Origin of the sequence: uncultured Psychrobacillus sp., assembly GCF_938022135.1 — a bacterium.
Lineage (GTDB): Bacteria > Bacillota > Bacilli > Bacillales_A > Planococcaceae > Psychrobacillus.
Map to the genome: position 1 here is coordinate 1 of NZ_CALIED010000016.1, position 57,671 is coordinate 57,671.

Genomic DNA, 57,671 nt, shown 5'->3' on the forward strand with positions numbered 1-57,671 from the left:
ATAAATGGGAACAGCTTTAGGATCGATAAAGCGCTAATCAATTTACTCGCATAAACAAAGCTGAAAAACTGTCACCAACCCCATTTACATCATCTATTTATGTTTTTAGGCATTTGAAAGTTCCTTTTTTAATGTTTACAGTAACTATAAAAAAGAATGGTTAGTCAAAATCAACCAATAACTTTAACAAAGCTAAAATATTTTAGACCTAAGTCCTTAGTGGCTTAGGCCTTTTTCGAATATAAAGATAAACTTTGGAAATAAAATGAAAGGTTATTTAGTCCACAAGTCGAATAAGTAGGTGAGAGGAATCTATGATGTAACTGATAAATTATGTTGAAGGGTGATGTAGAATATGGATATACAAACGGTTGTGAATATATTTTTCATAATTTTATTGGTCATAGGTATTATTAGTTTTTTTTCAGGTTTTGCAATTATGAAAATCTCTAAAAACCACAAAAACGGCTTTTTCTTTATGTTTGTTCTTAGTCTTATATTGCTCCTTTTTCTTTTAGATTGGTTCCAATCTGTTGGATCAGAAGTATTTTCAGCAACTATACCATGGCTATTAAATCAAGCATTTGCGATCTTCTTGTACGTTCTCTATTTAATCGTTGCTTGGTTTATTTTAAAAAGGCTGAATAAGCGAAATTTGGTAAGCTAACGGTTATTTTACTGCAAGGAGAGAAATGACTTTTAATACACTGTTCTTATATCATTTCTTAATAATCAACACCGACCTGAGCAAAGCTTTATAGACTTTTTTCCGATAGCCCAAATGTTATTAAAAAAGAGCTAGGGGGGATTACTAGTGAGAGGTATATCATTTAAAATTCCAAATTCTTATGGCAAACATTTATGGGAAATATTAGAGTGTATTAATATTAGGGAATTAACTTGGAAAATAGGTGATGGAGAATCATATTTTATTGAAAATAATACTTTAGGAAACCCTCTGTTTCCAAATAGCTCCTCATTAAATGGTGAAGAATTATGGAAACAAATTTCAAAAAAAGATTATTACCTTATATTTGTTGATTTAAAGGGATTTCCAAAAGGGGCTAATGTAAGGGAAGTCGCAACTTATCAAGAATTTATGGAAAGTGAATGTCAGTTGGTAATCCTACTGGTAGATTGCTCAGACGTAATCATTTATTCAAAGGATCAACTAGCCATTCAGCATATATTCTCCAAGGCATCAGCTACTGGCTACACAACCATAGAATATATAACTGATGAAAAAATATTTACTCAACGCTAATAGCTTTCTAAATGGTTAAATCACTAATGACAAGGGGAGAAACGATTGTGACTCAAAAAAATAAAGAGCTATCATCGGAACAACGTGAAGAGCTACTCCAAATATTAAAAGATCGTTTTGAGGCAAATATGAATCGTCATACAGAAATGGAATGGTCTAAAGTTCAAAAAAGGCTGGAAGCTCATACAGAAAAACTGTGGTCTCTTCATGAGATGGAAAGAACAGGTGGAGAGCCGGATGTCGTTGGATACGATATGAAACACGACGAATATATTTTCTATGATTGTGCATCAGAAAGTCCAAAAGGTCGTCGAAGTGTTTGTTACGACCGGGAAGCACTAGAGTCAAGAAAAAAACATAAACCTGAAAATAGCGCAGTAGAAATGGCTGCAGACATGGGTATTGAGCTTTTAACAGAAGAACAATACCGAGATTTGCAGGAACTAGGAAATTTCGATTTAAAGACTTCTAGTTGGGTAAAAACACCTGACAATATTAGAAAACTTGGTGGAGCTATCTTTTGTGATTGTCGCTATGATACTGTCTTTATGTACCACAATGGAGCAGATTCCTACTATGGATCCAGGGGGTTCCGAGGCTGGCTAAGAGTCTAATATTGAAAGAGCTCTATATCAACTTTATAAGCTAAGAAACTTATTAAAGTAATGTTAGGGGGATTTAATGAACATAAGTAAATATGTAACATGCGTCATTTGCCTAATGTTGTTGTTCGGATGTTCACCATCGATTAACGATGCTAGCGGTTATAAAAAAGCAGGAATAAATGAAGAGATTCCAGTACCAGCTAATGCACAATCAAGCACAGATCAATTTGACAATCCTAATATTAAAAAGGGTGAAAAGTATATTTTAAAGAATATTGGTGGGGAACAAGGACTTTATCCACCTAAAGAATACTTTGAGGAAATTAAAAATTGGGGTTGGGAAGAGTTGAAAAGTGAACAAAATGGGCATGTCCACTTTTTTAGTAAAGAAGGGACTATTATATCCATTGTGATTAAAGAGGATTATTTTCAGCTATATGAAATGAAGGAAGAATTCGAGCTTAGTCATTAGATGATCTATCTATTCCGATTCATTTTAATTGGTATTGTGTGAAAAATGGGGTTTTCCTCCATTTTTTGATGTTAAAGAAATCGACTGTAAAATTAGAGATTAATGTAAAAGATTTGCGGAGTTGTTGGATTTTTGAGAATATAATAGAGTAGTAATTATTTTGAGAGGGGATGGGGAGCATGAAACCAATATATAATTCAGCAAAAGATGCCGTTGCAGGTATTGAAGATGGCATGACGTTAATGGTAGGTGGTTTTGGACTTGTTGGTATTCCAGAACAGTTAATTTTAGCGTTAGTTGAAAAAGGGGTAAAGGATTTAACCGTAATTTCTAATAACTGTGGAGTAGATGACTGGGGTCTAGGCCTTTTACTTAAAAATAAACAGATCAAAAAAATGATAGGCTCTTATGTAGGGGAAAATAAAGAGTTTGAAAGACAAGTAATTTCAGGAGAGATTGAAGTAGAGTTGACTCCTCAAGGTACTTTAGCAGAAAAAATTCGTGCTGGTGGAGCAGGAATACCTGCGTTCTTTACTCCTGCAGGTGTAGGGACGGTTGTTGCAGAGGGGAAAGAGGTACGAATGTATGACGGCAAGGAATACGTTCTAGAAGAAGCACTTAGAGCAGATTTTGCGTTGATTCGCGCAGCTAAGGCAGATAAATTTGGTAACCTAATCTATAACAAAACAGCTCAAAATTTCAATCCAATGATGGCTGCTGCAGGGAAAATTACAATTGCTGAGGTAGAAGAAATCGTTGAGACAGGCGATTTAGATCCAGCTCAAATACATACGCCAAGTATTTATGTCCAAGGTCTGTTCCAAGCAGAACAGGAAAAAAGAATCGAACGTCTCACGACACGTTCATAAGGGGGAGATTCGGATGAATACACGAGAAAAAATTGCGAGAAGAGCAGAAAAAGAAATTGAAAATGGGAACTACGTGAATTTAGGAATAGGTATTCCAACCTTAGTTGCCAACTTTATATCTCCAGATAAAACAGTTGTGCTTCAATCAGAAAATGGTCTTTTAGGTATCGGGCCATATCCAACTGAGCAAGAAGTCGATCCAGATCTTATCAACGCCGGGAAGGAAACTGTTACTACCATTCCGGGTTCTTCCTTCTTTTCAAGTGCTGAGTCATTTGCCATGATACGCGGGGGGCACGTAGACGTTGCAATTTTAGGGGCGATGGAGGTTTCTGAAAAGGGAGACTTAGCTAACTGGATGATTCCAGGTAAGATGATTAAAGGAATGGGCGGCGCAATGGATTTAGTGCATGGTGCCAAAAAAATTATCGTAATTATGGACCACTGCGCGAAGGACGGTTCAGCAAAGATTAAAAAACAATGCGAACTTCCTTTAACAGGTAAAGCCGTTGTGAATAAAATCATAACAGAACGAGCAATGATTGAAGTAACAGAAGATGGGCTAGAATTAAAAGAAGTATTTGAGGGATATTCTGTGCAAGATATTATAGATGCTACGGAAGCGGATTTAATCATTAAAGACGTAAAAGAGAATGTAGCTATTTAATTTACTAATTTCTACGATATTTGATGAGAGTGCATCTTGTGTTTTCTTTTCATTTCAATTAGAATTAATGCAATAACCATAAATAATTTTCGACTAAGACAAGGAATAGTAAATAACACTCGTTTCTAAAGAGAGCTAACGCATGGTGTAAGTTAGTGTTACGAATTATTGAACTCGCCTTTGAGTCTGTATAAGTGAACGATTAGTAGCTTATACCGTTTTCCGCGTTAAGGAGACAAGTTGAGTGGAATTTTCCACTAATTTGGGTGGTACCGCGTGAGTATATCTCTCGTCCCTTAAGTTTTTTAAGGGGCGAGTTTTTTTATTTGGTGTTGTTTTTATTTGTGAAATGATGGTTTAGACAACACCATTACCTGAAGGAGGAAGAAAAATGAGCTTTAATCATGAAGCAATTGAGCAAAAGTGGCAAAGGTATTGGAAGGAAAATAAAACATATAAAATGATTGACGATCCTTCCAAACCAAAATTTTATGCATTAGATATGTTCCCATATCCATCAGGAGTTGGACTGCATGTTGGACATCCGCTTGGATATATAGCGACAGATATTTTAAGTGCATATAAACGCAAACAAGGATATAACGTACTTCACCCAATGGGCTGGGATGCTTTTGGTCTTCCTGCTGAGCAATATGCAATTGATACTGGTAATGATCCAGCAGAGTTCACAGCAAAAAATATTGCGACATTCAAACGTCAAATGATGGATCTTGGGTTTTCCTATGATTGGGATCGTGAAATTAATACTACTGATCCTTCCTACTACAAATGGACACAATGGATTTTCATTCAGCTTTATAAAAAAGGCCTAGCATATGTGGATGAGGTGCCGGTAAACTGGTGTCCTGCATTAGGTACAGTATTAGCAAACGAAGAGGTAATCGATGGTCTATCCGAGCGTGGAGGACATCCAGTAGAACGTCGTCCAATGCGTCAATGGGTTCTTCGTATTACTGCTTATGCCGATAGATTGTTAGAGGATTTAGATGACCTTGATTGGCCTGAGAGCTTAAAGGAAATGCAACGTAACTGGATTGGACGTTCAGAAGGTGCAGAGCTTACATTTGAAATTGCGGATACTGATCAATCATTCCAAGCATTTACAACTCGTCCCGACACGATTTTTGGTGCAACGTATGCCGTATTGGCACCTGAGCATAAATTAGTGGATACTATTACAACTCCAGAGCAAATGGAGGCAGTGCAAGCATATAAAGATCAAGTTAAATTGAAAAGTGATTTAGAGCGTACGGATCTTGCTAAGCATAAAACAGGTGTTTTCACTGGTGCTTATGCAATTAATCCAGTTAGTGGTGAAAAAATGCCAATCTGGATCGCTGATTACGTTTTAGCGACATATGGAACTGGTGCTATTATGGCAGTTCCAGCACATGATGAGCGTGATTATGAGTTCGCAAAACAATTCGATCTTCCAATTGTAGAAGTAGTTTCTGGTGGAAATGTTGAAGAAGCTGCCTACACAGAGGATGGCGTACTTGTTAATTCGGATTTCTTAAATGGACTTAATAAACAAGACGCAATCGCTAAAGCAATTGAATGGTTTGAAGCAAATGGAAAAGGTGAGAAGAAAATTACTTACCGTCTACGTGACTGGTTATTTAGCCGTCAGCGTTATTGGGGAGAGCCAATTCCAATCATTCATTGGGAAGATGGAACATCCACTCCAGTAGACGAATCAGAGCTTCCACTTATGCTTCCTGTTACTACAGACATTAAGCCAAGTGGAACAGGAGAGTCTCCATTAGCTAATATTGAGGAATGGGTAAATGTAGTAGATCCAGTCACTGGTAAAAAAGGACGTCGTGAAACCAATACAATGCCTCAATGGGCAGGTAGCTGCTGGTATTATATTCGCTATATCGATCCACATAATGACGAAGCGCTTATTGACCCTGAGCTAGTAAAACGCTGGTTGCCAGTGGATCTTTATGTAGGTGGAGCAGAGCATGCTGTACTTCACTTGCTCTATGCACGTTTCTGGCATAAATTCCTTTATGATATCGGTGTTGTAGCAACTAAAGAGCCATTCCAAAAGTTATTCAATCAAGGGATGATCTTAGGTGAAAATCACGAGAAAATGTCCAAGTCAAAAGGAAATGTAGTAAATCCTGATGATATTGTGAAAAGCCATGGAGCAGATTCACTTCGTTTATATGAAATGTTCATGGGACCACTGGACTCTTCTAAGCCATGGTCCACAAACGGCTTAGACGGCTCACGTCGATTCCTAGATCGTATTTGGAGACTATTCGTCACAGAGGAAGGAACGCTAAGCCCTAAAGTAAGCGATACTTCATCTGACAACATGGAAAAGGTATATCACCAAACGGTTAAAAAGGTAACAGAGGATTACGAAGGAATGCACTATAATACAGCAATCTCTCAAATGATGGTATTCATCAATGAAGGATATAAAGCTGAGAAAATCTCTAAAGAATATGTAGAGGGCTTCATTAAGCTTATTTCTCCTATCGTACCTCATATTTCTGAAGAGCTTTGGAGCATACTAGGTCATGAGGGGTCTGTCGCTTATGAATCTTGGCCGACGTTTGATGAGTCGAAGCTAGTGGACAATGAAGTTGAAATCCCGGTCCAAATTAAAGGGAAGGTTCGTGCGAAGCTTGTCGTTTCTAAGGATGCTACGAAGGATGAGCTAGAAGCATTAGCCTTAGCATCTGAACAGGTTCAACAATGGATTGATGGCAATGAGATCAAAAAAATCATCGCAATACCTGGTAAAATGGTGAACATCGTAATTTAATAAATAATAAAGCTGCTTAGTCTCCTCGTGAGATAAGCAGCTTTTTTGTGAAGTAAAGCGAGAAATAAATCATTTAGGTAAAGATGTTATTAAAAGTTCAAATATAATTACAAAGAAAACATGAACAAATAGATGGCTGATTTCCGCTCTCCCCGCTAAAAAGCGTCCGCCGAAAGCGAAAATCAATTCTACTTCCCTTATATAAAAGCATTTAATTTTTCATAGCTTCTATTCATATTTCTATGTCTGTTTTTCCTATAAAAAATTAGGATGCGCCTTCTTCATTTCGAAACATGAATTTCAATGAAAGTAACCCAACAACATGAACAATAATAATACCAATCGCAGCTACCATTAAAATCTCCCTTCGAAGGTTAATTTAACGTATCTATAAAACCTTTCATCAGTAGAGTCCCTTGCTCAGTTCCGATAGACTCTGGATGAAATTGTAATCCATACAGAGGGTAGTCACTGTGTTTAATAGCCATTATTTCCAGGTCGTCCTCAGCTCTAGCCAGTACCTCAAAGCAATCTTGTAGGCTGTTCTCTTCAATTACTAGAGAGTGATAACGCATGACGGAGATAGGGCTATCAAAGACGGAAAATAATTCATTTTGTGTATGCGATATAGTGGAGGTTTTACCGTGCATAATTGTTCTAGCCTGCACTATATTTGCTCCAAATGCAGCCCCAATAGATTGGTGACCTAGGCAGATTCCTAGGATAGGATACTTCTTATATAATGCTTGAATCACTTCAATAGAAACACCTGCATCTAATGGATTACCTGGACCAGGAGAGATGACAATTGCTTCTGGATGAAGCTCATCTATATCTGAAATGGTAATAGCGTCGTTTCTGACAACCATAACATCTTTCCCAAGCATTCCTAATTGTTGATAAAGGTTGTACGTAAAGGAATCATAATTATCTATTAGAAGGATCATCGAATCACCTCCAATAGTGCTTTTGCTTTGTTTAAGGTTTCGTCATATTCATTTTCCGGAATGGAATCATATACTATTCCTGCACCTGCCTGAACATGAGCCATCTGGTCTTTTACAATCATTGTTCGGATGGCCAAGGCGAGGTCCATATCTCCTGTAACTGAAATATAACCAACTGCTCCTGCATATACTCCGCGCTTTATAGATTCTAATTCGTTTATAATTTGCATGGCACGGATTTTAGGAGCTCCTGAAACGGTACCAGCGGGTAAACAGGCAGCCAAAACGTCTAACGCATGAGTGTCTTTTCTTAAACGACCAGTTACTTCTGAAACTATATGCATGACGTACTTGTACAATTCAATCTGCATATACTTGTTTACTTGGACCGTACCAATTTCTGATATTTTACCTATATCATTTCTTCCCAAGTCAACAAGCATCCGATGCTCTGCTACTTCCTTTTCGTCTATCAATAAACTAGCAGCATTTTGCTGATCTTCTTCGGGAGATTTTCCACGAGGCTTTGTACCAGCAATAGGGTTTGTCGTGACATATCCATTCTTTACTTTTACAAGACTTTCGGGAGAGGTGCCGAAAACGACGTACGTTCCGAAATCCATATAAAACATGTAAGGTGACGGATTAGAAGTTCTAAGCTGTCGATAAAGAGAGAAAGGATTCCCAGTGAAAGGGGAGCTAAAACGCTGAGAAATCACTACTTGAAATATGTCGCCTTGTACAATATGTTGCTTAGCTTTCTCTACCATTTGTTTAAATTCTTCTTTCTGAATCGAAGGCTTAAAAGAAAGCTTCTGTGCTAACTCCTCCTCTTGGTGGGAAGCACTTGCTTGAAGATCCTCATATATTTCATTAATCGAATCCATCATATTTTTAGAAGTGCGACCGTTCTGGAACAAATCGATTGCTGCAATAGTTATGGTTTGTTTCAAATGATCGTAAACAAGAAAGGTATCATAAAACAAAGCATGTATATCAGGCATATTTAAATCATCGGGGAGATACTCTCCAATCTGTTCACTGTAAAATGCGGTTTCATAACCAAAATAACCTAGCATTCCTCCAAAAAAAGAGAAGGGGTATTGCTCCTTGTGTTCAGGGAGAATGGTTTTTAGTTTTTCTAAAATACCATGTCCTGTGTGTTCTTTTCTGTGTTCATCTGTAAAGACATAGTGATACTGGTTACCTATTATTTCTGCAACCGGATTAAGTACGATAAACGAATACCGACCGCTCTCCTCATGCTTAGCAGAGGATTCAAATAGCATTTTCTTTTTTCCTTTTAGTGCATGGTAAATGGAGATGGGAGTCATCATATCTCCTTGGATTTCTTTCATTTCATAGCTTCTCGTCTCAACTGTCATTCTCTACACTCTCCTCTTTCTCAGCTCGGCTCATTTACAAAAGAATACAAAAAGGCTCTCTATCCAAAAAGGACGGAGAGCCGTGGTGCCACCTTCATTGATTACTATTGTAATCCACTTGTTTGCAGCGATTAGCTGCTAGTCCTATAACGTAGACAAACGCCAAGGCCTACTGCCATTTCGGCCTTGGAACTCAGAAGCCCATTCATCATATGCGTTGCACTGACTTGCACCAATCGTCAGCTCTCTATGGCGTCACATATGATTACTACTCTTCGTCATCGCTCATTAAAGACCATTGTATTATAAATAATTTAAAAATTCAATGCATTCTTATAAAAGAATCCAAATTTTATCCAATTAATTTAGAAGGCTTTTTGCAGCACTCATCCCGGCTAGCTTCCCAGTAACAAGGGCAGAGGTGATATTGTAGCCACCAGTATATCCATGTATGTCTAATATTTCTCCACAGAAATATAATCCTTCTTTTTTCTTAGATGCCATTGTTTTTGGCTCAATTTCCTTGATGGAAACTCCACCGCCTGTAACAAAAGCTTTCTCTAGTGGCTGGGTGCCGTGAACGTTAACGATAAATTGTTTAAAAAGATGGGCAAGAGATCTTATCTTCTCGTGAGAAAGATTTTGGCCATCCTCACTTTCTTGAATTTTCGCTTGCTCTAACAAAAACAATAGCCACCTTTCAGGAACTAATCCTTTCCACACGTTTTTAACTGCTTTTTTAGGCTCGTCTTTAATAGAAGACAGAAGTGTTTGGAATGTTTCTTCCTCGTTCAAGTGGGGAAGGCTATCAATTCTTACAGAAACCGGGCCACCATTTTTCTTTATTTCCTTTACAACAAATTGGCTGCAACGTAGAATAGCAGGTCCGCTTAAGCCGAAATGTGTAAAGAGCATGTCCATTTGATGGGTAATGATTACTTTTCCTTTTTTATTTAGAACAGAAACAGCTACATCTCTTAAGGCTAAGCCTTGGAGCTCCTTCGATTTGATGAAGGTCTCACTAGATAACAGAGGCACCTCCGTTGGATATAAATCAGTTACCGTATGACCAGCTTTCTCTGCCCACGGGTAGCCATCTCCTGTAGAGCCGGTTTGAGGAACAGCTTTACCGCCAACAGCCACTACTACTGCTCCAGCAGTAATTTCCTCGCCTGTTGCCAATCGAATTCCGATTATCTTTTCTTCGTTCATTAATAATTTAGCAACGGGAGCGTTTAGCTTAATATCTACCTTCAATCTTTTTAATTCGTCCAGAAGGGCATTCACAACGTCCATTGCCTTGTTAGAGACCGGGAACATTCTACCATGGTCTTCCTCTTTTAATGGGACACCTAAATTCTCAAAGAATGCGATAATATCCTCATTGTTAAAAACGGAAAACGGGGAAAATAAAAAACGACCGTTTCCGGGAATGTTCTTAACAATTTCCTCCTGAGGAAGCCTATTTGTAACATTGCATCGTCCTCCGCCAGATATTGCTAATTTCTTTCCTAGCTTGTTGCCTTTTTCAATCAATAAAACCTTTTTGTTTTCAGCACCTGCTGCAGCAGCGGCCATAAGTCCTGAGGGACCCCCACCAATTATTATTACGTCATACATAGTATATTCACACTTTCACTTTTTTCTTTATTATACATGATTGTAGTTTTGATGAGACAGTTGTAAACTGTAATATAGACATTTTAAAGGATTGGACGGGTTAGATGGCATCGAATTTACTAAAAGGGACAATGATTTTAACGGTTGGTCTCTTATTATCCAGGATTTTAGGAGTTCTTTATGTAATTCCTTTTTATCAGATAATCGGCGAAGAGTACATTGCCCTTTATCAATACGCTTATACTCCCTATTCAATCATGCTAGCAATAGCAGTTTCAGGGGTACCGGTTGCGGTTTCCAAGTTTGTATCGAAATACAATGCATTAGGGGACTATGCGACAGGTAGGAAGCTAATGAAATCCAGCATGCTTTTAATGAGTATCACTGGTGTTTTAGGATTTCTACTGCTTTTCTTTTTAGCAGATCCTATTGCACATATGATTATTAAGGATGATGAAGCTGATTTTTCTGTAGGTGACGTAGCTTCAGTGATAAAATATGTCAGCTTTGCGGTTATAGTTGTTCCACTTATGAGTTTAATAAGAGGTTTCTTCCAAGGCTATCAGCGTATGACACCTACTGCGATTTCACAGCTTTGGGAACAAATTGTACGTATTCTGTTTGTGTTAGCTGGAGGTTTTTTTGTAGTATACATAATGAAGGGCACAGAAAAGACAGCAGTTTCCTTTGCAGTATTTGCAGCCTTCCTTGGTGCATTGGCGAGCATGGTCGTTCTATATTGGTATTGGAAGAAGCTGAAGCCCGAATTTAATGTGATGATGAATGATTCTGGTAAAACGAGCTCGGATGTTTCTCTTAGAAATATTTACAAGGAAATCTTAGTTTATACGGTTCCATTTGCTCTAGTTGGGGTTATTAACCCACTTTTCCAATTCATCGATATGATCACCTTTAACAGTGCTATGTCTATTATCGGTATAAGCGGGGATATTTCCAATATTTTATTAGGAATGTTGAATTTCTCTGCACATAAATTGGTAATGATTCCCGTGATGTTGGCTACTGGATTTAGCATGGCTTTAATACCTTACATTACGAGCTATTATGCAAAACGAGATTTTCTTCAAGTGAGAAAATCGCTCGATCAGTCATTTCAAATATTATTATTTCTTACTGTTCCAGCAGCCCTGGGAATTGCTGTATTATCAGGGGAGTTTTATCATTTATTTTATGAACAGAGTGAAACCGGTTCAACGGTGTTAGCACACTATGCTCCGGTAGCCATTTTATTTGCCTTGTATCCAGTGACTACTGCAATCCTACAAGGTATTGATCGTCAAAAGCTGATCATTTTAAATCTTTTATTAGGTATTTTGACAAAGCTGTTGTTAAACACACCTTTCATCAAAGCATTTGAAACAGATGGTGCAATTATGGCGACTGCATGTGGTTATTTAGTAGCTATAGGATTGAACTTGTTTGCGATACGAAAAACGTTGCATTATAAGTCTACGATGGTAGCAAGAAGAATTCTTCTCATCCTCATCATCAATGCTGTTATGCTTGTACTTGTGTATGTAGTAAAGTCAGGGTTACAAAACCTATTTGTAATCGATAGTAAAATGGAGGCGCTGCTAGTTATTATAGTTTGTGCTGGTGTGGGAGCAGCCTTTTATGGCTATGTGACGCTTCGACTTGGATTAGCTCAGAAATTACTAGGTGAGAAAGTTACACGTATTGCGAAAAAATTAGGCTTTAAGGAGAAATAAATGCGATTAGATAAATTTCTATCTCATATGGGATACGGTACAAGAAGTGAAGTAAAGGTTCTTATTAAATCAAAGGCAATTGAAGTAAACGATGTAGTTGCTAAAAATGGATCTAATCACGTCAATGAATTAGAGGATAAAGTAACAGTTTATGGAGAGATAGTGGAATATAGAGAGTTTATCTACTTAATGATGAACAAGCCACCAGGAGTAGTTTCTGCAACGGAGGATTCTAGAGATCAAACTGTAATTGACCTATTAGATGATGATGTTAAGCATTTTGAGCCCTATCCTGTCGGAAGACTTGATAAGGATACGGTTGGACTGTTGCTTTTAACTAATGATGGAGCGCTAACACATCGATTATTGTCTCCTAAGAAGGATGTCCCTAAAGTATATTATGCGAAAGTAGCAGGTAGAGTAACAGAAGAAGATATAGTAGCATTCAAAGAAGGAGTCATTTTGGATGATGGGTATCACACGAAGCCAGGCTACCTGACTATTTTAAAGAGTGATCAAATTTCTGAAATTGAGTTAACCATCACAGAAGGTAAATTCCATCAAGTGAAAAGAATGTTCCAGGCAGTAGATAAGGAAGTCGTATATTTAAAACGGTTGTCTATGGGGGCTTTGAAGCTAGATGAGTCATTGGAAGAAGGATCCTACAGAGAGCTAACGGAAGAGGAATTATTAAGTCTATAACAAAAGAATGACCATGCCTAGGCGTGGTCATTCTTTTTCATATGGTGTATCTAAGATGTCATTTTAACTCGTTTGTTCGTCGTGGTCCATTTGCCTCTTGTTGGGCTAATGATTAAATCATTAAACGCAAGTACATTCAAATCTCTCTGAATAGTTCGAGGAGTGATGCCAAATTCATCGACCAGATCTTGTGTAGTAACAGTTCCGTTGTTTCGGATGAACATATACATATCTTTGATTCGAGTGAGCATCCGATCAGTAGTAGGTTTCAAAAATAACCACTCCTTCATCTTGATATCTCGTGGCAAGACTAGCGGACGACTTGGGCGAAAAGCAACAGTAGTATTGCAAATGACAGCCCCTTTACAATTTTGGTAGTCAGAATTATATTGTCTGACAATTTTATTATAGTAGAATTGCAAAGAAATTTCTATAAAAATTACTGATTATTTACAAAAAAATACATGAAATTTATATGAAACTAGTAGAAAAAGCCGTTATAACTGAATTTTCTATGTAACAAAATAAAATTATATTGATAAATGAATAACCACAAATAGGTGGAGTATTGTATGGTTCTATTGGTTAATGAGAACAAATAATGTAGTAACTTAACAGCAGTCAAAAAAACCTTCTTTTTACTGTGTGTTTGAATAAAATAAGTGTAAAATAAGAAATATGCAATAGTACATAGGAGGATTACAATGAACTGGTTAGATATAGCAGAACAAAGAAAGACGGATATTATAAAAGAGCTTCAAGCCTTAATTCAAATACCTAGTGTTTTAGATGAAAAAGAGGCTACAGAGCAAGCTCCCTTCGGTGTAAAACCACTAGAGGCACTACAATATATGTTAAACGAAGGGGAAAAAGAAGGTTTTGTTACAAAAAATATAGACAATATGGCTGGTCACATTGAAATGGGTAGTGGCGAGGAATTGTTAGGAATACTTTGTCATGTGGATGTAGTACCTGAAGGGACAGGGTGGACTTACCCTCCATTTGAAGGTGTTGTTGCAGATGATCGCATTTACGGTCGAGGAGCAATTGATGATAAAGGTCCTACGATTGCGGCGTGGATGGCGATGAAGCTAGTAAAAGAATCTGGGATTGAGCTTTCGAAACGTGTAAGGCTGATCATAGGTTCAGACGAAGAAAGTGGATTTAGATGTGTGACTCGTTATTTTGAGAAAGAAGAGATGCCTGACCTAGGCTTTGCTCCGGATGCGGACTTTCCGATTATCAATGCAGAAAAAGGAATTGCTAATTTAATCTTTTCTCAGACAGGTTCTTCTGAGACGGAAACAATCCAGTTTTTCCAGGCTGGTAAGCGTACAAATATGGTTCCAGATGAAGCATTCGCTTATATTTTTGGAGGGGTTCATTCTATTAAAGAAAAATTTAATAACTTTGCAAGTGAAAACGGAATTACTGGCGAAGTCCTTCCAGAAGGCCCAGTTGTTAAGGTGCTAGTTCGTGGTAAATCAGCTCATGCTATGGAGCCAGACCATGGAGTAAATGCTGGAATCCTCCTTGCTAAATTTTTGTTGTCATTGCCTTTAACCGCACATTCTAAAGCATTCTGTGAGTTCCTTGTAATGGCTTTCGGGGAAGAAAGCAGAGGTCATGCATTAGGCTTAAACTATGCAGATGAAGTGTCTGGTGAAACTACATTAAATGCAGGAGTTATTCATTATGCACCTGCCCAAGGCTCTTGTACTCAAGTAAGTCTACGTTATTCAGTTAGCTATCCATTTGAGGAAAAACTAAGTGCTTGTAGAGAAAAGTTACAAAATACAGGTATAACACTTGATTTAGGCTCTAACTCTACGCCACATTATGTCGATAAAGAGGATATACTGATTCAAACCCTTCAAAAGGTATATGAGCGTCAAACAGGAGAAAAGGCAGAACTATTATCTATCGGTGGTGGAACATACGCGCGAGTGCTAAAAAAAGGCGTTGCGTTTGGGATGTTGTTTCCAGGCAGACCAGATATAGCTCACCAGGTAGATGAGTATGTGGACATTGAGGATTTGATAAAAGCCACTGCGATTTATGCAGATGCAATAGTGGAGCTTGCTGGTAAAAAATAAGGAGAGGATGAATAATTATGACAAAAATTTTGTGGAACGACCAAATCGTAGAAAAAAATGAAGTGAAGATTGGGTTTGAAGACCGAGGCTATCAATTTGGCGATGGTATTTATGAAGTTATTAAAATTTATAACGGAGATTTATTTACTGCGACTGAGCATATTGATCGTCTGTATTCCAGTGCTGATAAAATTAACTTAGTCATTCCTTATACGAAAGACAAACTTCATCAAATGATACATGAGCTAATTGAAACGAATGAAGTTCAAAATGGTCAAATCTATTTACAAGTAACACGTGGGGATAGCCCTCGTATTCATAACTTTCCTAATCCAGCAGTTAGCTCCGTGCTGACAGCTTATACGAAAGAAACAACACGTCCACTTGCTCAGCTTGAAAGTGGGATTAAGGCTTGTTTTGTAGAGGATGTTCGTTGGTTAAGATGTGATATTAAATCATTAAACCTACTTGGCAATGTACTCGCTAAACAGGAAGCTGTTACGAAAGATTGCTTTGAGGCTATTTTACATCGTGGTGATACGGTAACAGAGGGTTCTTCCTCAAACATGTACGGCATTAAAGATGGTGTTTTGTATACACATCCAGTGAGCAACCTGATTTTAAATGGTATTACTAGAAAAGTATTGTTAGATTGCTGTGAAGAGATTGGATTAAAGGTAGTGGAAGAGGCGTTTACTAAAGAAGAAGCACTGAAAATGGATGAATTCATCATGTCCTCAACTAGTGCAGAGGTGATGCCAGTTATCTCAATCGATGGGAATGTTATTGGAAACGGAAAACCTGGAGAGTTAACAAGAAAGCTCCAGAAAGCCTTTGAACAAAAAATTCCTACGACTTTAAATGTATGAGCAACCATTATTTCATAGGTATTAAAGTTCCCGAGGTAATAGGAAGGTCTATTATAGAGGCTAGAAAGGCAACTAATATGCATGAAACACATAAAACGTTGCCTCTTCTTGAGGACCTTCATATTACGCTGGCATACTTAGCTGCAGTAGATGAATCTATATTAGCAGACTTAATCGAATCCTTGAAAGAGATAAAGTGGGAAGCATTTACTTTAACAACAGCGGGACTAGCCCATTTTGGGAGTGCTAAAACCCCTCGAGTAGTTTATGTCGCTGTCGATGAAAATGAGGAATTGCAAAGACTTCAGCATGCAGTTGTGCAAAAAGTTCTGGGGTATATAGAGTTAAACGTTTCAAAGGACTTCCATGCCCATGTAACCGTTGCGAAAAAATGGAAGTCAACTGAGACCTGTATGTACGATTCGTTTAACCTGGAGAAACAGTCCTTTGAAGTTCGCGATTTTATCATTTACAAAATAAATCCTGCAAGCACTCCACGTTACGAGCAATTTGCCAGTATAAACGTGTGAGAGGGAGGTAATGGAATGGCTCAGTTAGTCAAATTACAGGATTATATATCCCGCTATCAAATTGATTTAAAGCGGTATCCTACTCAATTTGTTCGTTTAAAAAAACAACAATGGGAGCGAGTCAACGCTTCTTATGAAAGAGGAGCTCTAGATACATCGTGGATGGAGAAGGAGCAGGAGGAGGATTTAGAGGTAGAGGAAAAAAAATCCTTTATCTCTAAATTGTTTTCTCGAAACAAAGAAGAAACCTCTACAGAGATATTGGATGAAAAGGAGGTAGAGGATCAAGAAGTTCCAGAAGAATCTACTACTCTTTTTTTCGAACCTAATATTGTTTATAACCCGAGTTCTAAAGAAGAACTACGACGAATGTATTTAGACCAATTATTTCATTTTCAATTAAAATGGGCTAGCTCTACTTTAATGGAAAAATCCTATGTAGATCCAAAGTATATGAGAGATAGCTTGTTACGACTTCTCACACTACAATTACCTGATAATTATTTTCTGTTTTATTACCCAATCCTTAAACTGAAAAAAGCCCCTGTGGAATTAGATGTTATTATCGTTTTGCCTACTGAAATTATATGTATAGTCATGTTAGAAGGCAGAGACTTGGATGCATTTATCGGAAGTGGGGATCGTTTTTGGGTGAAGAAAAGTGGAAAGAGCGAAAGTAAGGTATTAAGTCCGATTATCAGTCTTAATAGAATGGAATCTATTCTATTGCAGGTTTTTAAAAAGGAAGATATTGATTTGCCTATCCGAAAAGTAGTTCTATCCAGAAATGGTTACATCGATTATCCAGGCTCTGCCTATCAGACTCAATTAGTAGATACTAGAAGCTTTCCTGCATGGTTTCAAGCTTTAAAATCGTCTCCATCTCCGATGAAGCATATGCAGTTTAAGGCAGCGCAGGCATTACTTAATCTGGTTCAGACAACCTCCTATTCTAGGGCAAGCTGGGAGCTGGAAAGCGAGATAGAAAATGAATGATGTACTAATTGTTGTTAATGAAATAGCAGGTCAGGGGAGAGCTAAAAAGCTTTGGGAGTCATGGCAAGACCATCTCCCTTTCGCTTTTACGCTTCTTAAAACTGAATATAGTGGGCATGCAACCGATATAGCGAAAAAATATGCAGAAGCTAGCCAAGACCCTCTTCTTATTATAGCAATCGGTGGAGACGGTACCGCGCACGAAATCCTCTCAGGTACTATAGGGTATAATCATGTTCGAGTTGGAGTTGTTTCTGCTGGAAGTGGAAATGATTTTGCTCGGGCTTTTTTTGTGTTTCAAACACTCGAGCAGCTAACAGAATATGTTTTAGAGTATCAGACAGCAGAACAGATGGACATCGGTGTATTACACACTAATTCAGATACGTTTCATTTCATAAATAATTCGGGCTTTGGCTTTGATGCACATGTTGTATACGCAGCCAATCAATCTAAATGGAAAAAGTGGTTAAATAGACTAGGATTAGGTAAATTAGTGTACATTCTGTATCTTGTGAAAGAGTTATTTAAGTTTAAAAAATTCTCTTTCTCTTTACTAAATCAAGGAGATACGATAAAGTTTGAAGATGTTTGGTTTATTACTGTGTGTAATCAACCCTATTTTGGAGGAGGCATGAAAATCTCTCCTTCCTCTATACCAAACGATGCTTTAATTGAACTAACCGTTGTGCATCATTTGAAGCGGGCTAAGCTGTTATTTATATTTGGCACAGTGTTTTATGGCAAACATACGGCTTATAAAGAAGTTAAACAAATTCAGGCAAGCGAGTTTGCCATTCAAATGAATGATCAAGTGTATGGGCACGTTGACGGAGAATTTTCCTGTATGACAATTCCTGGAAGCATCTATACATTTAGAGTAGAGCATAATGCATGGAAATTAGCAAAACCACCAAGTAAAAGGAGTTAAGGTAATGAGATTAAGAAACAAACCTTGGGCCGAGGATTTTATAAATTCTCATCCAGAAATAGTGATTCCAAATCCGGAAGAACAAAAAGGAAAATGGAATTTAGTGTTCGATAACGAAAATCCACTTCATATAGAAGTAGGAACTGGGAAAGGCCAATTTGTAACTGGAATGGCAAAACAAAATCCCGACATCAATTATATAGGAATCGAGCTTTATGACAGTGTCATTGTCTCTGCATTAGAAAATGCAATAGAAGCTCAGCCTTTACCAAATTTGCGTCTATTAAAGGTAAATGGCGCTGACTTAGCAAAATATTTTCAAAAAAATGATGTCCACCGCGTCTATTTAAACTTCTCTGATCCATGGCCAAAAATTAGACATGCAAAGCGACGTTTAACTCATGAAGGCTTTTTAAAGCTTTATGAATCTATTTTAGTAGACAATGCAGAGATTCATTTTAAAACAGATAATAGAGGATTATTTGAATACTCACTTACAAGCATGTCTGCCTATGGAATGCTGTTAACGTATGTATCACTTGATTTACATGCGAATATGCCAGAAGATAATATTATGACTGAATATGAAGAGAAATTCTCTGCAAAAGGTCAACCAATCTATCGTCTAGAGGCTAGATTTATTAGCCAAAAATAAAAGATCAATACTATTCAAAGGGGATGAAAGTATGGATACGTATAAATTTCACGAGATGACATTAACTTGGTTAAAAGGTGGCACGACACATATGGACGGGGGAGCCATGTTTGGAGTAGTGCCAAAACCTTTATGGGAAAAGAAATACCCGGTCAATGAAAAAAATCAAATTGAACTTCCTTCCGATCCAATATTGATTCAACATAAAGGGAAGAACATTTTGCTAGAAGCTGGGCTAGGATTTGGAAAGTTCTCAGACAAGCAAATCAGAAATTATGGCATTACAGATGAGTCAGTGGTAGATGACAATCTTGTCGAGTTAGGTCTGCTTGCAGAGGATGTCGACATCATTTTAATGACTCATTTACATTTCGATCATGCTTGTGGACTAACTAAATGGGTAAATGGAGAATTAGTTTCCAGTTTTCCGAATGCTTCCATCTATGTTTCAGAGGTAGAATGGAATGAAATGAAGAACCCAAATGTCCGTTCAAGCAATACATATTGGAAGGAAAACTGGGAGCCCATTCAATCACAGGTCATTACATTCAAGGATTCTATTAAGCTTTTAGAAGATATTGAGATGATTCATACAGGTGGTCATAGTGATGGTCATAGTATTGTGCTATTAAAGCAAAAGGATGAAACAATCATCCATATGGCAGACCTTATGCCAACACATGCACATCAAAATCCATTATGGGTATTGGCTTACGATGACTACCCAATGACCTCTGTATTTGCTAAGCAAAAATGGGTCAATGAAGCGTTGCAAAATAATTATTGGTTCAGCTTCTACCATGATGCCTACCACCGTATGATTAAATGGTCCACGGATGGCAAGGAAGTTGTAGAAAAATTAGAGAGAACGCGTTCTTAAAAATACACCAGCTATAAATGTCTATTGGCATTTATAGCTGGTTTTTTTATATAAAAATGGTGTGAAGAGTAGTTTTAAGCAACTCGGAACAGGTGGTTTGGCTAAACATATAGAAGTAAGTAACATTACACTAAAAAATTGGTGAGGTGAGAGTTATTAGGAGATGTTTAAGTTTAAGCCATGAGAAAATTGAAGTCATCATTAAAGGAAAAACAGGTAGCCCAATACTAATCGTTTCTGGGATGGCATCCTCATTCGATGAGTGGTATGAGTTAACAGAAGCACTAAGTAAATCAAATCGTGTCATTATGTTTCATAGACCAGGACTTGGAAAAAGTGAATTGTGTGGAACAAAGCGCAATACACAAAAGGTGGTAAATGAAATGGTGGAGATTATTCACAAACTTCATATCACTGAACCTGTCACCTTGGTTGGACATTCCTACGGGGGATTATGTGTTCAGCATTTTATGAAGCAGTATCCTGAAAAGGTTCTAGGGGTAGTCTTAGTGGATTCTACTTCTGTCGATTTTGGAGTATTGGATGAATTAGATTTACCTGTTATGAATGAAGACTCTACAGATGATGCTTGGCTTCAAAAGTGTTTATCTTATAGCACTATGAAGACAGATGAAATCAAGTCATTGATTGAACCAATCATTCTGACTCAAAAAGAACTTAGCTTTCCTCCAGAAATACAAAAAAGGTTATTGGAATTTCCATTAAACCCAACTCTTTATAAGGCGATGTATTTTGAAATTAGCAACTGGAAGCATGACGCTCAAGTAATTAAAAATATGGAGGTCTGTCCAGACCTACCTTTAATAGTAATTGGCAGAGACAAAGAACATTGTGTATCGATAGGGATACGGGAAGGATTACCAGAAACAGAGATAACTTTGTTAGAAGATAAGTGGGAGCAACTGATTAAGGAACAAATTTATTTGACTAAAAAGAGTAATTTGATTTTTGCTAAAGGTTCTAATCACTCCGTTCATTTAGATCGACCAGATATTATAATAAATTCTGTTAGAAAGATAGAAGCGGAGATTAGAAGTAAAGGGAGAAAATATGAGCAAACTAAGTAGAGATGCAAAAGTAATTTTCCTTGATGCAGGAGGAGTCCTATTTGATACCTTTTTAAAAGGGGAGCAAAGAATTATTAATTTACTCTTGGAAAGAGGATATACACGTTCTGAAGTTGTAGCTGCCATAGATATTGCTAATGAAATTGAAAAGCAATTTATCACTACTTGGGAGGAAGAGAAACAATATTATGAGCGTTATTATGGGACCATTGCTAAGTATTTGAAAAATAAAGAAGTGGCCAAAGAATTATTTCTTTTTACTCATTACGCAGTAAACTGTGAATTGTTCGTAGAGGTTAAACAGGTATTAGAGCATTTAAGTAAAAAATACAGATTAGCTGTTATATCTAATGCAATGCCAAGTATGGACTTGGTTTTTGATCGTTTAGGAATACGTTGCTATTTTGAAGCTATTATTTTATCTTCCTCCGTTCAGTTAGAGAAACCAAATGTAGCTATTTATGAACTTGCGTTAAAGAAGCTATCAGTTTGTAACGAGGAAAGTGTTTTTACTGACGATAAAAAAGAAAATATATACGGATCCGAGCAAGCTGGTATAAAAGGTCTCTATCTTGATAGAAGCAAACAAGATTTAGAAATGTTATTAAAGGAGTATCAAATTTGGTTTTTTTAAACAGTAACACGATGTGAAAATTATAAAAAAAAGATTGGGAGTAGTTTTTTAAAAAACACTCCCAAACTTAAAAAATTATTAATTTTCTACAACTGTTTTTTCAGGAAATAGTTTTCCAAACAAAGAAACGGCAGAGAGAGTCAAACCAATTATAATGAACCCTGTGATTAAATTTGTTGTGTTTAAACCATAATGAGCAAATGCTGATGATAAAATGTAACTGATCACAAAACTCAGAAGGACTACAAAAATTATACTTGTACTTTTACCCATTTTGATAAATTCACCTCGCTTTCTAATAAGGGATACGTTATGAAGAGAAGGAATGTTTCAAATATTTGGATAATAATTCCCGGCGTAATAGCGTGCACTCCTCATAGAGGACCCTGCAACACTTCTTGCAATTAGCGCAACACTTTGTAGTAAAAGTGCAACACTTTTCGTATGTGCAACACTACATGTAATTAGCGCAACACTTGAAGCAATACTCGCAACACTTACCCAAATTAGCGCAACACTTCACTCATTTCTCGCAACACTTTGGAGTATAGGCGCAACACTTTTGATATATGCAACACTTGGAGCTAAGGCGCAACACTTCACCCAATTCCCGCAATACTTCGCCTCATAGGCGCAACACTTCCACAATTAAAAAAAGGTGAGTTATTAAACTCACCTTTGCATTATTTATTCGATTCTTTTGTAATATGTTTTGTCACCTTATTTTTAGAGACTTCGGCAAAGTCTATCCCGAGTTCTGTATCGGGGTTAACTGTAGGATTTTTGTATAGCTCCTGGCTGTTATGTGTTCTTTTATTCATGGTTTTTTTGTTGTTCTTACTACTCATGAAACATCACCTCCTACGGATAATTTACACCTAATAAGAGGTTTTATGCTTTATTACTAAAAGGACATGATTAAACCTTTGCTATGTCTACTACAGAACCTGTTTTAGAGTCAGCTGCAAATTCAAATTGCTCTAGTTCTCCATTTTTAATTCTAGATATTCCGCCCTTATACACTTCAAAACGGATTGCTTCTTTTTGGAACGGCTCTGGGCTCATATAAATCCAGGACCCATCGATTGGACCTTCTTCTTTAAAGGAGTTCTTTATATTATTAAGCACTAGATCTGCTGGTTTGTTTGGATTTATTTTAGTGGCAGCCTGACTTGCAACAATACCTAATACAACTCCTGTACCTAATCCCATCATATAGTCTCTTAATTTCATTCTAATTCCTCCCTTGTGTTTATTTTAGTTTATCATATAAATGGAATTCGTAAAATTTTTCGTATGTCGAAATTTATTAGTAGTAAACCCTTCAATCTTTTATTACAATAGAGAGGGAATGTATTTAAAGAGTGAATATTAACTTTACGAGGCTTTAGGAGGCTTTAATAATGAATGAAGAAACACGCGCGTTATTTAAAACGTTAACTGAGTTACCAGGAGCGCCAGGAAATGAGCATGCGGTTCGTGCCTTTATGCGAAGTGAACTAACTAAATATTCAGATGAAATTGTACAGGATAATTTAGGTGGGATATTCGGGGTAAAAAAAGGTGATGAAAATGGACCGAAGATTTTAGTTGCTGGTCACATGGACGAGGTAGGATTTATGGTTTCCGGTATTACGGATAACGGTATGATTCGTTTTCAGCCATTGGGAGGCTGGTGGAACCAAGTTTTACTTGCTCAACGTGTAGAAATCATTGCGTATAACCAAGCAATTCCAGGAGTAATAGGCTCCATTCCACCTCATTTGTTGAGTGATGAGGTTCGTAATAGACCAATGGATATTAAAAATATGCTAATTGATGTGGGTGCAGATGACAAAGAGGATGTTAAGCGTATGGGTATCAAGCCTGGCGATCAAATTGTTCCTGTTTGCCCATTCACTCCAATGGCAAATGATAAGAAAATAATGGCGAAGGCTTGGGACAACCGTTATGGCTGTGGTCTGGCAATCGAATTATTAAAAGAAGTTCAAAATGAACAACTACCGAACATGCTATATTCCGGTGCAAACGTAATGGAAGAGGTTGGACTTCGCGGTGCACAAGCTTCGACAAATATGATTAAGCCGGATCTATTCTTTGCTTTAGACGCTAGTCCAGCTAATGATGCTTCTGGCAATAAAAATGAGTTTGGTCAATTAGGGAAAGGTACACTTCTACGTATTTTTGACCGATCTATGATTACTCATCGTGGTATGAGAGAATTTGTATTAGATATGGCTGAAACGAATAACATACCTTATCAGTACTTTATCTCCCAAGGTGGTACAGACGCAGGACGTGTCCATACTTCACTAGAAGGCGTTCCGAGCGCAGTTATTGGTATTTGTTCACGTTATATTCATACATCATCATCTATCATTCATACTGATGACTACGCTGCAGCGAAAGAATTAATCGTGAAGCTAGTTAAGGCGTGTGATCGCACTACTCTAGAAACGATTAAAGCTAATGTATAAAAAAATGCCCTTGTGGCATTTTTTTTTTAGAGTTATGGCCAAGACAGTTTCTGTTTTAAAGAAGGAGAAATGAAATGATGCATAAAATACTGATTGCAACTAATAATAGAGCTAAAACTAAGGCAGTAGAAACAGTAGGGAGATTATATTATCCCAATGCTATTTTTATAAATCAGGACGTGCCCTCTTTAGTGTCCGACCAACCAATGAGTAATGAGGAGACTAGACAAGGTGCTATCAACCGAGCCAAACATGCAATGGATATTTTAGATGGAACATTCAGTATTGGATTAGAGGGTGGAGTACAAGAAATCGATGGAACTATGTACATTTGCAACTGGGGAGCACTAGCAATCAAAACAGGGGAAGTGTTTACTGCTACTGGAGCTGGTGTACCATTACCCGTGGAAATTGCAGAGCAGCTGAGAGCTGGAGGGGAACTAGGTCCTATAATGGACGTCTATACCAACAAGCAGGGGATTCGTCACAACGAAGGAGCTATTGGTGTATTTACTAATGGTATAATAAAAAGAAATGATATGTTTGAGCACATCATGTTATTACTTATAGGTCAATATGAACTCTTTTTAAAGCTAAAGCATGATAAAATAGATTTATATGAATGAAATCCTATCTAGAACAATAAGCTATACTAGTTGCAAGTAAATTAAATCATCGATAAAATATATAGCAGTTATGCTTTGAATGGAGGAACGAAATTGACGAGAAAATGGATGCGAGGAATTCTCGCGTCACTAGTTGTCATTTTATGTGCAGGCTGTGCATCTTTAGATGAACAAGCTGTTAAAGGCCTAGAAAAAGCAGAGAAGGCTTTTACGGAGGATGCTGAAGATCCTAACAAAGAAGTAAATGACATTAAACTATTTTTACCAAGTGGATATTCTGTTGAAGAAGATTCTGATGAAACTAATATTCTACTATCAAAAGGAAAAGACTCTTATATCTTGTTTATAAACCCAAATGAATTGTCTACGAGTAAATTGTATTACGACTTAATGATGTCTAATAAGAATATAAATATTATTAAGGAAGAGACCTTTGAAGCGGACAATCGTTTTGGTTATGCAGCGATTCTGAAGAATAGTGAAGATAGATATGAGTTGGTATCCAGTATAGGTGGAACTAAGTTAACTACGATTTCCAAAGAGAAAGACGTATCAGATAATCTAGAACAGATGATGACGATTGTAAGATCTATTCAAACGAAGTAGGAGGGCTAACATGGAAAATCTAAATTCTATAGAACAATTTAAACAATTGAGAGACAATGAAAGAGTTGTATTTAAATTTACAGCTGACTGGTGTCCTGATTGTCATTTTATTGATCCTTTTATGGGGGAAATCGAAGAACAATTTTCTGAATTTCAATTTATTTCAGTTGATCGGGACAAGTTTATAGATTTATGCGTGGAGTTAGATATTCTAGGTATTCCGAGCTTTGTCGCCTATGACCGTGGTAAAGAGGTAGGTCGTTTTGTAAGCAAGGATCGCAAAACAAGAGAAGAAATTGAATCATTTCTTCAATCTATTTAATAGAAAACGGTTCACATTTGTGAACCGTTTTTACATTTTGTAAATAGGAGTAGTACTTAGTACATAATAGTTGTTTTTATATGCTCCCCAAAGATAGAATGCACATAGGTAGCGAAAGAATTGTGAAAGGAAGGATACTTTGAAAGCTCTTGAGTTAATAAACATATTTAAAACAAAAATTTCAGAAGATAAATATACGTATGATTACAATCGTGAAACAAACAAACTGCGCCTAACGCATAAGGAACTAGGAAAAGGAATAGATCTATCCATTCCTCCGATTTTGGCAAGATATGAGACCAAAAAAGAAAAGGCAATAGATGAGGTAGTTTACACGATATTAGAAACGTTTTTAGCGATGGAAAAGGAGATGGAGGGACTGCTGGACCCGAATTTTGCTGTGTACCCAGTTATTCGTTCAACATCCTTTCCTTTAAAATCAAATGAGGGCAATCGTTTTGTTACGAAGGATCATACAGCAGAAACAAGAATCTATTATGTATTAGATTTAGGTAACACGTATCGTTTAATAGATGAGAAAATGTTATCAGGCTGGGGCTTGCGTGAGACTGAAATACGTGAGAGAGCTCTTTTCCAAGTCAGAAACTTAAAAACAAATTATAAGACAGATGAAGTTGCCGGTAATACTTTTTACTTTTTTAACAATAATGATGGCTATGATGCAAGCAGAATATTGAACGAATCGCTTCTAAAAGATATGAAAAAACAGATTTCTGGAGATATGACTGTTTCTGTACCCCATCAAGATGTTATGATTATTGGTGATATAAGAAATGAGACAGGCTACGATGTATTAGCTCAAATGACTATGCATTTCTTTACAGTAGGAACTGTGCCGATCACCTCATTATCTTTTATATACGAAAAGGGAGATTTAGAGCCTATTTTTATCTTGGCTAAAAATCGAGTAACAAAGGAGAAAGAAGACAAATGAATATTTTTTACAACGCAGCTGGTGTAGGTGACGTTTTGTTAATCCAAATCACGCCTGAAAAAACAGAAAAGGTTACTACTGACATTATTGGAGATGTGACGCTTGTCAAGGACGCGCAAACTTCTGAGATTCTTGCCATTAACATATTTGGCTTCAGTAAATATGCACCTTTAGAAGCAAACGGACAAGTTGATCTAAATGAAGCGCTTGTGGCTAAAATTCAAGAGGTATTGAATACTAATAATGTAAACTACCAATTAGAGGTCGATTTATCTCCTAAGTTTGTAGTTGGTTTAGTCGAATCATTAGAACAACATCCAAACGCCGATAAACTAAAGGTGTGTCAAGTAAACGTGGGCAACGAAACGCTACAAATTGTATGTGGAGCTCCAAACGTGGATGCTGGACAAAAGGTAGTAGTAGCTAAAGTAGGAGCAGTCATGCCGTCTGGTATGGTGATCAAAGATGCAGAGCTTCGTGGCATCGCTTCTAGTGGTATGCTTTGCTCTGCAAGAGAGCTAGCTTTACCGAACGCTCCAGAAGTAAAAGGGATTCTTGTTTTGGAAGATAACAATGAAATAGGAAGTGCCTTTGTATCATAAAAGTAAGAAGAAGTTCTTAAGCATGCCTAATAGGTATGCTTTTTTTCTACTATCTTTTATTTTTTAACAGACGTATACCTTAATTATTGGTAAAATAGAGGTATCGAGTAGAAAGAGTGATGTAAATGAATTGGTTTAAAAAGTTATTTTCTAATAATGAGGAAGAACATATAGAAGAACAGGAAGTAGAGGAGATATCTCCAAGAGAACCACGTACTCCTTTCCGTTTTCCATTAATATCGGACAGCGAAAAAAATGAATTTTTGTACGGGTCAAAGGAAGAAAAGGAAATTATAGAGCCTGAGCCGATAAAGCCTGAGAAGAAAATATATGAAGCACCTCCCATTTATGAGGGATGGCAGCAACGAAAATTACAACCAACTACTAAAAGAGTGGAAAAAGTAATAGTGGACGAGCCTATTATAGAAAAGAAAAAACGGCCTTTCACTCCTACGCAGGTGCCTTCTCCTGTGTACGGCTATAATAAGCCAAAAGGTAATCTTCGTAACAGCTATCAGCAGGAACAAGTTGATAAAGAAGAAGTTACTATTTTAACGAATAAAAAAGTAGAACCAGTTGTTCCTATTTTGAAAGAAGAAAAACCGGAACAATTAGTAACGACTACAGAATTATACGAGCCAAAAGGTGATGTGATCGTAGAGCCAGAAGTTCCTGTTTTAGACGAACTTACATTAAAAGAAGAACCCACGTCAACGAGTATAGAAGTAGAAAGTTATGTACCTACACCAAAAGAAAAAGAGCAAGCGGTGGAAATGGTAACAACATCAGAAGAAATATTGGAGAAGGAAACCGACAATATAGAAGAATATGCTGTTTCTGATTTAGAGCAGCAAGGTAAAAAAGAAGAACTGGAGCCGATGAATAACGAAATAGAAAGCTATGTTCCTACTTTAAAAGAAGAACAAGCGGTGGAACTGATAGCAGCTACAGAAGTATTAGAGAAAGAGGATGCTATTGAAATACTAGATTCTCCTTCATCGGTTATAGAAGTTCCATTAGAGGAAGTGCGAGAACAAGCAGTTGAAGTAGAGGACCTGAAAGAACAGGTATTAGAGGACGAAAATCAGCCACAATATATGGAAGTAGAGAAACTGCAACCACAACAAGAAGACGTTAAAGTCACTGAAACTAAGTCAAAAGAAAAAATTAGACCTTTTAACGTATTGATGCTGAAGTCAGATAAGGAAAAGTTGAATAAACTAGAAAATAAAATAATCCCTCTTTATCAAAGTCCAACATCTAACCGTTCTGTCGTGGAAGAAAAACCAATGGAAGCTCCTACACAGGAAAAAGTAGTCATTGAGGAAACAATTGCTGTTAATCCACCATTAGAGGAGGAACCTCAATCTACGTATGAAAAACCTTCCTTTAGTTACCTGTTACCACCCGAAATTAAGGATGAGGATAAAGAATGGATGGAAAATCAAGCTTTTACATTAGTAGAAGCACTTTCGTACTTTCAAGTAAGTGGAGAGATTGTCCAAATGGTCCAAGGTCCAGCAGTTACACAGTTTGAAATCACAGTTGGACATGGTACGAAGGTTAGTAAAATCCGTAATCTGGCAGATGATTTAAAGCTTGCACTAGCTGCTAAGGATATTCGGATACAAGCTCCTATTCCGGGGAAGCGTTCTATTGGTATTGAAATACCTAATAGAAAATCACGTGCCGTTCGAATATCGGAGGTACTTAATACAGATGTCTTTAAGGAATCAGATTCTCCTTTAGAGTCAGCGCTTGGTTTAGATTTGACTGGTAAACCAGTGACTATTGATTTAAGAAAAATGCCACATGGTTTAATTGCAGGTGCAACAGGATCAGGGAAATCTGTATTTATTAATTCCTTACTTGTAAGCCTCCTTTATAAAGCAACACCTAATGAGCTTCAGTTATTGTTAATTGACCCAAAAATGGTAGAGCTTGCTCCATTTAACCATATTCCTCATTTAGTGAGCCCAGTTATTACAGATGTTAAGGCAGCAACAGCGGCACTTAAATGGGCAGTCGAGGAGATGGAACGACGTTATCAGTTATTTGCTCATATTGGTGTGCGTGACATTAGCAGATATAATACTTTGGCGACTGAAAAAAGACAGTTTGCTCAAAAACTGCCATACCTAGTAATTGTTATAGATGAGTTGGCTGATTTAATGATGATGGCGCCAACAGAAGTAGAGGATGCTATATGCCGTATTGCACAGAAAGCTAGAGCCTGTGGCATACATCTTGTTTTGGCAACTCAACGTCCTTCCGTGGATGTCATTACAGGTCTGATCAAAGCGAATATACCGACTCGAATTGCTTTTTCGGTATCTTCTCAAATTGATTCACGTACTATTTTGGATCAACAGGGTGCCGAACGATTGCTTGGTCGCGGGGATATGCTATATCAAGGAAATGGTATGTCAAGTCCAGTCCGTATTCAAGGTACCTATGTAACGGATGAGGAGATTGAAAGTGTTATTGAATTTGCTAGAAGTCAAGGTACTCCTGAATATATATTTGAGCAGGATGAGTTAATTCAAAAGTCTGAGGTTGCAGCTGAGCAAGATGATTTATTTGAGGAAGCCTGCCGATTTGTTGTAGAACAGGGCACTGCTTCGACGTCCTTGCTTCAAAGAAAATTCCATTTAGGCTATAACCGAGCGGCTAGACTAATCGATGCTATGCATGAGGCTGGATTCATTTCGGAGCAAAGAGGCAGTAAGGCGAGAGAAGTGTTACTGAAAAACGACACTTTAGACCAAATTTTTAGTTAAATATATTTATTAATATTACGTACTAAAAAGTGATATAATGGGGAATACGTCTAATAGACGAACGTTTAGACAATGTATATAAGTGGGAATAATCCCAGGAGGTTTACAACGTATGACAAAGTATCATTTTACAGGGATTAAAGGATCGGGTATGAGCCCGTTGGCACAAATCCTTCATGATGAAGGTCATGAAGTGCAAGGATCAGATATTGAAAAGTACTTTTTTACAGAAAAACCATTACATGAACGCAATATAAATGTGTTGCTTTTTGATGAGAATAACATTTCAGAAGATATGACAATCATCGCTGGGAACGCATTCCCTGATACTCACCCAGAGATCGTCAAAGCGAAGGAATTAGGATTGGAAGTAGTCCGTTATCATAAATTCTTAGGGGAATATATGAACCAGTTTACATCCATAGCTGTCACTGGTGCTCATGGGAAAACATCAACGACAGGGCTTTTGGCGCATGTTTTAAGTGGATATAGTCCAACAGCGTATCTAATTGGTGATGGTACAGGTAAAGGGGTTGAAAACGCCTCTAATTTTGTATTTGAAGCTTGTGAGTATCGCAGACATTTCTTGGCATATAGCCCAGACTATGCGATTATGACCAATATCGATTTTGATCATCCAGATTATTTTAGTGATATTGAAGACGTATTTAACGCTTTTCAGGAGATGGCTATGCAGGTTAAAAAATGTATTATAGCGTGTGGGGATGATGCTCATCTTCAACGTATTAAAGCATCTGTGCCAGTAGTCTACTACGGATTCGGCGAACACAATGATTTTGCTGCTCGTAATATTGAAAAGACGACAGAGGGAACTTCCTTTGATGTATTTGTAAGAAACGAATTCTATCATCGCTTTACCATTCCAATGTACGGGGATCATGTTATTTTAAATACACTATCAGTTATTTCTCTTTGTCATTATGAAGGAGTACCTGCAGAGGTAATTCAGAGTGGCTTGGAGTCATTTGAAGGTGTAAAACGACGTTTCACAGAGACTGTTATAGAAAATCGTGTGATTATTGATGACTATGCTCATCATCCAACAGAAATCGCAGTTACAATTCAAGGAGCTCGTCAAAAGTATCCGGACAGAGAGCTTGTAGTAATATTCCAGCCTCATACGTACACTAGAACACAAAAGTTCTTAAATGAATTTAAGGAAAGCTTAAGCCTGGCTGATGAAGTATACCTATGTGATATATTTGGCTCTGCTAGAGAAAATACTGGTACATTAACGATTGAAACACTAGGTGATCTTATAGAAGGTAGTCATATCCTTCAGGAAGACAACGTGGAGCAATTACTAAATCATGAAAATGCGGTGTATATGTTTATGGGCGCAGGAGATGTCCAAAAATATCAACAAGCATTTGAAAAAAAACTAAATAATTAATAAAAATGCTTAATCTCTTATGTAGATTAAGCATTTTTTAGAGGAGTTTTCAAAAAAAAGTAGTATAGTATATAGAGTAAGAAGTTTAGTTTGATTCTTTTGGGGTAAAAATATTACATAACAAGAAATGGGGAGTGTCCACATGGAAAATCTTTTATACATAGCGGCAATTGTAGCAGCCATTGCTTTTTTAATCTTATGTATAAGCCTGGCGGTAACTTTGTCTTCCGTGAAAAAGACCTTGAACAATGTTGCCGAAACATTGAATGGCTTAGAAACACATTTACAAAATGTGACAAAAGAAACAGCCGAGCTTTTGCATAAAACAAACGAGTTAGCTGAAGATATTCAAGATAAATCTGAAAAGCTAAATACTGTGGTAGATGCAGTTAAGAACGTAGGAGTATCTGTTAATGGCTTCAACAATTCGATTCAACGTCTTTCAACGTCTGTTACGACAGAGGTAGAGAAAAACGAAGAAAAGATTGCTCAGGTTGTTCAGTGGAGCAGTATTTTCTTAGGTATCCGCGACAAATGGAAAGAGCGAAAAGCAATGGAGCAAGCAGGCTTTTATACATTTGAAAAAGATAATGTAAAATAATCTTACTGGAGGAATGGAATATGACAAATTACGAATCAAACAAACCAAATTACAATGATGCAAAATTTAATCAAGAGTACTATGCAAACCAATCTTCGTATGATCGACAAGGACAGCCTAGCTATCCACCAATGCCTTCCTATAACGAGAGTCGTCACAATGTTTATAAGGACGAGGAAGTAAACGGTAAAGACTTTATTATGGGTGTAGTGATCGGTGGTATTATCGGTGCTACAACTGCTCTATTATTAGCACCAAAGACTGGGACTGAGCTTCGTGGTACGTTAAGCACACAAGCAGGTCAGTTGAAGGATAAAACAATGGATCTTTCTTCCACTGCTAAAGAGAAAACAACTCAGCTATCTAAACAGCTACAGGAGCAATCTGGACAGCTTGTAGAAAAAGTGAAAAACATTAAAGGTGCTCCTGCTTCTCCGTTAGATGATGGCACTGCTTCTTCCGAGGGCGAAGAGCCAATGGAATTCATGGAAACCATTTCTAAAACGACAGAAGAGCTAACAGATGAGGAAGAAAATGCGACAGCAGTAGCGGAAGCTATTAAAGAAGCAATTGCAGAAGAAACTACAGATTCTAAAACTAATACAACAAAATAAAGATAGGCCGGAGATGTTTAATCTCATGCCATACAAAAAGTGAAATTGCATATCGCAATTTCACTTTTGTGTTTTTATAGGGATTTAAGCTAACCATAATATTTTCTCTACTAATTAAAGAGTATTTCTAAATGATCCCCACCGAAAATTTCTTCATCAAATCGAGAGGGTTGTCCATTTCTTAAGATTTGAAAAGAGCCGGCATTCTCGGGAAGGGTCCACTCCGAGAATCGAAAAACGTCCTGGAAAATCCAAGGTGTAGTATTTATTTCTTCCCATACAAGTATTGAACCCGTACGCACAACCTCATTTGCATGAATTGTGACTTCACCGATCTTAACAATTGAGCACTCCTTATAAAGTTTTACTTTTTCGTTTTGAAAGGTAATTTCTATTTGAGCATCTAATTTTTTATCTAATGCATTAGCAAGCATTTCTAAAGTCGGAGCTTCACTAGAGCTAATTGTGATTACATCATTGTCCTTTATGGGACTTTCCAGTTTTCCTTTTACTCCGTTAATGAGAAGTGTAGGAGTTAAAGTGGGGATATAATGATTCTTTTCGTTTATAGTTATGGTGTATGGTTTTAACTTATGAATATACATTTCTTTGCCAATAGAATGTAAAAGCTGTTCGACTGTTTGAACAGTCTCTATAGTAATTTTGTCTCTTTCCTTCAATTCAGTGTCAGCGGAAGATGGTACCCCGTTGATAAAAATCCTTGGCTCTACTATATGAGTTTCTCCTTCAAAGCTAAAGGATTGAGCTACTGCCTCATCAAGTAGCTCTCGTACCGTTGCAGTTCCTGGAGTTCCATCCTTACCTTCCATTAACTCTATGATGTCCAAATTTTTAATAATTGTTTTCGTAGTAGCTTCCAAGCCATTCACTTTGACTATTGCAGCCTGACCATGACCACCAGGAATATGGATTGTTTGGTTGTTCAGTTGAATGGATAAGGCCACCCCTGGTCTCCCATAAAGCTTTCTCGTAGAGATATTTGCGGCTAAAAGTGCATCACCCACTGTCATTTCCTTCAGTTCAAATAAACGAACAACCTGCTCGTTCACTTTTACCGACATATACTGAATAGGAGACTTTTTGGCAGCAATAGCAATTCCAATAGGTGTAACTAGCTCAGGAGAGACAGGGATATGTTCTTCCTTCGTTAAATTTTGTATCGCATCAATACCTCTTACAGCAACTCGGTTAGCCGGTAGACTCAAAGCTTGTTCCAGCGAAGTGGTAATGGTAGGTGTTAAGCTACCACCTCCTACAAGCATGACAGCCTTTGGTGAACGATTATTATTTAACCGTAAGATTTCTTTTGATATTTCACTAGCAAGTTCTGTGATCGTTGGTTTTAAGGCTGCAATTACCTCATCTTTTGGTACGTCCTGTTCAAAACCAAGTATGTCCTGAATTTGTATGTATTCATTATTATTAATCGCTCGTTTAGCTTTTTCAGCAAGAGGGAAGTCTAACAAATAATGCTCACTTAATGCTTCCGTGATTTCATCTCCAGCATACGGAACCATGCCGTAAGCAACGACAGTTCCAAAATCAGTTATAGCGATATCTGATGTTCCTGCCCCAATATCCACTAGTGCTACGTTCAGTCGTCGCATAGAAGGGGGGATTAAAACATTAATAGCAGCAATTGGCTCGAGTGTTAATGCTTCCATCTCAAGATTTGCACGCTTTAAAGCTGATATAAGGGACTCTACAACTACTCTAGGTAGGAAGGTAGCAATTACTTCTACTGAAGCCTCATCGCCTTGCTGGTCTACGAGGCTGCCAATTTCATCACCATCTAATCTGTAATAAAGTACACTGTAGCCAACACAATAGTAATGGCTGGATTGTTTATCGATATCAGGATGCACCAAACTATTCTGTGCATGCTGCACTGCAGAGAGTTCCAGCCTGCTCACGTCCTCTTCAGAGAAAATTGGACGATTTTTTATATCCATTTTCACTTCAGCTTGTTCTGTTTTTAGAGCACGTCCTGCAGCGGCCACACTTACCTTCTCTAGAGGACCATGCTTTTCTTCTAGCTTTTCTTTTATAGATTGTATAACTTCAGCAACTTTGAGCACATTATGTATTTGACCATCCAGCATCGCACGATCCTTATGTTCTTCTACGAGGATGTCTACCACATGGAAAGACCCATCTCGTTCCTCTAAAATAATACCTACTACCGAACGGGTTCCAATATCTAATGCAAATAGGGTTGATGACAAGTTCTCACTTCCTTTGTTGGATAAAACACTTTAGCGAGTTGAATCGCTAAAATAAAAAGCGTGACATTCTTAGATTAATTGATTATAATATATTTTATATCTTAAAATGTATCACAATTTTCAGGCGATAGAAAGAGTCGTAGCTGAAACGAAAGGAGAAATATCTATGAATCAAATGGATTTAGAGGCTTTACGAAGCCGAGTTGATGAGGTCAATGTAGAAATTTTACGTTTGATCAATGAAAGAGCTGGAGTAGTACAAGAAATAGGTAGAGTAAAAGAAAAGCAAGGTGTTAATAGATATGATCCTCTTCGTGAAAGACATATGCTAGATCATCTTAAAGAACATAATGATGGTCCTTTACCACAATCTACTGTGGAGCATATTTTTAAAGAAATTTTTAAAACGGCTCTAGAATTACAAGTCGATGATCAGAAAAAAGCGCTTCTTGTTTCTCGTAAAAAGAAATCAGAGGACACTATCGTAACGATTAACGGTGAACAAATTGGTACAGGAGCACCATCATTTGTATTTGGTCCATGTGCTGTAGAATCATATACACAGGTTGCAGAGGTTGCTGCTGCAATCCAATCTAAAGGTCTAAAGCTAATTCGCGGTGGAGCATACAAACCACGTACATCTCCTTACGACTTCCAAGGGCTTGGATTAGAAGGATTAAAGATCTTAAAACAAATTTCTGAAGAATTTGGTTTAGCGGTTGTTTCTGAAATTGTGACTCCAAGTCATTTAGATGAGGCACTTGACTATGTAGATGTCGTACAGGTCGGAGCACGTAATATGCAAAACTTTGAGCTATTAAAGGCAGTTGGACAAATTAATAAGCCAATCCTTTTAAAACGAGGAATTGCAGCTACGTTAGATGAGTTTATCCATGCTGCAGAATATATTATGTCACAAGGAAACGATCAAATCATCCTATGTGAACGTGGTATCCGCACATATGAAAGAGCTACTAGAAACACCTTAGATATCTCAGCAGTGCCAATCTTAAAACAAGAAACGCACTTGCCAGTATTTGTAGATGTAACACATTCCACTGGACGTCGTGATATTCTTTTACCAGCCGCTAAAGCAGCAATTGCCATTGGTGCAGACGGGGTAATGGCTGAAGTACATCCAGATCCAGCGGTAGCATTATCTGATGCTGCTCAACAGATGAACTTAAAACAATTTGATGAGTTTTACGATTCCATCCAAAAATTCATGAAAAATCATGAGATTCACGCATAAATTGACACAAAACCGACTCTAAATTAGAGTCGGTTTTATTATATAATTGAAAGTTATTAAGGATATAAAGTATTATTTACATATATACTATAAATTAGATAAGTAAAGGAGGGAATACAATGACTATCACTATTTATGATGTAGCCAGAGAAGCAAACGTATCGATGGCCACTGTTTCCCGTGTAGTTAATGGCAATCAAAACGTAAAACCAGCAACTCGACAAAAGGTGTTGGCTGTGATTGAACGATTAGATTACCGACCAAACGCAGTGGCAAGAGGCTTGGCAAGTAAAAAAACAAAAACGGTAGGGGTTATTATTCCTGATATATCAAACGTGTTCTATGCCGAGCTTGTTCGAGGGATAGAGGATATTGCTACGATGTATCGCTATAATATTATCTTAACCAATTCAGATCAACAGGAAGAAAAAGAAGTTCAGTTATTGACGACCCTCTTAAGTAAACAGGTAGATGGTGTCGTTATGATGAGTGACTATATTTCAGAGGAAATGCTACATGAGATGAACCGTTCCAATGTGCCAGTTGTTTTGGCAGGCACCGTGGAGCATTCTAATTCTTTCCCTTCTGTAAATATAGAGTATCGTGAGGCAGCTATCGATGCAGTAAATCGACTAATCCAAAATGGACACAATAGGATCGCTTTTATATCGGGTTCCATTTCTTCTCCTATTAATCGTGACTTTAAGCTAGCAGGCTATGAAGAGGCGTTAGAAAATGCAGGTATCGATGTAGATGAGGATTTAATAGTAGGTGTCGATAACACGTATGACGATGGTTTAATAGCGTGGGAGCAACTAAGAAAATTAGAGAGTCCACCAACAGCATTTTTTGCTGGAAGTGACGAACTCGCAATCGGGCTTATTCACGGAGCGCAGGATAGTGGGTTAAATGTTCCTAATGATATCGAAATTATTAGCTTTGAGAATTCTAAGCTTGCTCGAATGGTTCGTCCACAACTAACTAGCGTTGTGCTTCCTTTGTATGATATAGGAGCAGTTTCTATGAGACTCCTTACGAAGTTTATGAATAAGGAAAAAATCGAGGAACAAAATGTAGTGCTTCCTTATCGGATTGAAGAAAGAAAAACAGTAAAATAAATATAAGGAGGAAGAGTCATGAATTTCATGGCTCTTTTTTTGTGGGAAAAAATAGGTTGTTTTTTTGAAAAGTGATACACTAAAGGTAAAATAATACTAGTTTAGGATAATATATTTCAAGTTAAAAGCTTTGTTAAAGGAAGATCAGTTATATACGGACTGTTTTGCAAAAAGGAATAATATTTTTTGTATTAATCTTAATAATTCAGAGAAATGAGGTATTAGTAAATGAGTATTAAAGAAATAACGATAGAAAATAGAGAAAAGGTTGTTTCATTTTTTAAGGAAAATTGGGGAAGTACTGAGATGGTAGTTTCAACAGGTGTCTATCTATGTGATCAATTGGATGGCTTCATTTTCGAGGACAATAATCAGATTGTTGGTTTAGTTACCTATGTTTTGAAAGATAATGAAATTGAGGTTATTTCATTAGATAGTCTCCAAGAAGGAAAGGGCATTGGCTCTTCATTAATGGAAAAGGTCGAATACATAGCAATGCAAAAGAAGCTACATGTAGTAAGTCTAGTAACGACAAATGATAATTTGAACGCTTTGAGATTTTACCAAAAAAGAAATTATAGAATTACATCTATTATTCCTAATGGTGTAAACAAGGCACGAAATTTAAAACCTTCCATACCTTTAATTGGACATGATGGGATCCCATTGAATGATGAGTTAGTATTAAAGAAAATATTGTAGTACATAAAAATTGGCTTTTTGGACTATTCCAGCCCAATCATGGTCTGGATAATCCTCAATTATAGTGCCAGCTCTGTCAAAGAATGCAACTCTAAATTTCTATGCCCCTTACAGGTTGATACTAATTAAACTAAACTAAACTAAACTACACCCTTAGTTGAAAAACAATATACTTATTTATTTCTTATAAAAAATATATCGATTTGTGAATTTTTTATTGTTATAGAAAATTAATATTATTGGAATCAGACTAAGAGAGAGAAAGATTGTTAAAAAAAGTAGTGTTGGTATATTTAATGTATTTTCAATCATTCCCATACAAATCATAATCGTACCTAATAATAAAAATGGAAAAACCAAACCTCTTTGATAGGATTGGAATTTTTCGTCACCTAAAAAAGTCCTTATATCCTCCCCTATGAAATAGTCACTTTTCTTTAGATGACTTATCCCTTGAATTATCATAAAAATCCCCCAAGCTATACTACCAAACGACAAAATACCCTCCCCCTTATTGGTAATATATAACAATCCTTTGTCTGATTCAACTAAACGGTTGCATTAGTTTAAGTGTAACATTTCACAATGAAAATCTGGGATCACCTTGATATTTATGATATAAAAATAAACAACCGAAATGATGGCCATATTTTGATAAAGGACGCGTTAGTTGAAGAACAAATATTTTAGTTGGATAGTTATACATCTGATTTTTGATTATTACTTTTAGATTTTATAAACTTAATAATGATTAGAATTATAACTAAAACCATAAGAAACTGACCTAAAAGAAGCAGCCCTGTTCCTAAGGGATAGTTGATTGCATATTCATTTTGATATTCCAAAAGTTCTTTATTACTTATAAGATCGATATCTTGTAAAGGGATAAGGATGGTTTGTAATATAAATCCAATTACTATTAAACAAATTGATATAAAGCTTATGCTAAAAAGTGTTATCTTATTGAACATAAATACCATAATATCACTCCATTTTTTTGTTACTTCTTACACAGACGTTTTCACATAATAAAAGTTGTACGATATAATGCAGTCGTGAAAATCCAAGTAGTCAAAAAAATGGTTAGTGGTTTTACACTTCCAAGTCTTCATATTATTGGACTCCTTAAATAAAAAATCATTAATAAATATAATATGGTATTATTTAGGTAAAAAGGAGTTGGTTCAGATAGGGATTATAATTCTTTTAATATTCTTCATTGTCTTGGGTATTACAAACTTGATGGCATTCAAAATTGCTGGAAAAAATAAAAGGAAAAGAATCTGGGCGGGAATAATTGTCTTACTTTTAACGCCTTTCGTTTTTTTTGTTACATATGCAAGTGTGAGTCCCTTTGACCCTGGTGGGTTTGCAACTGGGATGCTTATGGTATTTTTTAGTTTTTTGTTTGTACTTAATGGTACGATTATCATAGTAATCGGGATATTTACGCAGAGGTCTAGAAACATCTAAGTTGGGCAATGTATGCGAAGATGATCAGGTAAGATGCTCTTATTTGCTTGGGTGCAAAAGAGTGATAGTAAAAGTCTTTGTTTTTAAAATTTATTTCCTCTATCACTAAACCAATAGAAAGCACCTACGATAAAACAGAAAACAAAGAATAACAAACCAATAAACATTAAAATGGTAAAACCCAAATGTATACCTCTTTTCTCGGTAATCTTTAATAGTATTAGCTATGAATCTTACGAAATTATATTTAACACAGTAGTTAAAAATTACTTTTTCTTACAGCTTATTATAATTTAATCTCTATAAATTAGAAATCTATTATGTTTAAGATGAAATGAATGTTAGAAATAAGCGTATGTCAAAAATATAAAGTGGGGGAGGAGCAATATCATGAATATGGAAATGGTAATGCAGGAGCTTGAAGCGTTAGGAAAGGAACGAACTAAAAAAATATACCTTTCTAACGGTGCCCGGGAACCGCTTTTTGGGGTAGCAACAGGAGCAATGAAGCCAATTGCAAAGAAGATTAAAATTAATCAGCAGTTAGCGGAGGAGCTTTATGCGACAGGCAATTACGATGCGATGTACTTCGCAGGAATTATTGCAGATCCTAAAGCGATGAAGGTGTCTGATTTTGAGCGTTGGATAAAGGGGGCATATTTTTATATGCTGTCTGATTACGTTGTAGCCGTTACATTGTCCGAGTCTGATCTTGCACAAGACGTTGCCGATCAATGGATTGCAAGTGATGAAGAGTTAACAAGGTCAGCTGGTTGGAGCTGCTATTGTTGGCTATTAGGAAATAGAAAAGATGAGGAATTTTCTAAGAGTAAGATATCTAATATGTTGGATATTGTGAGTAAAAGCATACATGATTCGCCCGAGCGAGTTAAATCCTCTATGAATAATTTTATTTACACCGTGGGGGTTTCCTATTTGCCGCTTCATGAAAAGGCTATAGAAACTGCTAAATCAATAGGAACAATAGAAATAAATCAGCATAAGAAAAAAAGTAGCCTTCTAGATGCATATAGCAATATACAAAAAGAAATAGATAGGGATAGACTTGGTTTTAAAAGAAAATATGTAAGATGCTAATTTTAAAAAGCTTTGTTAAAGTGATTGGTTGATTTTGACTAAAAGTTTCTTTCTTATAGGGACTGTAAACATTAAAAAAGGACATTTCAAATTGTTAAGTAGATTATGAAATATGGTTGGAATCAGTTTTTCAGCTTTGTTTATGCAATAAATAGAGTTTTATCGACGAATGAAGGCATTTCCATTTATTGATTGGAGCACAAGACGGCGACTCCAGCGGGATGAGTGAGACAGATAAGACATAACAACCACGCGCGCTAGCGATGGGTGATGGCTTATCGCTCACCCCGCGGAAAGCGTCCGGCTAGCGCGGAAATCAATTCTACTTTCTGATTAAAAATTTATTTGATTATAGACCAACCCTATCCTTTAACATAGCCTTTTTAAAAACAGAGAAATAAAAACAGAGTGGAGTTAATAAAACCACCCTGTTTTTTTTATGGAGTAATAGTATTAGTCTAGCTTTTTGTATGACTTTTGACTTCGCAGCTGATACAAAGCTTTATCTAGCATTTGCTTGTTCTTTTCCGTTATCTCTAGCTTTCTAGGTATAGGCTCATAGAGAGGATTTGGATCCATCCACGTTGGGATAAAGGGAATAGGTGACTCTGCGCTCCATCGATCGAGCCAGGCCTTTGGAAGATTCCCAGTTGGCGATGGAATGTCATTCATCTCCATCCAAAGTAAAGACCAAGCCCTTGGGACGACTCTCCAAATATCATATCCACCACCACCAACCGCTATCCAACGACCTTCACAATACTTATGTGCTAGCTCGTGGGCAAGTTTAGGTATTTCTCTATAGATATTCATCGTTCCATACAAGTGCGTGAGGGGGTCAAAATAATGAGCATCGGCACCATTTTGACTTAAAATAACATCAGGCTTAAACCATTCGACAATCTCCGTTAAGCTTGTCCGATAAATATCCAGAAAAGAATCATCCTCTGTAAAGGCATCGATGGGGAAATTAAAAGAAGTTCCATAGCCTTCACCAGTTCCTCTTTCGGTAATATTTCCGGTTCCAGGGAAAAGGTATCTTCCGGTTTCGTGAATAGAAATAGTACAAACATTAGGGTCGTCATAGAAGCTCCATTGCACGCCATCACCGTGATGAGCATCCGTGTCTATGTAAAGTACACGAGCATTATACTTTTCCTGCATATATTTAATCGCAACGGAACTGTCATTATAGACACAAAATCCAGAGGCTCTGCCTTTAAATCCATGATGCAGTCCACCACCTAAGTTTACCGCGTGATTGGATTTTCCCTCCATTACATAGTCTACAGCAGTAAGTGTGCCTCCAACTAAGCTGGCACTTGCTTCATGCATTTGGGGGAAAATTGGGGTATCTTCCGTTCCAATCCCATAACTCTCATATTTGGAGGTACTCTCTGTCTCTTGACTAGCTTTTTTAACAATATCAATGTAACTAGGGTCATGCACTAAACATAGTTCTTCATCTGTTGCTATACGGGGTGCCACAATATCCGAAGGTGATAGTGAATTCATTTCCATTAAAAGGTCAACAGTAAGTGTCAGGCGTTTTTGGTTAAAGGGATGAGTTTCTGAAAATTTATAACCAAGCTGATTTTCTGAGAAGATAAAAACAGCATTCTTTTTCATACATTCAATCCCGGCTGGCTTGGCCATAAAACCTCAAAGCCGGCATCTCTTACTGCTTGAACCAATTTGAGAGGATTCATCGTTTTGACACGTAGAACGAGAATCTTGTATTCACTATCATTTTTATCGGGATATACTAAGACGCTAAGTAAATTCACTTTTTGCTCATAAATTACTTTAGATATTTCAAATAAGACGCCTGGTCGGTTGGGTACCCGTATTTCCATCTGAGATCCCGGCTGATGCACACCTGTCAGCTCGATAAATTTATAGAGAAGATCAGATTCTGTAATCATGCCGACTAGCTTTCCTTGACTCACTATAGGTAGGCAGCCTATACGATTATCGTAGAAAATACTAGCTGTTTCTTCGACAAAATCAAGAGGGTGCCCAGTAATAGGGTTCTTAGTCATAATTTTTTCTAATGGTAAATCTAAAATTTCCGCATCTTTTCTATCCTGTAGAGAGGAGGGAGTTGCTTCCTTTAAGTCACGGTCTGTTACCACCCCTAAAACTTCACGTTCCTTATTAACAATTGGTATGTGCCTAATACGTTTCTCCTTTAAGACTTTTAAAGCATCATTTATAGTATGTGACGGTGTTAAAGTAGGTACTGATGTATTCATGATTTCTTCTACAAGCATAAAACCAAACCCCTTTGTGAGAAATTTAAAACATCTTCCTTAATACATGAAGCGATTCATAAAGCGTAATTGATCAAATTGCTGGATGGATTCATTGTCCACACGGCTACCGATTTTGGCCATCAAACAATTGGCTGGATGGGAGCTGATCTCTGGATCATCTGTTGCAAAATATTCAAGGCCACCAGCCATCATCATTTTTTCCATCATCTTTCGGTACTCCCATACATTTAAACCGGTTCCTTTTAAATCCCAATGCCAATAATATTCAGTTGTAATCGTTATATAATCTTCCATCGCATCGTCCATCATAGAGACTCTGAGTAATTCTTTTCCGACTCCAGTTCCACGGTATTTTGGAATAACTTCAATAGCCCCTAATTCTATTAAGTTTTCCATGTTCCCTTGGGACCAACGTTCTAGTGGGTCTGGATGAAGAAACGTACAGTATCCGACAATCATGTCCTTTTCTCTAACAATGATAATCCTACCCTCTGGTAACTTTGCAATTTCGATAATTGCCTTATGTTGTTGTTGAGGATTTCGAAATGCTATTAAATCCTCATGGAAAGTCAACTTGGCTAATTCTTCAGATGCTACGGGTCCTTCAATAGTAATTGGACCATGCTTTGTCTCTTTCTCTATCGAATAAAATACTTTTTTATGTTCCACATATTCACCACCTATAATTTAGTTACAGTTGCCACTATTATACATGATTTTTTAGAAAGAAAGCGATTACTTCAGTTATGTAACAAAACATTCAAAAAAGTTAAAACATTAGCATTACTTTATGAGAGTATTGTAGAATATAAGAGAGTATATTTAGAAAGGGTGAATTGGGATGAAAATCGAAGCGTTACCAGTAGTACAAGAGGAGTATCAATTAAAGGACTATGAGAAAACTGCTCAGGATTTTCAATGGGAGGAAGCTGAAAAGTCTTTTTCCTGGTATGAGACAGGCAAGGTGAATATGGCATACGAAGCGATTGACCGTCATGCAGCATCAGATATTAAGGACAAGGTAGCCTTATATTATCAAGATGTTGATCGCAAGGAGTCATATACATTTGCTAACATGAAAACCTGGACAGACAAAGCTGCAAACGTTTACAAAGAGCACTCTAATTTAGCAAAAGGGGACCGCCTATTTATTTTTATGCCAAGATCTCCGGAATTATATTTTGCTTTATTAGGGGCAGTAAAAATGGGCGCAATTGTTGGTCCATTGTTTGAAGCCTTTATGGAAGGGGCAGTGTATGATCGTTTACTAGATAGCGAAGCGAAGGCAATTGTCACTACACCTGAATTGCTAGGAAGAATACCTTTAGATCGTCTACCAGATTTGGAAACTGTTTTTTTAGTGGGAGACAATATTCAAGAGGATGATAAATTTGTAGACTTTAATAAGGCGTTAAACAATGCCTCTGATGAGTTTGAAATAGAATGGGTAGATAAAGAAGATGGACTTATACTACATTATACTTCTGGCTCTACTGGTAAGCCTAAAGGAATATTACATGTTCATTACGCGATGGTACAACACTATCAGTCCATGAAATGGGTTATGGATATAAGAGAAGATGATATCTATTGGTGTACGGCAGACCCAGGATGGGTTACTGGAACTTCCTATGGAATATTTGGACCTTGGCTGGCTGGAACAACTTCTCTGATCTTAGGTGGGCGTTTCTCGCCTGATGCTTGGTATAAAGCAATAGAAGAATACAAGGTTACTGTCTGGTACAGTGCTCCAACTGCTTTTCGTATGCTAATGGGTGCTGGGGATGGCATCGTGAAGAAATATGATCTAACCTCCCTGCGTCATGTATTATCAGTTGGTGAGCCACTTAACCCTGAGGTTATTAAGTGGGGGATGCAGGTATTCAATAAACGAATTCATGATACTTGGTGGATGACTGAAACAGGCGCTCAAATGATTTGTAACTATGGCTGCCTTCCGATTAAGCCCGGTTCCATGGGAAAACCATTGCCAGGCATTAAGGCTGCAATTATTGATAACAATGGAGTAGAGGTCCCGCCATTCACAATGGGTAACCTTGCCATCAAAAAAGGATGGCCATCTATGATGCGTCAGGTTTGGAAAAATCAAGAAAAGTTTGAATCCTATTTTATCAATGATGAATGGTACTTCTCGGGAGACTCTGCCTATATGGATGATGATGGTTATTTCTGGTTTCAAGGAAGAGTAGACGACGTAATTATGACCTCAGGTGAGCGTGTAGGTCCATTTGAAGTAGAAAGTAAATTGTTAGAGCATCCTGCAATTCTTGAGGCAGGAGTAATAGGAAAGCCAGATCCAGTCCGTGGAGAGATTATTAAAGCATTTGTTGCTTTAAATGAAGGGTATGAGCCTTCTGATGAGCTCATTGCAGACATTCAGCAATTTGTGAAGAAGGGTCTTGCCGCTCATGCTGCTCCTAGAGAAATTGAGTTTAAGGATAAGCTACCTAAAACTAGAAGCGGTAAAATTATGCGCCGAGTATTAAAGGCATGGGAATTACAGCTTCCAACTGGTGATTTATCTACGATGGAAGATTAGTAAGGAAAGCCGCAGCAATAAAATGCTGTGGCTTTTTTATTGATCACATATATATTAATGCAATTAACTTCAGAAAGAGAGATTAATAATTTCTTAGGAATAAAACAACCTTAGGTAGGAGCGAAAAATATTTTATTATGCATTTTCCAATAAAAGAATCTATGAAACGAGGGAGATGAATTGAAGAAAACTTTATTATCTGCACTTTTGTTGTTTATTCTAATAACTGGTTTAATAACTTTAAGATTCGGAAGTGCTTTAGTTCAAGAAGGGAATCCTTTACCTATTCTTATCTCCATAATGCGTCTCGAACTTTCTAATAGTGAATATGAACAAGTCGAAGAATCAAAGAGTAGTCACCAGCATGTATCCTTGAATACAGGAGATTCTTCTTACGATGTCATAAAGGATTTTATGGATGAAAAGGGATGGTCTTATAAAGAGCAAATTGGTTCAGGATATATTTTTGAAAATGGTGAAGAAACCATAGTTATATCTACCAGACAATATTCCAAGACACTATTTTTTATGGGATATTCCAAGTGAATTGTTTAACTAATGAAGTTAAATTCAAAAATGCAATTTACTCATTTACACAACCGTTTACAAATCATTGATTGTAGCGGAAGCCGGCGACCCCTACGGGAAGAGGGATACAGAAAATGAGCTAGGATATTTTTTCCTGGCTCGCTTTACTTTGATATTGTTTTTTTACTAACGCACCAGTTAGTTGAATAAGTTTTGAATTTATTCTGTTACTCCTTTTGGATTACGTCTGCCAGTTAAGAATCCTAAAATAAGTCCGGTTAAAAGTAAGCTAAACCCATTTGGAGAAAAATCCTTCGTAAAAACTCCCCATATAAGCCATCCTATCAAAGATCCCAATATTAAATAAAATAGATTCTTCATTCTCCTGCCTCCTGAATATATTTATTAGTTAATTTCTCTAATCTTCTTCTGAACTCCTTCTTTCATAGCCCCCAAAATCAATATTTGAATGAAGGATTTTCTCTAATATTTAAAAATGTTTCCTCTAAATCCGATGGCTTTAAGTGGGTTGTATTATAGAAAAAGCGTTTATCTTTTACTTTGATTTTAAATTCATTCGCTAATTCTAAGCATCTAGCTCCCATTTGAGATTCTTTCTTCCTCAAAGCATCTCTTCTCAACAATTCGTCTAGATCGACCCATAAAACAACATATATAATTTCTACATGTTGTACTGCAGCATAAATCTTTTGAGAAAATCTTTCTACTTCCTCTGGAAAAGCAACATAATCAATGATTACATTCTTATTTGCTTGGACAAAATTGATACTTAAATCCGCAATATTATCCCAAACTAGCGAAAGTGACTCATCACTTTTCCAAGGAGGGAGATAACCGCCAACAACCATATGATTTATTAAATCACCTTCAATATAAGCACTTTGATCAAACTGTTCAGCAAGACCTTTTGTAGTGGTAGATTTACCTACTCCAGCGGGCCCCGATATGATATAGATTTTATTCATTGTTTTCATCAACTTTCTATTATTTATAGGTGAGCTTGCAATATACTTCCTCTTTGAGTTTGCTAAAATTACAATTTTTTCATTAGAATTTCTCCTGGAAGCCCGTCAATTTCAACAATCATCTCAGATACAAATCCTTCATTGATTAAAATTTTCCTAGAAGCAATATTGTCTGGGTCGATAATGGCCTTAATGGATTTTAATTCTACTTTCTTAGCTTTTTCAATTAATAGTTTTGCTATCTCACCACCATATCCTTTTCCCCAATACTCTGGTTTTATCATATAGCCAATTTCAGCTACTTCATTGTTGTCTTCATCCAAAGTTAAATGTCCAAGTCCGATAAATTCATTTTTTGAACTATCGTATATTTTATATGAACCATAGTGATCATACTTATTATTTCTTATTAATAACTTTTGAAAATTCAATTGAGCCTCTTCAAAAGGAATAGCATACTCTGTAATTTGAGCCATCACCTTTTCATTAGATACAAGGCTGAAATAATCATCAAAATCATCCTCTATAAATTTAATTAAATTTAATCTTTTCATCGTATTCCTCCTAAGCTTCTTAATTATATAATACCTGATTTTGGAAAGGATATTTTTTGTAGTCTAGGATTTTACCCAACCTGTCTTAAGCAAAAGCTTATAGAAAAAACGTGAAATCGATGAGGACCTTTGGCGTCCATACGATTTCACGTTTTTTATTTTATGGTGTAGATTCTTCTTCCGGTGGTGGGGTAGGCTCGACTGGAGGTGTAATGATTACCTCACCGCCACCGCCATTACCATCACCTGGGACAGGCTGTTCAGGCACTTCTTCTACTGGTTCCTCCGGGGGAAGAACTGGTATCACAGGCTCTGGAGCATTAATAGTAGCTATGTTAGATGCACCAGATTGTAATCCGGTTATATCAACTGTTACTACTACATATTGACCTGGAGAGGTGATTTGATAGCTATAATTTTCTGCCTCTTTCTTAGTTGCCATCAGAACTCTGTTACCATTAACGACTTGGTATACACGATATCCGACTACATCACTAGAAGCCGATTTCGTCCATGTCATTGTATTACCTGTCAGAGAGGTAGTTACTGGAGCAGGGGGAGTTCCGTCTGCCTCAAATACCTTTTCTGAAACTACATTGCTAGCAAATGATGAATCATTCGGGAATAGCTTACTAGCGTCTCCACCAAATCGACCAAGCATTCGTTTTATAAAGTCCTCACTTACTCCGTGACCACCTGCAGTAACAAATTCGCTTGGAGTAGAATCCAATGATCGGTATTTATTACCGTCGATGACTACATAAGATGAGGATACTAGACTATCGTCTGCCTGCGTAGGAAGCATAACCTTCGCATTAAATAAGTCTGATTTTACAAGACCTGCCTGCTCACAAGCAGTAGAAGGTGCTAGACCAGAAATACCACAGAAAGATCTGGAAACGACTCCTTCAGGCGCTTGGAAAGCATTTGGTGCATCTATTAGCTCAGGGTTAATGTCATACATCGCATTCATCATGTTCGACCAAAGTGTATTGATACGAACACTTGGGTGCCCATAACGATTGTTCATATGGAATAATGTAAGCTTTTGCTCGTCATAACCAAGCCAAACACCCAATGAAACATTTGGATTGTAGCCTACTAACCATGAATCACTATGTCCTTGTGTTGTACCAGTCTTCGCGCCAAAATCAGATTGGAATTTTAAACGAGAGCTTGCCAGCTTAGCAGTACCTTGTGTCATAACATCTCTTAAAATATCAGTCATAATATATGCTGTTTGCGGGCTAAATACATCGACAGGCTCCACTTTATGCTGGTAAACAACATTGCCTTCCACGTCTACAATTTTCTCAATCATATATGCATCAACAAATTGACCATTATTCGCAAAAGTGCCGTATGCATTCGTATTTTCTTCTAAAGAAGCGCCTTTTCTCATGCCTCCAATAGAAAGGGAAAGGTTAGCGTATTCATCTTCTTCAATGCTTTCAAAGCCCATTTTCATCATGAAATCAGTTGGCTTTTTGTCTTTTATTTGATCGTAAAGTCTAATGGTCGATAAGTTTTGGGAAGTTGTAACTGCTTGTCGAGCAGAAATAATTCCAAGCTCCTGTTCCGTTGTATAGTTAGAAGGCGACCACTTATTTCCATTGTCATTTATATTAAATTTAACGTCTGCAAGAGGACTTCCTGCTCCAATTACACCGTATTCAATAGCTGGCGCATAAACTACCAATGGCTTAATCGTAGAACCCATGGAGCGTACTGCCTGAGTAGCGTGATTATATTGCATATCTTCATTATAATTACGACCGCCTAAGAAAGAGAGAATACGGCCAGTTCCATTTTCTATTAGCATACTTCCGACTTGGACAGGAAAATCTTTTGTAATTGTTTCTCCAGTTTGAGGATCTTTTACACTGATATTCGTATACGTATGTCCAAAAGATTCAAATGCGTCTCTTACTTGAAGCATTTTTTCATACATGTCCTTGTTAATAGTAGTATGAATACGATACCCACCCGTACTAGCAGCACGCTGTGCCATAATATTATACTTTTCAATTAGAGGATCATCTTTTTCTAGAGCTTCTAAATCCACTCCGTCTTTTTCAGCTAGCTGAACACTTAAAATATCTCTAACTCTCTTTTCAATTTCAAAGGTAAGCCATGGATATTTTTCCTCTGGCAACGTTTCCTTTTGTCTAAAATCTTTTGTAATATCATAGTTAACGGATGCTTGGTATTCTGCTTCTGTTATATATCCGGTTTCTTTCATCCGATATAATACGACTTTCATGCGATCTATACCATGCTTTAACGATTCGCCTTCCTTTAATACTCCACCATTACTAAAAGGGGTGTATTTAAAAGGGGCTTGTGGAATACCCGCAATGTAAGCAGCCTGTGGGAGAGTCAGGTCTTTAGCCTTCACATTAAAAATTCCCTGTGCTGCAGTTTCGATTCCAGCGATATTACGACCGTTTGCATTTCTACCATACGGTATAATATTAAGATAAGCCTCTAATATTTCGTCCTTGCTCATAAACTCTTCTAGTCGCATTGCTAAAAGAATTTCCTTAGCTTTTCGTTCATAAGAAACTTCATTTGTAAGGATTTGATTTTTAATCAGCTGTTGGGTTAATGTAGAACCGCCCGTTTGAGTATCTGAGTTCGTCATATCCTGTAATAGACCTCTGAAGATGGCTTTAGGAACAATCCCATTATGGACTTTAAAGTATTCATCCTCGGTAGCTAACACTGCATCAATGACATAAGGGGAGACATTTGCAAGATCTGTTTCAGTTCTTTCTAAATCAGTTCTTAGCTTCCCAAGGTAGACATCCCCTGCAAAGTAAATTTCAGAAGTCTCTTCATAATTAAACACGGCTGCTCGCATTTCTTCTTTCTTTCTTAAAGGTTCATCCTTTATTAAAGAAGTGAAATAGCCTGCTCCCACAGCTGTAGCAAATGCTCCAAGTATGAGGCCGACTACTAAAAATATTAAGCATAAATTCCATACGACACTTGAAGATATACGTAACCTTCTTGCCCACTTGGTTGATTGCCAGGCATCTACTTTCTCTTTATATAAGTGGAATTTCTCCATCCATTTATTCATTTATTTCTCGACCTCCAAATCATGAATATTATATCATAGTCCAATATGTTAGACGATACTTATTGACATCCGAAACAAATTAGGTAAAATAGGTATATCATTTAACGAAGAAAAGTCCGAAGTAGTGATTATACATACTGTTTAGAGAGCTAACGGTCGGTGAAAGTTAGTCAGTGTATAAAAGCGAATTACAGGCTTGGAGTTATACGTTTTCACAACGTTACATGTGAAAAAGCGGAAGGATTGATCCTTCAAGCTGGGTGGTACCGCGCTAATGACTAAGCGTCCCTGCATGATTTTTATCATGTAGGGACTTTTTTGTTTATAGGCAATTTGTTTGGTATTGCTCAATCCAATAAAAGGAGGAAACAAAATGACAAACTCATTAATTGAAGACCTACAATGGAGAGGTCTTTTGTATCAACAAACGGATGCAGAAGGAATGGATAAACTACTATCTACTGAAAAAATCTCTTTATATTGTGGAGTTGACCCAACTGCAGACAGTATGCACATTGGACACATTGTTCCACTCCTAACACTTCGTAGATTTCAAATGCACGGACATCGCCCAATTCTTTTAGTAGGAGGAGCTACCGGAATGATTGGAGATCCTTCAGGTCGTTCGGAGGAAAGACAGCTGCAAACTACTGATCAAATTGATTTAAATGTCCAAGGGATTAAAAAGCAGATGGAACGAATCTTTGATTTTCAATCTGAAAATGGAGCACAGATGGTAAACAATCGGGACTGGATTGGACCAATGTCTGTTATTGAATTTTTAAGAGACTACGGCAAACTTATTAATATCAATTACATGCTTGGGAAGGATTCTATTGCTTCACGTTTAGATTCAGGACTGTCATTCACAGAGTTTACGTACACATTAATCCAAGGTATTGACTTCAACCACTTATTCAATCATTATGGCTGCCGTGTTCAAGTAGGTGGATCCGATCAATGGGGGAATATTACGACTGGTTTAGAAATGATTCGCAAAACACATGAAGAGGAAACTAAGGCATATGGTATTACAATTCCATTAGTGACGAAAGCGGATGGTACGAAGTTCGGTAAATCTGCCTCTGGTGCTGTGTGGTTAGATGCTCAAAAAACTTCACCGTATGAGTTTTACCAATTCTGGATTAATACAGCTGATGCAGATGTGATTAAATACTTGAAGATTTTCACTTTCCTAGAGAGAGCTGAAATTGAAGCATTAGAAGTAACCGTGCAAAATGAGCCGCACTTACGTAAAGCCCAAATAACACTTGCAGAAGAAATGACTCGCCTAGTACATGGTCAAGAATCATTAGACCAAGCAGTGAGAATCTCTCAGGCGCTATTTAGTGGAAACTTAAAAGCACTTACAGCAAGTGAAATGAAAGATGCTTTTAAGGATGTTCCAACCGTGGAAATGGAAAAAGAGGATAAAAACATAGTTGACTTTATAGTGGAAGCCACAGTGTCTCCATCTAAAAGACAGGCTCGTGAAGATGTAACAAATGGGGCTATCTCGATCAATGGAGAGCGAATTACAGAAATTGGTTATGTTGTAGGGCAAGAGGATAGACTAGAAGATGAATTTATGATTATTAGAAGAGGAAAGAAAAATTATAAAATGATTAAATTCGTATAATTTTTAAGTTACTTCTCATACTATTGAGAAGTAACTTTTTTTGTCAAAAAACGTCTAATTTATAATGTCTTAGTCAACTTTTTATAAAAGATAACAAATACTTAAGGAAAATAGAAAAAATTTCTTCTGTTTCATTAAAAAGGTGGAATTATGAACGTTTTAAAAAGTTTATATAAATAGTAGACAAAATAGGTGAAAATAAGTAAGTATATAGTATAGAATAAGATTTAGGAACTTTACTCTGAAAATAAATAAAATAAATTCTTATTATTTTTAAATACATAAGCTTTTTAAAAAAGGGGGTTAGAATACATGGAAGCGAAAAAATATATACTTGATCATTTCGACGATTTTTTTGTTATTCTTTTTGGTAAGAATGATAAATCGGACAAGCTAGTTATTTTAAAAGAAAAGTTTACAATTGACGCTAAAGAAGGAGATCTTCTAGAGATTTCAATTAATGAAGAAAAGACTGGCTATGAATTTAAAATCATTCATGAAGAAGCCGATGACAAAAGACAAAGATTATTAGACTTAATCGAGAATATGGAAAAGAACTAAAAAACTTGAAGCTGATATTTAACAGCTTCAAGTTTTTTTCTTTCACGAAAGGTTATCAAATAAAGAAGGAAAATCCAGTGAGCCACCGAATAGTTATATAGAAGAAGAGAGAGGAGGATACAACTTGAACAAGTCATTGCTTAAGGGTGTAGAGGGGATTTTTATCCCTGTGAGGGACTCTAAGGTTTCAGCACGCTGGTACGAGGAGGTACTAGGTTTCCAGCTAAACTATATAGAGGAAGAAGCTGCAGTCATGAAGATATCAAGTGATTCACCGACTGTCGTTTGTTTAGTCAAGGTAGAATATCATACTCCTATGAAATTTCCTTCGAACCATTTTGGCGTAGGGAAATATATTAACTTTATACCCGAGAATATAGAGACGCTTTATGATGAGTTAAAATCTAAAGGAATTGCAGTAAATTCACTAGACGGAGATGGGGATAAGAAGTACTTTACGTTTTTTGATCCGGATGGTAATCCACTTGGCGCTTGTCAGTAATGGAGGAGAACAATAGTATGTACACATCAATAAAGGACGTAGAAATCTATTATGAAATATACGGAGAAGGAACCCCTATTTTAATGCTTCATGGGTTTTCGCCTGATATGGAGCTGATGAAGGGATGTATGGAGCCTTTCTTTCAAAAGTCAGGAGCTTCCTATAAAAGAATATACATAGACTTACCTGGAATGGGTAAATCCAAGCAATTCGCTCATCTAAACAATACCGATGATATGTTAGATATAGTGATTGGTTTTATAGAAAAGGAAATCCAAAATGAGCCATTTTTAATAGCAGCAGAGTCATATGGAGGTTATTTGGCACGCGGAGTAATCGCTAAGGAAAGTTTTTCTATTCTAGGTGCTTTCTTTATTTGCCCCGTTATTTATGCCGCTCGTGATAAAAGAACACTTCCTGTTAAACAAACAGCAGCAGCAAAGGATGAGCTATTCTTACTAACCTTGGGAAGCGATATAAAAGTGGCATTCGAGGAGAACTGCGTCGTATTAAATGAATACACCTACAATCGTTGGATGAAAGAAATTGTCAGTGGAATGAATCGAGCAGATCAACCATTTTTAGAGAAAATTGCGAGTAACTATTCTTTTAGTAGCTGGTTTGAAGAACCAAACTTTGAACAACCGTCCGTTTTCTTACTTGGAAGGCAGGATGATGTAGTAGGCTTTCAGGATGCGCTCCATTTAAAAGACAATTTCCCTCAGGCAACCTACGCCATTCTAGATGGTGCTGGCCATAACCTACAGATTGAAAGGCCGATTTTGTTTGATGCCTATTTAGATGATTGGTTAAAACGCATTCACGATAGAAAGCTTAGATGAAAAGACAAGCAATGAACCATTTCGGAGATGTTCGAGATGGTTCATTACTTGTCTTTTTTTGATTAGTTATGACAAGTGTCATCTTATACTTCTGACTGCTGTGAATGTTAGCATCCGTGATTTCTCTTTATTATTTTATATAAGGGAATGAGTTTTTACAGAAGAAAGAGAGGGTTATTTGATGACAAATGAAAGATTGCGCTTAATAGATATTCTTCGTGGTTTTGCAGTGCTAGGAACACTAGGGACTAATATATGGATTTTTGCTTATTTGGGAGACTTGGCTTATACAACGACTTCAAACTATACCGGGTGGTGGACATTGGAGGACTTTCTTAGAATGGCAGTTCTCTTTTTTGCAAACGGAAAGTTTCTAGGGTTACTAACCATCATGTTTGGAGTAGGCCTAGAGATAAAATATCAGCAGGCGAAACGTAAAGGGAATGCATGGCCTGGCGTGTATGTATGGACATTATTATTTTTACTTCTGGAAGGGTTTATTCATTTTATGCTCGTAATGGAATATGACATCTTGATGAGCTATGCCATCACCGGTTTAATTGTAGCTTTTATTTTAAGACGGGGAGATTCCTTTATGAAAAAAATAATGATTGGAGTCGGAAGTTTTCATGCAGTCATTATTCTATTAATCTTAGTAGCAGCTCTAGTGGGGTCATTAAACATGTCATTGGGTACTTATGAGGGAGCGGTACTCTATGAAAGTGGTACATGGCTCGAGCAGGTTAAAAACCGTTTGGTCAATTTTATTTATTATAGATTAGAAGTGATTTTAATCGTACCAATGAATATATGCTTGTTTTTACTAGGAGTATTTCTTATGCGATCTGGTACTTTTTCTAAAACAGAGATTGGTAAAAAGAAGCGTAAAAAACTATTTAAATTAGGTATGTATATAGGTGTTCCATTAAATCTACTTATATTTGTACCAGGTGGTGCATTTGATTTGCCTGTTCGTTATCTATTTGCACCCATTATGTCTCTTGGCTATATAGGATTATTTGGTATATTAGTAGAATATAGAAAGGTAGAGTGGCTTTGGTCTCGATTAGAAGAAGTCGGGAAAATGTCACTAAGCTGCTACGTCTCACAAAACCTTTTAGCTTCTATTATATTTTATGGCTGGGGTCTAGGATTAGGTGGGAAAATAGGTAGTTTTACTATAGTCGCTATATGGCTCTGCATTACTTTATTTCAATTCTTATTTGCCTATGTTTGTATACGGACATTGCAGACTGGACCATTGGAGTGGCTTAGGAGAAGAGCTGTAGCAGCTGTCTCCAAATAATTCGTGAATAGAGGTGACAAATATAAAATTTTATCCTGTAGATCAGGCGAAGAAATATTTAATCATAGATGTAGCATCCATCATTTTTCTTTTTACCTTAGTAATGCTATCTGATTCAGCCTTGCATCCCGGAATACAGCTCATCCTTCTATTACTCATTGTTATTTCCTATTATATTGCATTGTGGAATAAGGATTGGCTCCTTCTATGTGCTGTACTTGTTGGTTACTCGCTTCTTATAATATTAAGCTTTTTCGAGGGCTCTGTAATTATTACTTTTGGTTTTTTGTTTGCAGATTTGTTAGGGAGAGCTAAGTCTAAGTTTCATATAGGGCTTGGAATAGCAGGAGTTGCCTGCCTTTTTATCCTTTTTCTTTGGAAGGAGCAGCTCCATGGTTTAGATTTTTCTGTCTTAGTAGCCTTCATGATTATTCAGCTTGCATTGCCTATACTAAGGTATTTTCTTTTAAAAACATCTAATCTGCAAACAAAATTAAATGAAGTAAATAAACAGCTTGTTCAGCAAGAAGAAAGACAGAGAATTGCGAGAGATCTACATGATACAATTGGCCATACTTTAACGATTATTAAGCTGAAGACAGAGCTTGCTTCCAAATTAGTAGGCACGGAACAAGCTAAGGTTAAGAGGGAGTTAGACGATATTTTAGCAACTACAAGAACTGCTATGAAGCAGGTAAGTGAACTGGTGACGGATATGAAATTTATATCTCTCGAAAGTGAGCTAGAACGTTCGGGGCAAGTACTAAAATCTGCGGGAATTAATGTTCAATCTAATCATGATTGTCGCCAACCATTATCTAATGTAGAGGAAACCATGATCTCTCTTTGTGTGAGAGAGGCGACAACAAACATACTTCGACATAGTCAGGCGAAATGTTGTGAAATCTATACAGAGTTTAAAGATAAGGTATTCTGCATACATATCAAGGACGATGGAATTGGTATAGAGATGAAGCGATTTGGAAATGGTCTAGTCTCGATGAAGGAGCGGATGCATTCTTTACAAGGCGACGTACTTGTAAAAGAGGGTTCCTCTGGAGGTACTATCATAACGATTACATTACCAATTCATTCGTAAGGAGGATACATCGTGATAAGAGTAGTAATTGCTGAGGATCAGAAAATGCTTCTAGGTGCATTTTCTTCTTTATTATCCTTTGAAGCAGATATAGAAGTCGTTGGTGAGGCACAGGATGGTCAGACAGCCTGGGAACTAATTGTGAAGGAAACACCTGATGTATGTATTTTAGATATTGAAATGCCACATATGACGGGACTGGAGCTCGCTCGAAAAATAGAAGAGGAACAGATTCCAAGCAAAGTTATGATTGTCACTACTTTTTCACGAGTGGGATATTTACAAAAAGCGATTGACAGTAACGTAACTGGATATTTACTGAAGGACGAGCCAATTGATTTATTAATAGAGTCTATTCGAAAGGTGGCTGCTGGCGAAAGGGTTGTGAGCAGAGATTTAGCAGCCACTCTTTTCATGAAAGTAGAGAATCCTCTGAATGACCGAGAAAGGGACGTCCTCCGTCTTGTTAAAGAAGGGTTAACTACTTCAGAAATCACAAAGCGATTATTTTTAACGAAGGGTACTGTCCGAAATTACTTATCCTCGTCTATCCAAAAGCTTCACGTGGAAAGCAGACAACAAGCAGTAAACAAAGCAAATGAAAACGGTTGGTTGGAGTGAAATAGAGTTTAAATGAGATAGAAATGTGGTAAGGAATAATGGTATGAAATGTCGTTAAGTAAATAAAAACGTAGAAGGGGGATGGGAACGTGAATTATGAAGTGCTAGAGGGTGCAGAGGAATTTTTCTACGAGGGAAATCATGTAGGGGTGTTAGTGATACATGGATTTACAGGATCCACTCAAAGTATGCATTATTTAGGGGAAAGGTTTGCCGAAGCAGGCTTTACGGTTTTTGGACCAAGACTCACCGGCCATGGTACAGCACCAGAGGATATGGAGCGTGCAAGCTATGAGGATTGGATGAAAGACGTAGAAAAAGGATTGACCAAGCTTCAAGAAACATGCTCAGACATATTTGTTTGTGGACTATCAATGGGTGGTACGCTTACTTTATACTTGGCTGAAAACTACCCTGAAATTAAAGGCATTATGCCGATTAATGCTGCCGTCTATATGCCGGACATGATTGAAAATTATGAAA

At 37.0% G+C, this 57,671-nt stretch carries 57 protein-coding genes and 3 other annotated features (1 of these 60 running past the window's edge); of the genes, 42 read left to right on the forward strand and 15 right to left on the reverse strand.

The features are described 5' to 3' along the window. Positions 1–355: 355 nt before the first annotated feature. The 7 genes from Q0371_RS03295 (at position 356) to leuS (ending at position 6,680) form a co-directional block, all read left to right on the forward strand. Positions 356–667, forward strand: coding sequence for a hypothetical protein (locus Q0371_RS03295; protein WP_298468236.1), 312 nt, complete (start codon positions 356–358; stop codon positions 665–667). A gap of 147 nt (positions 668–814) precedes the next feature. Further along, positions 815–1,264 (forward strand): DUF2691 family protein, encoded by a 450-nt coding sequence (locus tag Q0371_RS03300; protein ID WP_298468239.1) that lies wholly within the window; start codon positions 815–817, stop codon positions 1,262–1,264. 26 nt (positions 1,265–1,290) lie between these two features. After that, positions 1,291–1,878: a DUF4256 domain-containing protein gene (locus Q0371_RS03305; RefSeq protein WP_298468359.1), complete on the forward strand. Its 588-nt coding sequence runs from the start codon at positions 1,291–1,293 to the stop codon at positions 1,876–1,878. A gap of 67 nt (positions 1,879–1,945) precedes the next feature. Continuing rightward, the gene (locus Q0371_RS03310; protein WP_251556338.1) at positions 1,946–2,341 is read left to right on the forward strand and encodes a hypothetical protein; all 396 of its coding nucleotides are present in this window, start codon (positions 1,946–1,948) and stop codon (positions 2,339–2,341) included. A 179-nt stretch (positions 2,342–2,520) separates the two neighbouring features. Beyond that, entirely contained in the window at positions 2,521–3,210 is a 690-nt protein-coding gene (locus Q0371_RS03315; RefSeq protein WP_169359998.1) for a CoA transferase subunit A, read from the forward strand. Positions 3,211–3,223: 13 nt separating this feature from the next. Further along, positions 3,224–3,877 (forward strand): 3-oxoacid CoA-transferase subunit B, encoded by a 654-nt coding sequence (locus Q0371_RS03320; protein ID WP_169359999.1) that lies wholly within the window; start codon positions 3,224–3,226, stop codon positions 3,875–3,877. Between the two features lie 86 nt (positions 3,878–3,963). After that, positions 3,964–4,177 (forward strand) — a binding site (T-box leader). Between the two features lie 91 nt (positions 4,178–4,268). Further along, positions 4,269–6,680 carry a leucine--tRNA ligase gene (gene leuS / locus Q0371_RS03325; protein ID WP_298468249.1) on the forward strand — a complete coding sequence of 804 codons (2,412 nt, stop codon included), beginning with the start codon at positions 4,269–4,271 and terminating at the stop codon, positions 6,678–6,680. Positions 6,681–7,054: 374 nt separating this feature from the next. Here leuS and Q0371_RS03330 read toward each other — a convergent pair whose 3' ends face one another. The 3 genes from Q0371_RS03330 to Q0371_RS03340 all read right to left on the reverse strand — a co-directional run bounded on the left by Q0371_RS03330 (position 7,055) and on the right by Q0371_RS03340 (position 10,632). After that, entirely contained in the window at positions 7,055–7,627 is a 573-nt protein-coding gene (locus Q0371_RS03330; RefSeq protein WP_169360002.1) for an aminodeoxychorismate/anthranilate synthase component II, read from the reverse strand. Then, positions 7,624–9,012, reverse strand: coding sequence for an anthranilate synthase component I (gene trpE, locus Q0371_RS03335; protein WP_169360003.1), 1,389 nt, complete (start codon positions 9,010–9,012; stop codon positions 7,624–7,626). Before trpE ends, Q0371_RS03330 begins: the two co-directional genes overlap by 4 nt. Before the next feature lie 65 nt (positions 9,013–9,077). After that, positions 9,078–9,303 (reverse strand) — a binding site (T-box leader). 69 nt (positions 9,304–9,372) lie between these two features. Continuing rightward, entirely contained in the window at positions 9,373–10,632 is a 1,260-nt protein-coding gene (locus Q0371_RS03340) for an NAD(P)/FAD-dependent oxidoreductase (RefSeq protein ID WP_169360004.1), read from the reverse strand. Positions 10,633–10,736: 104 nt separating this feature from the next. On the opposite strand from Q0371_RS03340, the gene Q0371_RS03345 reads away from it, so the two are divergent. Beyond that, positions 10,737–12,362: a polysaccharide biosynthesis protein gene (locus tag Q0371_RS03345; protein WP_298468258.1), complete on the forward strand. Its 1,626-nt coding sequence runs from the start codon at positions 10,737–10,739 to the stop codon at positions 12,360–12,362. Continuing rightward, entirely contained in the window at positions 12,363–13,064 is a 702-nt protein-coding gene (locus tag Q0371_RS03350) for a pseudouridine synthase (protein WP_169360006.1), read from the forward strand. It abuts the gene before it with no gap. 50 nt (positions 13,065–13,114) lie between these two features. Here the strand turns inward: Q0371_RS03350 and Q0371_RS03355 are convergent, their stop codons facing one another. Further along, a complete protein-coding gene (locus Q0371_RS03355) occupies positions 13,115–13,336 on the reverse strand; it encodes a DeoR family transcriptional regulator (RefSeq protein ID WP_169360007.1) in 222 nt (73 codons plus the stop codon). A gap of 432 nt (positions 13,337–13,768) precedes the next feature. On the opposite strand from Q0371_RS03355, the gene pepV reads away from it, so the two are divergent. From pepV to Q0371_RS03400, 9 genes are all read left to right on the forward strand, one after another. After that, the gene (gene pepV / locus Q0371_RS03360; protein WP_298468264.1) at positions 13,769–15,160 is read left to right on the forward strand and encodes a dipeptidase PepV; all 1,392 of its coding nucleotides are present in this window, start codon (positions 13,769–13,771) and stop codon (positions 15,158–15,160) included. A 17-nt stretch (positions 15,161–15,177) separates the two neighbouring features. Then, on the forward strand, positions 15,178–16,029 hold the full coding sequence (gene dat, locus Q0371_RS03365; protein ID WP_169360009.1) for a D-amino-acid transaminase: 852 nt from the start codon (positions 15,178–15,180) through the stop codon (positions 16,027–16,029). Then, positions 16,026–16,559, forward strand: a complete 534-nt coding sequence (thpR, locus tag Q0371_RS03370; protein ID WP_169360010.1) for an RNA 2',3'-cyclic phosphodiesterase — start codon at positions 16,026–16,028, stop codon at positions 16,557–16,559. The genes dat and thpR overlap by 4 nt, the downstream gene beginning before the upstream one ends. 15 nt (positions 16,560–16,574) lie before the next feature. After that, on the forward strand, positions 16,575–17,555 hold the full coding sequence (locus Q0371_RS03375; protein WP_169360011.1) for a nuclease-related domain-containing protein: 981 nt from the start codon (positions 16,575–16,577) through the stop codon (positions 17,553–17,555). Then, the gene (locus Q0371_RS03380; RefSeq protein ID WP_298468269.1) at positions 17,548–18,486 is read left to right on the forward strand and encodes a YegS/Rv2252/BmrU family lipid kinase; all 939 of its coding nucleotides are present in this window, start codon (positions 17,548–17,550) and stop codon (positions 18,484–18,486) included. Before Q0371_RS03375 ends, Q0371_RS03380 begins: the two co-directional genes overlap by 8 nt. 4 nt (positions 18,487–18,490) lie before the next feature. Continuing rightward, the gene (trmB, locus tag Q0371_RS03385) at positions 18,491–19,141 is read left to right on the forward strand and encodes a tRNA (guanosine(46)-N7)-methyltransferase TrmB (protein ID WP_169360013.1); all 651 of its coding nucleotides are present in this window, start codon (positions 18,491–18,493) and stop codon (positions 19,139–19,141) included. 31 nt (positions 19,142–19,172) lie between these two features. Continuing rightward, complete coding sequence (locus Q0371_RS03390; RefSeq protein ID WP_298468273.1) at positions 19,173–20,021, forward strand: MBL fold metallo-hydrolase; 849 nt, start codon at positions 19,173–19,175, stop codon at positions 20,019–20,021. A 146-nt stretch (positions 20,022–20,167) separates the two neighbouring features. Further along, a complete protein-coding gene (locus tag Q0371_RS03395; RefSeq protein ID WP_298468275.1) occupies positions 20,168–21,109 on the forward strand; it encodes an alpha/beta hydrolase in 942 nt (313 codons plus the stop codon). Beyond that, the gene (locus Q0371_RS03400; RefSeq protein WP_298468278.1) at positions 21,093–21,743 is read left to right on the forward strand and encodes an HAD family hydrolase; all 651 of its coding nucleotides are present in this window, start codon (positions 21,093–21,095) and stop codon (positions 21,741–21,743) included. The genes Q0371_RS03395 and Q0371_RS03400 overlap by 17 nt, the downstream gene beginning before the upstream one ends. Before the next feature lie 683 nt (positions 21,744–22,426). Here Q0371_RS03400 and Q0371_RS03405 read toward each other — a convergent pair. Further along, positions 22,427–22,591: a hypothetical protein gene (locus tag Q0371_RS03405; RefSeq protein WP_169360016.1), complete on the reverse strand. Its 165-nt coding sequence runs from the start codon at positions 22,589–22,591 to the stop codon at positions 22,427–22,429. Positions 22,592–22,661: 70 nt separating this feature from the next. Further along, positions 22,662–22,976, reverse strand: coding sequence for a hypothetical protein (locus tag Q0371_RS03410; RefSeq protein WP_251556320.1), 315 nt, complete (start codon positions 22,974–22,976; stop codon positions 22,662–22,664). A gap of 170 nt (positions 22,977–23,146) precedes the next feature. Here Q0371_RS03410 and Q0371_RS03415 point away from each other — a divergent pair, with 170 nt between their 5' ends. The 10 genes from Q0371_RS03415 (at position 23,147) to Q0371_RS03460 (ending at position 32,740) form a co-directional block, all read left to right on the forward strand. Then, on the forward strand, positions 23,147–24,220 hold the full coding sequence (locus Q0371_RS03415; protein ID WP_169360018.1) for a M42 family metallopeptidase: 1,074 nt from the start codon (positions 23,147–23,149) through the stop codon (positions 24,218–24,220). A gap of 74 nt (positions 24,221–24,294) precedes the next feature. Then, positions 24,295–24,846: a DUF84 family protein gene (locus Q0371_RS03420; protein WP_342567885.1), complete on the forward strand. Its 552-nt coding sequence runs from the start codon at positions 24,295–24,297 to the stop codon at positions 24,844–24,846. 93 nt (positions 24,847–24,939) lie between these two features. After that, a complete protein-coding gene (locus tag Q0371_RS03425; protein ID WP_240949727.1) occupies positions 24,940–25,452 on the forward strand; it encodes a hypothetical protein in 513 nt (170 codons plus the stop codon). Positions 25,453–25,462: 10 nt separating this feature from the next. Then, complete coding sequence (locus Q0371_RS03430; protein ID WP_169360019.1) at positions 25,463–25,774, forward strand: thioredoxin family protein; 312 nt, start codon at positions 25,463–25,465, stop codon at positions 25,772–25,774. Between the two features lie 139 nt (positions 25,775–25,913). Then, a complete protein-coding gene (locus Q0371_RS03435; RefSeq protein WP_169360020.1) occupies positions 25,914–26,729 on the forward strand; it encodes a DUF1444 family protein in 816 nt (271 codons plus the stop codon). After that, complete coding sequence (gene ytpR, locus Q0371_RS03440) at positions 26,726–27,331, forward strand: YtpR family tRNA-binding protein (RefSeq protein ID WP_169360021.1); 606 nt, start codon at positions 26,726–26,728, stop codon at positions 27,329–27,331. Before Q0371_RS03435 ends, ytpR begins: the two co-directional genes overlap by 4 nt. Positions 27,332–27,456: 125 nt before the next feature. After that, a complete protein-coding gene (locus Q0371_RS03445) occupies positions 27,457–30,111 on the forward strand; it encodes a DNA translocase FtsK (protein ID WP_298468291.1) in 2,655 nt (884 codons plus the stop codon). Positions 30,112–30,223: 112 nt separating this feature from the next. Further along, on the forward strand, positions 30,224–31,525 hold the full coding sequence (murC, locus tag Q0371_RS03450; protein WP_298468294.1) for a UDP-N-acetylmuramate--L-alanine ligase: 1,302 nt from the start codon (positions 30,224–30,226) through the stop codon (positions 31,523–31,525). A gap of 142 nt (positions 31,526–31,667) precedes the next feature. After that, the gene (locus Q0371_RS03455) at positions 31,668–32,126 is read left to right on the forward strand and encodes a DUF948 domain-containing protein (protein WP_298468297.1); all 459 of its coding nucleotides are present in this window, start codon (positions 31,668–31,670) and stop codon (positions 32,124–32,126) included. A gap of 20 nt (positions 32,127–32,146) precedes the next feature. After that, a complete protein-coding gene (locus Q0371_RS03460) occupies positions 32,147–32,740 on the forward strand; it encodes a YtxH domain-containing protein (RefSeq protein ID WP_298468300.1) in 594 nt (197 codons plus the stop codon). Positions 32,741–32,850: 110 nt separating this feature from the next. Here Q0371_RS03460 and pilM read toward each other — a convergent pair whose 3' ends face one another. Then, complete coding sequence (gene pilM, locus Q0371_RS03465; protein ID WP_298468303.1) at positions 32,851–34,986, reverse strand: pilus assembly protein PilM; 2,136 nt, start codon at positions 34,984–34,986, stop codon at positions 32,851–32,853. Positions 34,987–35,152: 166 nt separating this feature from the next. Between pilM and Q0371_RS03470 the strand changes: the two genes are divergently transcribed. The 3 genes from Q0371_RS03470 to Q0371_RS03480 all read left to right on the forward strand — a co-directional run bounded on the left by Q0371_RS03470 (position 35,153) and on the right by Q0371_RS03480 (position 38,058). Next, positions 35,153–36,238 carry a bifunctional 3-deoxy-7-phosphoheptulonate synthase/chorismate mutase gene (locus Q0371_RS03470; RefSeq protein ID WP_169360027.1) on the forward strand — a complete coding sequence of 362 codons (1,086 nt, stop codon included), beginning with the start codon at positions 35,153–35,155 and terminating at the stop codon, positions 36,236–36,238. 119 nt (positions 36,239–36,357) lie between these two features. Beyond that, on the forward strand, positions 36,358–37,356 hold the full coding sequence (ccpA, locus tag Q0371_RS03475; RefSeq protein ID WP_298468306.1) for a catabolite control protein A: 999 nt from the start codon (positions 36,358–36,360) through the stop codon (positions 37,354–37,356). A 228-nt stretch (positions 37,357–37,584) separates the two neighbouring features. Continuing rightward, complete coding sequence (locus tag Q0371_RS03480) at positions 37,585–38,058, forward strand: GNAT family N-acetyltransferase (RefSeq protein WP_298468309.1); 474 nt, start codon at positions 37,585–37,587, stop codon at positions 38,056–38,058. 177 nt (positions 38,059–38,235) lie between these two features. On the opposite strand, the gene Q0371_RS03485 is transcribed toward Q0371_RS03480, so the two are convergent. After that, the gene (locus Q0371_RS03485; protein ID WP_298468312.1) at positions 38,236–38,556 is read right to left on the reverse strand and encodes a hypothetical protein; all 321 of its coding nucleotides are present in this window, start codon (positions 38,554–38,556) and stop codon (positions 38,236–38,238) included. 1,365 nt (positions 38,557–39,921) lie between these two features. Here Q0371_RS03485 and Q0371_RS03490 point away from each other — a divergent pair. Next, positions 39,922–40,629, forward strand: coding sequence for a DNA alkylation repair protein (locus tag Q0371_RS03490; RefSeq protein ID WP_298468315.1), 708 nt, complete (start codon positions 39,922–39,924; stop codon positions 40,627–40,629). Between the two features lie 453 nt (positions 40,630–41,082). On the opposite strand, the gene Q0371_RS03495 is transcribed toward Q0371_RS03490, so the two are convergent. Genes Q0371_RS03495 through Q0371_RS03505 form a run of 3 tightly spaced genes read right to left on the reverse strand, consistent with a single transcriptional unit; the run spans position 41,083 to position 43,574 of the window. Further along, positions 41,083–42,285: an acetoin utilization protein AcuC gene (locus tag Q0371_RS03495; RefSeq protein WP_298468318.1), complete on the reverse strand. Its 1,203-nt coding sequence runs from the start codon at positions 42,283–42,285 to the stop codon at positions 41,083–41,085. Next, positions 42,255–42,902, reverse strand: coding sequence for an acetoin utilization AcuB family protein (locus Q0371_RS03500; protein WP_298468321.1), 648 nt, complete (start codon positions 42,900–42,902; stop codon positions 42,255–42,257). Before Q0371_RS03500 ends, Q0371_RS03495 begins: the two co-directional genes overlap by 31 nt. 39 nt (positions 42,903–42,941) lie before the next feature. Beyond that, complete coding sequence (locus Q0371_RS03505; RefSeq protein ID WP_169361288.1) at positions 42,942–43,574, reverse strand: GNAT family N-acetyltransferase; 633 nt, start codon at positions 43,572–43,574, stop codon at positions 42,942–42,944. A 172-nt stretch (positions 43,575–43,746) separates the two neighbouring features. Between Q0371_RS03505 and acsA the strand changes: the two genes are divergently transcribed. Both acsA and Q0371_RS03515 read left to right on the forward strand, forming a co-directional pair. Then, positions 43,747–45,465, forward strand: coding sequence for an acetate--CoA ligase (gene acsA / locus Q0371_RS03510; RefSeq protein WP_169361289.1), 1,719 nt, complete (start codon positions 43,747–43,749; stop codon positions 45,463–45,465). Between the two features lie 180 nt (positions 45,466–45,645). Next, positions 45,646–46,011: a hypothetical protein gene (locus tag Q0371_RS03515; RefSeq protein ID WP_298468327.1), complete on the forward strand. Its 366-nt coding sequence runs from the start codon at positions 45,646–45,648 to the stop codon at positions 46,009–46,011. A gap of 201 nt (positions 46,012–46,212) precedes the next feature. On the opposite strand, the gene Q0371_RS03520 is transcribed toward Q0371_RS03515, so the two are convergent. From Q0371_RS03520 to Q0371_RS03535, 4 genes are all read right to left on the reverse strand, one after another. Next, positions 46,213–46,374: a tRNA U-34 5-methylaminomethyl-2-thiouridine biosynthesis protein gene (locus tag Q0371_RS03520; RefSeq protein WP_298468330.1), complete on the reverse strand. Its 162-nt coding sequence runs from the start codon at positions 46,372–46,374 to the stop codon at positions 46,213–46,215. A gap of 77 nt (positions 46,375–46,451) precedes the next feature. Continuing rightward, positions 46,452–46,979 carry an AAA family ATPase gene (locus tag Q0371_RS03525; RefSeq protein WP_298468332.1) on the reverse strand — a complete coding sequence of 176 codons (528 nt, stop codon included), beginning with the start codon at positions 46,977–46,979 and terminating at the stop codon, positions 46,452–46,454. A gap of 68 nt (positions 46,980–47,047) precedes the next feature. Beyond that, entirely contained in the window at positions 47,048–47,533 is a 486-nt protein-coding gene (locus tag Q0371_RS03530) for a GNAT family N-acetyltransferase (protein ID WP_298468335.1), read from the reverse strand. Positions 47,534–47,693: 160 nt separating this feature from the next. Then, positions 47,694–50,618: a transglycosylase domain-containing protein gene (locus tag Q0371_RS03535; RefSeq protein WP_298468338.1), complete on the reverse strand. Its 2,925-nt coding sequence runs from the start codon at positions 50,616–50,618 to the stop codon at positions 47,694–47,696. Positions 50,619–50,716: 98 nt separating this feature from the next. Next, positions 50,717–50,911 (forward strand) — a binding site (T-box leader). A gap of 80 nt (positions 50,912–50,991) precedes the next feature. On the opposite strand from Q0371_RS03535, the gene tyrS reads away from it, so the two are divergent. The 8 genes from tyrS to Q0371_RS03575 all read left to right on the forward strand — a co-directional run. After that, positions 50,992–52,257, forward strand: coding sequence for a tyrosine--tRNA ligase (gene tyrS / locus Q0371_RS03540; RefSeq protein WP_251556300.1), 1,266 nt, complete (start codon positions 50,992–50,994; stop codon positions 52,255–52,257). 312 nt (positions 52,258–52,569) lie between these two features. Next, positions 52,570–52,818 carry a hypothetical protein gene (locus tag Q0371_RS03545; RefSeq protein WP_169361292.1) on the forward strand — a complete coding sequence of 83 codons (249 nt, stop codon included), beginning with the start codon at positions 52,570–52,572 and terminating at the stop codon, positions 52,816–52,818. A gap of 124 nt (positions 52,819–52,942) precedes the next feature. Continuing rightward, complete coding sequence (locus Q0371_RS03550; RefSeq protein ID WP_298468342.1) at positions 52,943–53,320, forward strand: VOC family protein; 378 nt, start codon at positions 52,943–52,945, stop codon at positions 53,318–53,320. 17 nt (positions 53,321–53,337) lie between these two features. Continuing rightward, positions 53,338–54,162, forward strand: coding sequence for an alpha/beta hydrolase (locus Q0371_RS03555; protein ID WP_298468344.1), 825 nt, complete (start codon positions 53,338–53,340; stop codon positions 54,160–54,162). Between the two features lie 181 nt (positions 54,163–54,343). Next, complete coding sequence (locus Q0371_RS03560) at positions 54,344–55,468, forward strand: DUF418 domain-containing protein (protein ID WP_298468347.1); 1,125 nt, start codon at positions 54,344–54,346, stop codon at positions 55,466–55,468. A 13-nt stretch (positions 55,469–55,481) separates the two neighbouring features. Further along, positions 55,482–56,567: a sensor histidine kinase gene (locus tag Q0371_RS03565; RefSeq protein ID WP_298468350.1), complete on the forward strand. Its 1,086-nt coding sequence runs from the start codon at positions 55,482–55,484 to the stop codon at positions 56,565–56,567. Between the two features lie 12 nt (positions 56,568–56,579). After that, positions 56,580–57,188: a response regulator transcription factor gene (locus Q0371_RS03570; RefSeq protein WP_251556294.1), complete on the forward strand. Its 609-nt coding sequence runs from the start codon at positions 56,580–56,582 to the stop codon at positions 57,186–57,188. 89 nt (positions 57,189–57,277) lie between these two features. After that, on the forward strand, positions 57,278–57,671 hold the 5' portion of the coding sequence (locus Q0371_RS03575; protein WP_298468354.1) for an alpha/beta fold hydrolase. It continues 353 nt past the right edge of the window; only the first 394 of its 747 coding nucleotides appear in the window; its start codon is at positions 57,278–57,280; its stop codon lies off the right edge, out of view.

Coding starts and splice junctions, on each gene's coding strand:
- Q0371_RS03295 (WP_298468236.1), top strand. CDS start 356: ATGGATATACAAACGGTTGTGAATATATTTTTCATAATTTTATTGGTC.
- Q0371_RS03305 (WP_298468359.1), top strand. CDS start 1,291: ATGACAAGGGGAGAAACGATTGTGACTCAAAAAAATAAAGAGCTATCA.
- Q0371_RS03310 (WP_251556338.1), top strand. CDS start 1,946: ATGAACATAAGTAAATATGTAACATGCGTCATTTGCCTAATGTTGTTG.
- Q0371_RS03315 (WP_169359998.1), top strand. CDS start 2,521: ATGAAACCAATATATAATTCAGCAAAAGATGCCGTTGCAGGTATTGAA.
- Q0371_RS03320 (WP_169359999.1), top strand. CDS start 3,224: ATGAATACACGAGAAAAAATTGCGAGAAGAGCAGAAAAAGAAATTGAA.
- leuS (WP_298468249.1), top strand. CDS start 4,269: ATGAGCTTTAATCATGAAGCAATTGAGCAAAAGTGGCAAAGGTATTGG.
- Q0371_RS03330 (WP_169360002.1), bottom strand. CDS start 7,627: ATGATCCTTCTAATAGATAATTATGATTCCTTTACGTACAACCTTTAT.
- trpE (WP_169360003.1), bottom strand. CDS start 9,012: ATGACAGTTGAGACGAGAAGCTATGAAATGAAAGAAATCCAAGGAGAT.
- Q0371_RS03340 (WP_169360004.1), bottom strand. CDS start 10,632: ATGTATGACGTAATAATAATTGGTGGGGGTCCCTCAGGACTTATGGCC.
- Q0371_RS03345 (WP_298468258.1), top strand. CDS start 10,737: ATGGCATCGAATTTACTAAAAGGGACAATGATTTTAACGGTTGGTCTC.
- Q0371_RS03350 (WP_169360006.1), top strand. CDS start 12,363: ATGCGATTAGATAAATTTCTATCTCATATGGGATACGGTACAAGAAGT.
- pepV (WP_298468264.1), top strand. CDS start 13,769: ATGAACTGGTTAGATATAGCAGAACAAAGAAAGACGGATATTATAAAA.
- dat (WP_169360009.1), top strand. CDS start 15,178: ATGACAAAAATTTTGTGGAACGACCAAATCGTAGAAAAAAATGAAGTG.
- thpR (WP_169360010.1), top strand. CDS start 16,026: ATGAGCAACCATTATTTCATAGGTATTAAAGTTCCCGAGGTAATAGGA.
- Q0371_RS03375 (WP_169360011.1), top strand. CDS start 16,575: ATGGCTCAGTTAGTCAAATTACAGGATTATATATCCCGCTATCAAATT.
- Q0371_RS03380 (WP_298468269.1), top strand. CDS start 17,548: ATGAATGATGTACTAATTGTTGTTAATGAAATAGCAGGTCAGGGGAGA.
- trmB (WP_169360013.1), top strand. CDS start 18,491: ATGAGATTAAGAAACAAACCTTGGGCCGAGGATTTTATAAATTCTCAT.
- Q0371_RS03390 (WP_298468273.1), top strand. CDS start 19,173: ATGGATACGTATAAATTTCACGAGATGACATTAACTTGGTTAAAAGGT.
- Q0371_RS03400 (WP_298468278.1), top strand. CDS start 21,093: ATGAGCAAACTAAGTAGAGATGCAAAAGTAATTTTCCTTGATGCAGGA.
- Q0371_RS03405 (WP_169360016.1), bottom strand. CDS start 22,591: ATGAGTAGTAAGAACAACAAAAAAACCATGAATAAAAGAACACATAAC.
- Q0371_RS03410 (WP_251556320.1), bottom strand. CDS start 22,976: ATGAAATTAAGAGACTATATGATGGGATTAGGTACAGGAGTTGTATTA.
- Q0371_RS03415 (WP_169360018.1), top strand. CDS start 23,147: ATGAATGAAGAAACACGCGCGTTATTTAAAACGTTAACTGAGTTACCA.
- Q0371_RS03420 (WP_342567885.1), top strand. CDS start 24,295: ATGATGCATAAAATACTGATTGCAACTAATAATAGAGCTAAAACTAAG.
- Q0371_RS03430 (WP_169360019.1), top strand. CDS start 25,463: ATGGAAAATCTAAATTCTATAGAACAATTTAAACAATTGAGAGACAAT.
- ytpR (WP_169360021.1), top strand. CDS start 26,726: ATGAATATTTTTTACAACGCAGCTGGTGTAGGTGACGTTTTGTTAATC.
- Q0371_RS03445 (WP_298468291.1), top strand. CDS start 27,457: ATGAATTGGTTTAAAAAGTTATTTTCTAATAATGAGGAAGAACATATA.
- murC (WP_298468294.1), top strand. CDS start 30,224: ATGACAAAGTATCATTTTACAGGGATTAAAGGATCGGGTATGAGCCCG.
- Q0371_RS03455 (WP_298468297.1), top strand. CDS start 31,668: ATGGAAAATCTTTTATACATAGCGGCAATTGTAGCAGCCATTGCTTTT.
- Q0371_RS03460 (WP_298468300.1), top strand. CDS start 32,147: ATGACAAATTACGAATCAAACAAACCAAATTACAATGATGCAAAATTT.
- Q0371_RS03470 (WP_169360027.1), top strand. CDS start 35,153: ATGAATCAAATGGATTTAGAGGCTTTACGAAGCCGAGTTGATGAGGTC.
- ccpA (WP_298468306.1), top strand. CDS start 36,358: ATGACTATCACTATTTATGATGTAGCCAGAGAAGCAAACGTATCGATG.
- Q0371_RS03480 (WP_298468309.1), top strand. CDS start 37,585: ATGAGTATTAAAGAAATAACGATAGAAAATAGAGAAAAGGTTGTTTCA.
- Q0371_RS03490 (WP_298468315.1), top strand. CDS start 39,922: ATGAATATGGAAATGGTAATGCAGGAGCTTGAAGCGTTAGGAAAGGAA.
- Q0371_RS03495 (WP_298468318.1), bottom strand. CDS start 42,285: ATGGCCAAGCCAGCCGGGATTGAATGTATGAAAAAGAATGCTGTTTTT.
- Q0371_RS03500 (WP_298468321.1), bottom strand. CDS start 42,902: ATGCTTGTAGAAGAAATCATGAATACATCAGTACCTACTTTAACACCG.
- acsA (WP_169361289.1), top strand. CDS start 43,747: ATGAAAATCGAAGCGTTACCAGTAGTACAAGAGGAGTATCAATTAAAG.
- Q0371_RS03520 (WP_298468330.1), bottom strand. CDS start 46,374: ATGAAGAATCTATTTTATTTAATATTGGGATCTTTGATAGGATGGCTT.
- Q0371_RS03525 (WP_298468332.1), bottom strand. CDS start 46,979: ATGAATAAAATCTATATCATATCGGGGCCCGCTGGAGTAGGTAAATCT.
- Q0371_RS03530 (WP_298468335.1), bottom strand. CDS start 47,533: ATGAAAAGATTAAATTTAATTAAATTTATAGAGGATGATTTTGATGAT.
- Q0371_RS03535 (WP_298468338.1), bottom strand. CDS start 50,618: ATGAATAAATGGATGGAGAAATTCCACTTATATAAAGAGAAAGTAGAT.
- tyrS (WP_251556300.1), top strand. CDS start 50,992: ATGACAAACTCATTAATTGAAGACCTACAATGGAGAGGTCTTTTGTAT.
- Q0371_RS03545 (WP_169361292.1), top strand. CDS start 52,570: ATGGAAGCGAAAAAATATATACTTGATCATTTCGACGATTTTTTTGTT.
- Q0371_RS03555 (WP_298468344.1), top strand. CDS start 53,338: ATGTACACATCAATAAAGGACGTAGAAATCTATTATGAAATATACGGA.
- Q0371_RS03560 (WP_298468347.1), top strand. CDS start 54,344: ATGACAAATGAAAGATTGCGCTTAATAGATATTCTTCGTGGTTTTGCA.